Here is a 57,671-nt window from a genome sequence, read left to right as displayed (position 1 = left end):
GCCACCAGCCAGGCAATACGATGCACCAGCACGCGGGTCTTGCCCGAGCCGGCACCGGCCAGCACCAGCAAATGGGGGTTGTCGGCCGCCACCGCATCGCGCTGGGCCGGGTTGAGTCCATCTATCAGGGAGGTTACGTCATCTATCATGGGCGGGCATTCTACCTGAATCCCGGCGCCAATCTGCTCATAATACCAACAGCCATACTCCGAAAGTTGTAAACCCCTGTTTTACTGTTGCCGCCTCGCGGCTACACTGAATCCAAAAACCCGGTCACCCAAGCAAGTGATCGGGCGGGAGGGGAATTTGCCAGCAGCGGAACCATCGTTTACGCCTTTGACCGGTCGTGCGCTCAACGATGCACAGACCCGTCTGCTGGCGCGCGCCTTGCCCGTGCTGCATGTGGTGGAAGCGCTGGCCGCCCTGACCCTGATCATCTTCTATCGCCACAGCGGCGTGCCCCTGTGGCAGCTGCTGTTATGGGGGGCCGTGGTGCTGGCGCTGCTCCTGTTGCGCCATGCGATCACCCAGCTGATGCGGCAGCTCGACACCGAGGCGGCGTCCCTGGCGGGCTGGCGACTGGCACTGATGGCCGCCACAGTGAGCGGTGGCGCCCTGTTCGGCTTCGCTCTGGTCTGGCTCAATCCGGCCGCCGCACTGTTCCAGCCCGGCGCCGTAACGCTCCAGGCACTGGCCCTGACCCTCACGCTGGGCGTCACCGTCATCGCGGTGGCCACCTGCGGCGTCCATCTGCTGACCGCCACGCTGTACGCCCTGGCGGTCATGGTGCCGCTTGGTCTGCATCTGGTGCTGGCCTCACCGGACTATTACCCCTTCGCTGTGGGTGTCGGCATCTTTACCGTATTCGGCCTGCTGGCCGCCCGCCGCCTGAACCTCAGCAGCCGTGATACGCTCGCCCTGCAAGCGCGCAATGAATCCCTGATCGCCTGGCTGGACCGGGCCCGCAGCGACGCCGAGGCGATCAACGAGAAGCTGGCCCTCGAGATCTGCCAGCGCAAGGAGGCCCGGCAACGCTTGCAGGATTCGCGCGACCGCCTCGAAAGCACCGTACTCGAACGAACCCGGGCGCTGGAGCAGACCAATACCGAACTCGCCGCTACGGGCCAACGGCTGCAGCTGGCCCTGGATGCCAGCAATATCTGCCTGTGGGACTGGAATCTGGTCAGTGGTGAGACCTTCCATTCGAATTTCGAGCGGCTGCTGGGTTACCAGCCCGAGGCGCTGGGCAACTTCATGGAAGACTTGCGCCGCCTGGTACACCCCACCGACTTCCCACGCATTCGCGATGCCATGGTGGAGCATTTCAAAGGCCGCAGCAGTCAGTATCAGGTGGTCTATCGCCTGCAGCATGCCGACGGGAGCTGGCACTGGATCCAGGATGAGGGCCGCGTGGTCGCGTGGAACCAGGCCGGCCGGGCCACCCGCATGATCGGCACCCGTCGCGATATCACCGAAGACAAGGAAGCCCGTGAACAGCTGCGGCTGGCCGCCACCGTGTTCGAAAACGCCTCGGAAGCCATCTTCATCTTCGACCGCAATTTCCACTTCCTCACCGTCAATGACTGCTTTACCCGCATCACCGGCTACCACGAGCGGGAAGTGCTCGGGCAGTCCATTGGCGAGATAGGCAACCTGCCCGAGAATGAGCAGATCTACCGGGATATCGTCAGGGCGCTCAATAACGAGGGCTTCTGGGAAGGGGAACTGATGGAGCGCCGCAAGACCGGCGAGCATTACCCCGAGTGGCTGCAAATCAGCGCCGTTTACGACGAATCAGGCCGATTAACGCATTATGTCGGCATGTTCTCCGATCTTACCGCCAGGAAAGAAGCCGAGGAGCGGGTCCAGTTTCTCTCCAACTTCGATCGCCTGACCGGCTTCGCCAACCGCAACCAGTTCCGCGAGCGGCTGCACAAGAGCCTGACCCTGGCGCGCCTGAACCGCGAACGCACGGCGCTGGTGTTCATTGATCTGGACCGCTTCCGGCCGATCAACGACTCCCTGGGCCACGAGGTGGGCGACCGCCTGCTGAAGCTGGCGGCCGAGCGGCTGCGCGGCTGCGGCTTTGCCGAGGAAAACCTGGCCCGCGTTGGCGGCGACGAGTTCACCCTGGTGGTCGAGAATTATTCCCGCCGCACGGATCTGGAGAAAACCTGCCAGAAGCTGATCAACGCCATGCGTCGGCCGTTCCACTTTGACCAGCATGAACTGCTGCTCGGCGCCAGCCTGGGCGTCAGCGTGTTCCCCGACACGGCCAAGGATGTGCAGACCCTGATCAACCAGGCCGACCTGGCCATGCATCAGGCCAAGCGCGCCGGCGGCAACAACTACCAGTTCTACTCCAGCGACATGCGCGTGGCCTCGGTGGAACAACTGGCGCTGGAAACCAGCCTGCGCAAGGCGATCTTCAAGAACGAATTCGTGGTGTATTACCAACCGAAGATGGACCTGGCCAGCGACCGGATCACGTCAGTGGAAGCACTGGTGCGCTGGCAGCACCCCACCATGGGCCTGCTGCCGCCGAAGGATTTTATCCCGCTGGCCGAGGAAACCGGCCTGATCAGCGCCATTGGCGAACTGGTGCTGGAGCGCTCCTGCCGTCAGGCCACCCAATGGCACAAGCAGGGCTTCACCGATGTCTGCGTCTCGGTAAACCTGTCGGCGCACCAGTTCCGCAAGGGCAATGTACTGGAGATCGTCGACCGGGTACTGCACACCACCGGGCTGCCAGCACACCTGCTGGAACTGGAGTTGACGGAAAGCCTGATCATGGAAGATCTGGACAAGAACATTGCGCTGCTGCAATCACTGCGCACGCGTGGGGTAGAGTTGTCACTGGATGACTTCGGCACCGGCTATTCGTCGCTGAGCTACCTGAAGCGCTTCCCCATCGACACCCTGAAGATCGACCGCTCCTTCATCACCGAACTGGACCAGAGCCCCGATGATGCCGCCATCACCCGCGCTATCATCGACATGGCCCACAGCCTGAACCTGCGCGTCGTCGCGGAAGGGGTGGAGACCGCCTCGCACCTGGAGATACTGCGCGGCATGGGCTGCGACAGCATCCAGGGCTACCTGATCAGCAAGCCGGTGCCGGAGGCCGAGTTGCTCAAGCTGCTCAAGGCCCAGCAGCAGGCACGCGCCTGACAAACAGCCCTAGAGCCCGAGCACGGCGGTGGCGATACCGAAGTAGATGAGTACACCGCTGACGTCAGCGATGGTGGTAATCAGGGGCGTGCTCGCGGTCGCCGGATCGAAGTTGAGCTTGTTGAGGATGAACGGCAACCCCATGCCGATCAGACTGCCCACCAGCACCACGATAATCATGGTCAGCGCCACCACAATGGCAATATCGATACCCGCCCGGAAGAAACCCACCATCAGCACCGCGGCTGACATGGTCAGGCCCAGTGCCGAGGCCACCAGGATGTCCTTGAAGAACAGTTTCGCCCAGTCACTGCCGGTCACATCGCCGGTGGCGATACCGCGCACCATCAGGGTGGCCGACTGGGCCCCGGCGTTACCGGCGCTGGCGACCAGCAGCGGCATGAAGAACAGCAACGCCAGGTGGGCCGCGATGGTGTCTTCGAAATAGGCGATGCCGGCGCCGGTGAAGATGTTGGCGAACACCAGGATCACCAGCCAGTGCACCCGCGAACGATACAGCGCGTAGGGTGTGGCCTCACGCAGGCTGGTCTCCAGCTTGCCCACCGTAGCACCCTTGTGCATGTCTTCCGTGGCCTCGGCTTCGGCCACGTCCATGGCGTCATCGTAGGTCACGATGCCCACCAGCTTCTCGCCGCCATTGACGATCGGCAGTGCCAGCAGGTCATAACGTGAAATCAGGCGCGCCACTTCTTCCTGGGCGGTATCCGTCGTGGCCGACACCACCTCCCGCGCCATCAGGTCATCCACCCGCACGTTGGGCGTGGCCACAATCAGCTGCCGCAACGACACGGCGCCGAGCAACCGATGGTCGTCGTCAACGATAAAGGCCTGGTAGATGGTTTCCTTGTCCGGCGCGGTACGGCGCAGGCTTTCCAGTGCCCGGGCCACGGTCATGCCCGACTGCACCACCGCGTAGTCCGAGGTCATGATGGCTCCGGCACTGCCCTCTTCGTAGCTGGCCAGGCGGCGCAGATCCTCTCGCTCTTCACGGGCCAGGCGCTTGAACAGGGCGTAGCGGATCTTGTCATCCAGTTCATTGAACAGGTCAGCCCGTTCATCGGCGGACATCGCCGTGACCAGCTCGGCCAGATCGCCAGGAGACATGCGCTCGGCGATGGCTTGCTGCAGGTTCATGGACAGGTAGCCGAAGGTGTCGGCACGCTGCTCCAGCGTCATCACCTGAAGGACCCCGATGACCTGTTCTGGCTGGTCTATGGCCGCAAGGACATCGGCCAGATCGGCAGGATTGAGCTCCGCCACCAGCGCGGGCCATGCCGCCTGGTCGTTCTGGACAATAGCATCTTGCAGCGCGGCCGCCAGGGTCTCGTAGGTCATTCGCTCGCCTCCTCTGCGCGTCGAAGGGGACGACACGCCGGCGAGCCTCGTGGGGGAATTACAGAGGCAGGCAGGGCGTGCCAGCGCAATCGGCGCGGACAGCGTTCAAGTTCGGACTTCGACTGGAAGGGTCCATATATACAGTTACGTTATTACCAGCTTATGGCGGCGAGACAATATAGGAAAGCCCGGCAAGGGGTCAACCGGCATTCTGCGGAATGCCGGTCGGTTCAACAGAGATTTACGGCTCGTTGCGAATGCGCAGGAAACGCGCGAATCGGGGGATGCCATTGGCCGTGGTCCCGGTGTGGCGAAAGGTGATGCGGCTGCCCACCGGCGGCGGATTGGCCCGCTCGGCGTCGGTAAAGCCGGTACCGATGCGGAAGTGACGGCCATCATCGCCACGCACCAGCAAGGCGCCCATGACGCCCGTATGCCGACCCTCCCCGGCGATATGCCGGATCACGTCCGCTTCAGCATCCTGCCAGGGTTTGAGTTTCATCAGCACCGGGCTGCGCCCCGGCACATGTCGCGCCAGGCCATGATGAAGCATCAGGCCTTCACCTCCACCCTCGATCACATCATCGAGGTGCTGCATCAGCTGGGCCCGGTGACGCACCCGAAAGTGGCTCACCGGTTGCAGCCAGGGCACGTCTGCGGCCTCCAGCAGCACGGTCATGCTGCGCAGGCGTTCACTGAACACCTCTGCCACGCCGGGCAGGTCGAACACCATGAAGCGTACGGCCCGCCAGGCCTCATGGTCCGGCTCCTGGCGCCGCACGGTGCCGGACAACATATCGAAGGTCCCACGGCCCATCCACAGTTCGCCATCGAGAGGCTGCGGCGGGAAATCAGCCGTAAACCAGTCCGGTGCGCGAATCAGATTGCCCTGGCGCGTCAACAGTTGCTGGCCATCCCAATAGGCACGCACGCCGTCGAGCTTCTCGCTGACCCAGTATTCGGTCAGTTGATCGACGGGCCGGTAGTCGCTGGCCAGCTGCACCGGCGGCGCAGACTGGGCGTGCGCCAGCGTGACCCAGGCGCTGCCACAACACAGCAGCACGACAAGCAGCAGGTAATACATCATCGGTCGTTCCTCCATGAAAGACTGTCGGGGAACGACTATAGGCGTACCGGTCAGGCACGCCGGAACCCGCGCACAGAATCGGCGCGGTTGGCGAGAGGCTTACAGGGATTGTCGTGAATGGCTTACCGGCGATGCCGCCTGCCCGTCATTCGACGGTCACAGATTTCGCCAGGTTGCGCGGCTGATCCACATCCGTGCCGCGCATCACCGCCACGTGATAACTGAGCAGCTGCAACGGAATCGTGTAGATCATCGGCGCCAGATATTCAGACACGCTGGGCAGGGTCAGCACGGTAACGTCGTCGTCATCCGCCAGGGCGGCATGGCTGTCGGCAAACAGGTACAGGCGCCCGCCTCGGGCACGCACTTCCTGCAGGTTGGATTTCAGCTTTTCAAGCAGCTCATTGTTCGGCGCCACCGCGACGACCGGCATATCCTTGTCGACCAGCGCCAGCGGGCCATGCTTGAGTTCACCTGCCGGGTAGGCCTCGGCATGGATATAGGAAATTTCCTTGAGCTTGAGCGCCCCTTCCATGGCCACCGGAAACAGAGTGCCCCGGCCAAGAAACAGCGTGTGGTGCTTTTCAACAAAATCACGGCTCAGGGTTTCAATCGCCTTGTCCAGGCTGAGGGTCTTTTCCACCAGCGACGGCAAGGTCCGCAGATCAGCCAGCATCTGCTCGATACGGTCCTTGTACAGGCCGCGCGCTTTGGCCAGCGCCAGCACCAGCACCATCAATGCCGCCAGCTGGGTGGTGAAGGCCTTGGTCGAGGCCACACCGATTTCCGGGCCGGCGCGGGTCAACAGCGCCAGTTCCGATTCGCGCACCAGTGAAGAACTGTCCACGTTGCACACGGTCAGGCGGCCCACATAGTGGGGGCTGTCAGCGCCGCGCAGCGCCGCCAGGGTGTCTGCGGTTTCACCGCTCTGGGAGATGGTGATGAGCAACGTGCCCTCGGGCACCACATGATCGCGGTAACGGAACTCGCTGGCCACTTCCACCTGGCAGGGTATACGGGCCAGATCCTCCAGCCAGTACCGCGCCACCATGCCGGCGTGATAGCTGGTGCCGCAGGCAATGATCTGTACGTTGCGCACCTTGCCGAGCAGATCGCTGCGATCGCCAAACAGTGTATCCAGAGAGGCTGCACTGGTGACACGGCCCTCCAGGGTGCGCTGCAACGCCGCCGGCTGTTCGAAGATTTCCTTGAGCATGAAGTGGCGATATTCGCCTTTCTCCACATCTTCATGGGTGCCGTCGAACTCGTGAATGCGGCGGGTAACCGGCTGACCCTCGGCATCGTAAAGCTGCACGCCCTCGCGGCGCACCTCAGCCAGATCACCTTCCTGCATGAAGATGAAGCGCGTGGTAACCGGCAGCAATGCCAGCTGGTCCGAGGCGATATAGTTCTCGCCAATCCCCAGCCCCACCACCAGCGGGCTGCCACGGCGTACCGCTATCAGGCGGTCGGGTTCGGCCCTGCTGATCACCCCGAGCGCATAGGCACCGTGCAACTTCGTCACGGTGTCCTGCACGGCGGCGCGCAGGTCCAGGCCGCGTGACAGGGCCTGGTGAATCAGGTGAACCACCACTTCGGTGTCCGTTTCGGAGGTGAAGCGGTAACCGTCCGCCGTCAGTGCCTCTCGCAGCGACTGGTAGTTTTCGATGATGCCGTTGTGCACCACCGCGAGGCCATCTCCGGACATGTGCGGGTGCGCATTGGCTTCGCTGGGTTTGCCGTGGGTCGCCCAGCGGGTGTGGGCAATGCCCAGCTGGCCCGCGGTGCCAGCGATCACGGTGGCGTCTTCCAGGCCCTGGACCTTGCCTTCCCGGCGCACCCGTTGCAGACCACTGTCGCAGATCACCGCGAGCCCGGCTGAATCATAGCCACGGTATTCCAGTCGCTTGAGGCCGGTGATCAGGATACCGGTCACGTTACGTTCGCCGATCGCGCCAACGATGCCACACATGTTCAGTGCTCTCCTTGCTTCTTTTGCGGTCGCTTCCAACCGCTCAGATTACGTTGCTTGCTGCGTGCCACCGCCAGATGATCGTCCGGCACATCGTGGGTCACGACACTGCCCGCACCGACCGTAGCGCTCGCGCCGATCTTCACCGGCGCGACCAGCGCGCTGTTGGAACCGATAAAGGCATCATCGCCGATATGCGTCTCGAACTTGTTGACGCCGTCATAGTTGCAGGTGATGGTGCCCGCACCGATATTGGCGCCAGCGCCAATATGCGCGTCGCCAATGTAGCTCAGGTGATTGACCTTGCTGCCGGGGCCAATGTCCGCCTTCTTGGTTTCCACAAAGTTGCCGATTTTTGCCCCGGCGGCAAGCCGGGTACCGGGGCGCAGCCGGGCGAAGGGCCCGATCTGGCAGTGCTCGCCGACGTCGGCACCATCAATGACCGAATTCGCTTCCACGTGGGTGCCCGCCGCAATACGCGCATTGCGGATCAGGCAGTTGGGCCCGATGGTCACGCGGTCTCCCAGGGTGACCTCACCGGCCAGTACCGTGTTGATGTCCAGCACCACGTCCTCGCCGCAGGTGACCACACCTCGGATATCCAGGCGCGCCGGGTCCATGACGCTGGCCCCGCCGCGCATCAGCGCCTCGGCCTGCTGGCGCTGCCAGATGCGCTCCAGACGCGCCAGCTGCACGCGGTCATTCACGCCGTCCACCTCCCAGGCATGGGCCGGCTGCACCGTGTCGATGTTCAGCCCCGCCGCCACCGCCATGGCAATAACGTCGGTCAGGTAATATTCGCCCTGGGCGTTGTTGCTGGAGAGCTTCGGCAGCGCCTCGGCCAGAAACGCGCGTGGGCACGCCAGGATACCGGTATTGATTTCGCGGATCGCTTTCTGGGCGTCACTCGCGTCCTTGTATTCGACAATCGCCTGCACGGCACCGGCGTCGCTGCGCACAATCCGGCCGTAGGCACCGGGGTCATCCATATCCAGGGTCATCAGGGCCAGCGTGCGCGCATCGACGCGCTGCACAAACGCCTGCAGCGTGTGCGGCTGAATCAGGGGCACATCCCCGTACAGGATCAGTACCACCTCCTGATCCAGATGCGGCATGGCCTGCGCAACCGCATGCCCGGTACCCAGCTGTTCCGCCTGCTCGACCCAGGTCACATCTGCGGCCGGGACTTCACGCTGCACCCGGTCACCGCCGTGGCCGAACACCACGCACAGGCGGGAGGGCGACAAGGCGCGGGCGGCATCCAGCACATGCCCCAACATGGGTTTGCCTGCCAGCGGATGGGCAACTTTCGGCAGTGCCGAGCGCATGCGCGTGCCCTTGCCCGCCGCCAGAATCACGATTGCCAGATCCATGTGATCTTTCCTTTGTTGACTGCGTCCACCATAAAAAAAGGGCGGCCTCAGGGCCACCCTTTCTTTGTCCCGCGCGCCGGCATCCGGTTCCGGCGGCGAGGGCATCAGCGGCTGCTGCCGCCGAATTTCTTCTTCATCTGCTGGATAGCCCGCAGCTGAGCCACCGACTCGGCCAGCTGTGCAGAGGCCGCAGAATAATCCATATCGGTGTTCTTGCCTTCCAGGGCCTCTTTGGCACGCTGTTTGGCTTCTTCCGCTGCCGCTTCATCCATGTCGTGGGCCCGTTCGGCGCTGTCCGCGAGGATGGTCACCACCTTCGGCTGCACTTCAAGGAAACCGCCGTTGACGTAGAAGACTTCTTCTTCGCCCCCTTCCTTGATGATGCGGACCGGACCGGGGTTGAGGCCCGTCAGCAGCGGCGCGTGACCGGGCAGAATGCCCAGATCACCTTCACTGCCGGCAGCCACCACCATTCTCACAGCACCGGAGAACAGCTTGCGTTCAGCGCTTACGATGTCGCAATGCACAGTGTTCGGCATTTGACTCTCTCCCGCAGGGGTAATCAGCCCTGACGCTTGTTGTAGGCCTCAACCACCTCGTCGATGGAGCCCTTCATGTAGAAGTCCTGCTCCGGGATGTGGTCGTACTCACCGCCCAGGATACCCTGGAAGCCGCGGATGGTGTCTTTCAGGGACACGTACTTGCCCGGCGAGCCGGTGAAGACTTCGGCCACGAAGAACGGCTGCGACAGGTAACGCTCGATTTTCCGGGCGCGCTGTACGGTCAGCTTGTCTTCCTCGGACAGTTCATCCATGCCCAGAATGGCGATGATGTCCTTCAGCTCCTTGTAGCGCTGCAGCACAGTCTGCACGCCACGAGCGGCTTCGTAATGCTCTTCACCAATCACCAGCGGGTCCAGCTGGCGGGACGTGGAGTCCAGCGGGTCGATCGCCGGGTAGATACCCTTGGCGGCGATGTCACGGCTCAGTACCACGGTGGCGTCAAGGTGGGCGAAGGTGGTTGCCGGAGACGGGTCGGTCAAGTCATCCGCCGGAACGTATACGGCCTGCACCGAGGTGATGGAGCCGGTCTTGGTGGAGGTAATACGCTCCTGCAGCACGCCCATCTCTTCGGCCAGGGTCGGCTGGTAACCTACCGCCGACGGCATACGGCCGAGCAGTGCGGATACTTCGGTACCGGCCAGGGTGTAACGGTAGATGTTGTCGACGAACAACAGTACGTCACGACCTTCGTCACGGAATTTCTCGGCCATGGTCAGGCCGGTCAGGGCCACGCGCAGACGGTTACCCGGCGGCTCGTTCATCTGACCGTATACCAGCGATACCTTGTCCAGTACGTTGGAATCCTTCATCTCGTGGTAGAAGTCGTTACCCTCACGAGTACGCTCACCCACGCCGGCGAATACCGAGTAACCGGAGTGCTCGATCGCGATGTTCCGGATCAGCTCCATCATGTTTACGGTCTTGCCCACGCCGGCGCCGCCGAACAGGCCGACTTTACCACCCTTGGCGAACGGGCAGATCAGGTCGATCACCTTGATGCCGGTTTCCAGCAGTTCGTTGCCGGACGCCTGATCTGCGTAGCTCGGCGCCTTGCGGTGAATCGGCATGCGCTCCTGCTCGCCGATGGGGCCAGCCTCATCAATCGGGCGACCCAGTACGTCCATGATGCGGCCCAGGGTTTCCTTGCCTACCGGTACCTTGATCGGCTCACCGGTGTTGGCCACGTCCAGACCGCGCTTGAGACCTTCGGTGGACCCCATGGCGATAGTCCGCACCACGCCGTCGCCGAGCTGCTGCTGTACTTCCAGAACAGTATCGGCACCGCTGACTGTCAGCGCGTCATAGACATTGGGCACGTCTTCGCGGGCAAATTCCACGTCGATTACAGCGCCGATGATCTGAACAATACGACCGCTACTCATGCTTGCATCCTCTCAGCTTGCTTGTCCGCACGGTCAGACCGCTGCGGCACCACTAACAATTTCGGAGATTTCCTGGGTAATCGCAGCCTGACGGGCCTTGTTATACAGGAGCTCCAGATCCCGGATCAGGCCGCCGGCGTTGTCGGTGGCGGCCTTCATGGCAACCATCCGCGCGGCCTGCTCACAGGCGTTGTTCTCGACCACCGCCTGATACACCTGGGTTTCGATATAACGCAGCAACAGACCGTCAATCAGTGCTTTCGGCGCCGGCTCGTAAATGTAATCCCAGCCGTGCTGCTGATCCTTGCCACGGAATTCGTCCACGTCCTCGGCCGGCAGCGGCAGCATCTGCTGCACCAGCGGTGCCTGGGTCATGGTGTTCACGAACTCGTTGTACACCAGATAGACACGATCCACTTCGCCCTTTTCAAAGGCATCAACAACCGCCTTGATGGTGCCCAGCAGATCACTCAGGTGCGGCGCATCGCCCAGCCCGGTGACGGTGGTGGTCACATTGCCACCGAAGCTGCGGAAGAAACTGATCGCCTTGTTGCCGATGGTGCTGTATTGCACCTCGACACCCTGCTTGTCCCAGTTTCTTGCCTCACGCAGCATGGCCTTGAACAGGTTGACGTTCAGGCCGCCACACAGGCCGCGGTCTGACGACACCACAATGTAGGCCACTCTGCGCACCTCCCGCTCTTCAAGGAACGGGTGCTGGTACTCGACATCAGCATTGGCCAGATGCGCAATCACATTGCGGATACGAGTGGCGTACGGCTTGGTCGCCGCCATCCGTTCCTGCGCCTTGCGCATCTTGCTTGCGGCCACCATCTCCATCGCACGGGTGATCTTCCGCGTGCTCTGGACACTGGCGATTTTGGTACGTACCTCTTTCGCGCCGGCCATAGGACTATCCTTCTACGCAACGATTACCAGGTCTGGGTAGCCTTGAACTGCTCGATCGATTCCTTGATGCCGGACTCGATCTCACCGTTGAAGTCGCCCTTCTCGTTGATCTTGTCCATCAACGCCTTGCACTCGCTGTTCATGTAAGCCAGCAGCGACGCCTCGAACTTGCCGATCTTGTCGAGCGGGATGTCCTTGAGGAAGCCTTCGTTCACGGCATACAGCATGACGCCCATTTCGGCGACCGACTGCGGGCTGTACTGCTTCTGCTTCATCAGTTCGGTCGCGCGCTGACCATGCTCGAGCTGGGCGCGTGTGGCTTCATCCAGATCCGAAGCAAACTGGGCGAACGCCGCCAGTTCACGGTACTGGGCAAGCGCCAGACGAATACCGCCGCCGAGCTTCTTGATGATCTTGGTCTGCGCAGCACCGCCTACCCGGGATACCGAGATACCGGCGTTCATGGCGGGACGAACACCCGCGTTGAACAGGTCGGTCTCAACGAAGATCTGGCCATCGGTGATGGAGATCACGTTGGTCGGTACGAAGGCAGAGACGTCACCGGCCTGGGTTTCAATGATCGGCAGCGCGGTCAGGGAACCGGTCTTGCCTTTCACTTCGCCCTTGGTGTACTGCTCGACATAGTCCGCGTTGACACGAGCGGCGCGTTCCAGCAAACGGGAGTGCAGATAGAACACGTCACCCGGGTAGGCTTCACGGCCCGGCGGACGGCGCAGCAGCAGGGAGATCTGGCGATAGGCCCAGGCCTGCTTGGTCAGATCGTCATACACGATCAGCGCATCTTCACCGCGATCGCGGAAGTATTCGCCCATGGAGCAACCGGCAAACGGGGCCAGGAACTGCATGGCGGCCGGATCAGAGGCCGATGCGGCAACGATGATGGTGTTTTCCAGTGCGCCGTGCTCTTCCAGCTTGCGTACCACGTTGGCAATGGTCGACTGCTTCTGACCGATGGCGACGTAGATACACTTAATGCCGGAATTCTTCTGGTTGATGATGGTGTCGACAGCGATAGCGGTCTTACCAATCTGACGGTCACCGATGATCAGCTCACGCTGGCCGCGACCCACGGGGGTCATGGCATCGATGGCTTTCAGGCCGGTCTGTACCGGCTCATCCACCGACTGACGCCAGATCACGCCCGGCGCGACCTTTTCGACCGGCTCGGTGATCTTGGTGTTCAGCGGGCCTTTGCCATCAATCGGGTTACCCAGTGCATCGACCACACGGCCGAGCAGTTCCGGACCCACCGGCACTTCCAGGATGCGGCCGGTACACTGGACTTTCTGGCCTTCGGCCACGCCCAGGTAGTCGCCCAGCACCACGGCGCCAACGGAGTCCTGTTCAAGGTTAAGGGCCATGCCGAACACGCCGCCCTCAAACTCGATCATTTCACCGTACATGACGTCGGCAAGACCATGAATACGCACAATACCGTCGGATACGGAAACCACCGTACCTTCATTACGCGCCTGGGTGGAGACGTCAAGCTTCGCGATGCGCTGCTTGATAATCTCACTGATTTCGGACGGGTTGAGTTGCTGCATGCTTCAATCCCTCAAACTCAAGAGTTCATTTGCTCGGCCAGGCGGGCCAATCTGCCGCGCACACTGCCATCAATAACGGTATCGCCGGCACGGATGACAACGCCGCCCTGAAGGCTGGCATCGACGGTGCTGGTTGCTCTTACTTCCCGGCCCAGGCGCTTCTTCAGTGCCGCCACCAGTCGCTCCACATCTGCTGCATCAAGCTCGTGTGCCGATACGATTTCTGCATCGACAATCGCCTGCTGCTCTGCGACCAGCGCATGGAACAGAGTGAAAACCATCGGTAACAATGCCAGACGGCGGTTCTCCGCCAGCAGTGCAATGAAGTTGCGACCGCTTTCGTCCAGGGCCTCTTCGCCGCACACGTCCAGAAACGCGTCAGCTTTCTGCCTGGCGCCCAGCGACGGCTGCCGCAGGAACGACCGCATAGCGGGATCGTCCGCCACAGCAGCGGCCAGCCCGAGCATGGTTTCCCATTGCGCGAAGGCATTCTGCTCCCGCGCGAACCGGAAGGCTGCCTTGGCGTACGGACGAGCGATGGTGGTCAATTCAGCCATGGGTTATCCGTTCAGTCAGAGTTCAGCCGCCAACTGCTCAAGCAGCTGCTTGTGAGCGTCACGGTTCACTTCTGCGCCCAGCACCTTCTCGGCGCCGGCCAGTGCCAGTGCTGACACCTCTTTACGCAGTTGTTCACGCGCCTGGTTGATTTCCTGTTCGATCTCGCCCTGGGCTCTGGCTACAAGACGCTCGCCTTCAACGCGCGCCTGAGCCTTGGCTTCTTCGAGAATCTGGCCAGCCCGCCGGTTTGCCTGCTCGATGATCTCGGCAGCCTTGGCCTTGGCTTCTACCATATTCTCGGACGCTTTCTGCTGGGCCAGCTCAAGATCACGCTCGGCCCGGTCAGCGGCGTTAAGCCCCTCGGCAATCTTCTGACGACGTTCTTCCAGCGCCTTGATGATCGGCGGCCAGACAAACTTCATGCAGAAGTAGACGAACGCGAGGAACCAGATCGCCTGCCCGAGCAGTGTCGCATTCATGTTCATGCCAACACCTCAAATACCTGAATTACCCTTGCGGGGTGTGTCGAGTACAGCTTGCTTAGGCAACGAAAACCATGATGAAGGCCAGCGCCACACACATGATCGGCACAGCTTCCAGCAGACCGGCCACGATGAACATGCGGGTTTGCAGCATGTCACCCAGCTCCGGCTGACGCGCCAGGCTCTCGATGAAACGGCTGGTCATCAGACCCAGACCCAGGCCAGCACCGATGGCGCCCAGACCGGCTACGATAGCAGCTGCAATCAGATTCAGTTCCATTTCTAACTCCCGTTTGACGATATTAAGTTACTTAAAAACGAACCCTGTCAGTGCTTCTCTGAGGCCAGGCCCAGATACACCACCGTCAGCATCATGAACACGAACGCCTGCAGCGTAACCACCAGGATGTGGAATACCGCCCAGGGCCATGCCACCGCAATCTGCCACACGCCCATCAGCGCAGCGGCCAGAATAAACACCAGTTCACCCGCGAACATGTTGCCGAACAGACGCAGACCGAGCGACAGCGGCTTGGCCAGCAGCGATGACAGTTCGAGGATCAGGTTTACCGGAATCAGGAGGATTTTGAGAACAATGTTCTTTGCCGAGAAGGGGTGCATGGTCAATTCAGCAATAAAGCCGAGCACGCCCTTGGACTTGATGCTGAAGCCGATAATCATCAGCAGTACGCACAGTGCCATCGACATGGTGATGTTGGGATCCACCACCGGCACCACCTTGAAGTATTCGAGGCCCAGCCAGTGCGCGGTGCCCGGCAGGAAATCGACAGGAATCAGCTTCATGGAGTTCATCATGAACACCCAGCAGAAGATGGTCAGCGCCAGTGGCGCGATCAACTTGCTGCTGCCATGGAAGGCACCCTTTACGATACCCTCGATGAACTCAACCACGACCTCAATGAAGTTCAGGAAGCCCGCCGGCACGCCGGCGTGTGCTCTGCGGCCCACGGCCCAGAACACGAGAATGAACAATGTGCCGAGGAAACCGGCCCAGCCGAGGCTGTCTACATGGAAGGCCCAGAAGCCCATGGCTTCCAGTTCGTCGTAGCACGTGGCGAGGATCCAGGTGGGTGCCTGATACACTTCACCCGTCAGATTGGCACTGGAATCACATACCGGGGTGCCAGCAGGGACTTTGCCATAGGTCAGGTTGGTCAGGTGATGCTGGATGTAATCCTTCGGCGTGTCGTAGGCCATCTGCTCTAGTCCAACTTGTTTAACTGTCGTTTTCGCCCGGGTTCACCGACTGGATATAGCGATTGCTATTGCGCGCCAGCCAGACGAGCCCCGCCGCCTGCGTGACAAAGAACCCCACCAACAGCGCAGCGGCCATGTCCCGGGTCTGCATCGCCGGGATTTCCCGGAGCGTGAGCCAGAATAGCGCCAGCGTGATGACGATCTTGCCTATCTCCGCCCGGATTCCCGAGCTGGCCCTGCGGGCCGGCTTGCGGTTGCCAGGGTGGAGCCATAACTGAAATCCGGCCCAGGCATGGGCCAGGATACAAATCGTGCCGCCCCAGAGGGCCGCCAGAGCCACCGAAGTGCCTCCGACAAGTAGTGCGAGCATGCTGACGACGAATGCGGTGATCAGCTGTGCCATTAAAAGGCCCCGGAACAATCCGAGGCCCTGAACCTGTCTGTCCGCCATGATTTGCGTCCGGCAGCCCCACGCCGCGAGGTTGCCATCAGGGGGTCTGGGGGGACCCTTATCTTGGGGCGCAGAGTATAGGGATATGCCGGTCAGGTATCAACCGCAACCGGCTGATTGTCGGGCAGTTCGCGACCAAAGTCGGTCCTGCCCGCGTGAAGGTCAATTACTTGATGTGCGCGAGGATACCGTCCAGCTCGTCGAGACTGTTGTAGCTGATCACCAGCTTGCCCTTGCCACCACTGCCCTGGCGGATGGCCACCGGAGCCCCGAGACGATCCGAGAGGTCGTTCATCAGCTGGCGCACGTTCGGGTCTTCACGTTGCGGCGCTGGCGCCGCACGCACCTTGTCGAAATCCCGCACCAGCGCTTCGGTCTGCCGCACGTTCAGACCACGGGCCACCACCATGCGGGCCGCCTCCACCTGATTCTGGCCGCTCAGGGCCAGCAGGGCGCGGGCATGCCCCATTTCCAGGTCGCCATGCTCAAGCAGCCGGCGCACTTCTTCTTCCAGGCTGATCAGGCGCAGCAGATTGGTGATCATGGCGCGGGACTTGCCCACGGCGTCCGCCACCTGCTGGTGGGTCAGGTTGAATTCGTCCTTCAGGCGCGACAGCGCCAGCGCCTCTTCCATCGGGTTCAGGTCTTCGCGCTGGATGTTCTCGATCAGCGCCATGGCAATGGCGGCTTCATCCGGCACTTCGCGAATCACGGCCGGAATGGTATCCAGCCCGGCCAGCTGGGCCGCGCGCCAGCGCCGCTCGCCGGCAATGATTTCGTAGCGCTTGTCGCCGATGGGGCGCACGACGATGGGCTGCATCACGCCCTGGGCGCGGATCGATTCGGCCAGCTCCTCCAGCGCCTCCGGCGACATGTCGCGGCGCGGCTGGTAGCGGCCGCGCTGCATCATTTCCACCGGCAGCTTGCGCAGGTCGCCGTCACGCGGGGCGCCCTCTGCCGTCGGTGTCTCGTCCAGGCTGACCGGGTCGCGGGGCGCGGAACTGTTGTGGCTCAGCAGTGCATCCAGCCCTTTGCTCAATCCACCTTTACGCTTGGCTGCCATGCCTTATTCCACCTTTGCTGTCTGGGCCTGTGCGGCCTGTTTGAGTGCCTGTTCGCGGCGCAGGATTTCCCCCGCCAGCGCCAGGTAACTGATGGCACCGCGGGACTTGGCGTCGTAGCTGATCACCGGCGCCCCGTGGCTGGGCGCTTCCGCCAGCCGCACGTTACGCGGGATGATGGTGCGATACACCTTGTCGCCAAAATGATTGATCAACTGATTGGACACATCGTTGGACAGGCTGTTGCGCGGGTCATACATGGTCCGCAACAGGCCACCGATATGCAGTTTCGGGTTCAGCACACTGCTGATCTTCTCGATGGTATTGAGCAACGAGGTCAGACCCTCCAACGCATAGTATTCGCACTGGATGGGCACGATCACGGAATCGGCCGCCGTCAGGGCGTTGACGGTCAGCATGTTCAGCGACGGCGGGCAGTCCACCAGAATATAGTCATAGCGATTGCGGACCCGCGCCAGCGCATTGCGCAGCCGGAATTCCTTGAGCTTCATGTCCAGCAGCTGCACTTCGGCCGCCGTCAGATCGCCATTGGCCACCAGCAGGTCATACCCGGAGGCCTCCGGTGTGCTGACGATGGCCTGCTCGACCGGCACCTCCTCCATCAGCACGTCATAGATGGTGTAATCGGTCTCGTGCTTGTCGACGCCGGACCCCGAGGTGGCATTGCCCTGGGGGTCGATATCCACCAGCAGAACGCGCTTGCGGGTGGCCGCCAGCGACGCCGCCAGGTTGACGCTGGACGTGGTCTTGCCGACCCCGCCTTTCTGGTTGGCAATGGCGAATACCGTGGTCACTGCGCGTTCTCCCTCGATGGCTCAATTATCACCAGCTGCCGTACCCCGTCGACCCCCGGCACCTGCAGCGGGTGCAGGCTCAACCGCCAGCCCCCGGGCAGTGCCGCCACTTCATCTTCGGCCGCTGCCGCCTTCATCGCCAACAGACGGCCACCCCCGGCCAGTATATGGCCCAGCAGGCGGAGCATCTCCGGCAGGGGTGCAAAGGCACGGGAAATCACCTGGGGTGATGGCTTACGGTACTGTTCCACGCGAGACTGCACAACCTCCACATGATCCAGACCCAGTGTCTGCGCCGCCTGGCGCACGAAGCGGGTTTTCTTGCCGTTGCTGTCGAGCAGCACGAAGCGCTGCCCGGGCCGGGCAATAGCCAGCGGAATACCGGGGATACCGGCCCCGGTGCCCACATCCAGCACCCGCTCTGGCCCCAGATGGGGCAATACCGAGAGCGCATCCAGAATATGGCGGGTGAGCATGGCCGCTGGCTCACGCACCGCCGTCAGGTTGAAGGCCGCATTCCACTTGTGCAGCAGATCGACATAAGCCAGCAACTGCGCCTGCTGGTGCGCATCCAGCTCCAGGCCCATGGCGTCGACGCCCGCCGCCAGTGCGCCGGCCAGAGGATGCGCCGCACTCACCCCTGAACGCTCGCCGCGCTGTCCGTCTGCGCCACCTTGCCTGCGGAACGCTTCTTCAGATGAATCAGCAACAGGGAGATGGCCGCGGGCGTGACGCCGGGGATGCGGCCAGCCTGACCCAGCGTTTGCGGGCGGGCTGTCTCCAGCTTCTGCCGGACTTCATTGGACAAGCCGCTGACCTGCGCGTAATCCAGGTTCTGCGGCAACGCCGTCTGCTCGCTGGCGCGCAGGCGCGCCACTTCGTCCGCCTGGCGATCGATATAGCCGGCATACTTGGCCCGGATTTCCACCTGCTCGGCCACCGCGGGCAGCGCCGGGGCCAGCTCGGCAGCCGCCAGCAGCGCCGCGTAATCCAGCTCCGGCCGCTTGAGCAGGTCCATCAGGTTGTATTCGTGGGTCAACGGCTTGTCCAGCAGCGCGCTCACCTGGTCACAGCGGGCACTGCCCGGGCGCACCCAGGTACTGCGCAGCCGCTGCTCTTCCTGCTCGGCGCCATCACGCTTGGCGCACAGCGCCGCCCAGCGCACGTCATCCACCAGGCCCAGGTGACGCCCCTGTTCTGTCAGACGCAGGTCGGCGTTATCTTCACGCAGCAGCAAGCGGTATTCGGCACGGCTGGTAAACATGCGGTATGGCTCGCGGGTACCGTGGGTGATCAGGTCATCCACCAGCACGCCCAGATAGGCCTCATCGCGCTGCGGGTACCAGGCCGCTTCGTCTTTGGCCAGCAGGGCCGCATTGATTCCGGCCAGCAGCCCCTGGGCACCCGCTTCCTCGTAGCCGGTGGTGCCATTGATCTGCCCGGCAAAAAACAGCCCCGGCATATGCTTCGTCTCCAGGGAGTGCTTCAGGTCCTGGGGATTGAAGAAGTCATATTCGATGGCGTAGCCCGGTCGGGTGATATGCGCGTTCTCGAAGCCGCGAATACTGCGCAGTGCAGCCAGCTGCACATCAAAAGGCAGGCTGGTGGAGATGCCGTTCGGGTACAGCTCATGGGTGGTCAGCCCTTCCGGCTCCACAAAGATCTGGTGGCTGGTCTTGTCCGCGTAGCGGTTGACCTTGTCCTCGATGCTCGGGCAATAACGCGGACCGACGCCTTCGATCACCCCGGCAAACATGGGCGAGCGATCAAAGCCGCTGCGAATGATGTCGTGGGTGCGCTCGTTGGTGTGGGTAATATGGCAGCACACCTGGCGCGGGTGCTCGTCCACCGACCCCAGGTAGCTCATGACCGGCGTGGGCGTGTCGCCCCATTGCTCCTCCATGACAGAGAAGTCCACCGTCTTGCCGTCGATGCGCGGCGGCGTACCCGTTTTCAGCCGGTCCACGCGGAACGGCAGCTCGCGTAATCGCCGCGACAACGCATTGCTGGCCGGATCACCGGCGCGGCCGCCGCCATGATTGTCCAGGCCAATATGAATGACGCCGCCCAGGAAGGTCCCGGTGCACAGCACCACCGCCTCGGCACGGAAGCGCAGGCCCATGTTGGTCACAGCGCCCACACAGCGGCCCTGCTCGACAATCAGGTCGTCCACCGCCTGCTGGAAGATCGTCAGGTTCGGCTGGTTCTCCAGCATGTCGCGGATGGCAGCCTTATAAAGGATGCGGTCCGCCTGGGCCCGCGTCGCGCGAACGGCCGGCCCCTTGCGCGCATTGAGCACGCGAAACTGGATACCGGCACGGTCGGTCGCGCGCGCCATGGCGCCGCCGAGGGCATCGATCTCGCGCACCAGATGACTCTTGCCGATACCGCCAATGGCCGGGTTACAGCTCATCTGCCCCAGGGTCTCGATGTTATGGGTCAGCAGCAGCGTCGGCACGCCCATGCGCGCGGCCGCCAGCGCGGCCTCGGTACCCGCATGGCCACCGCCGATCACGATTACGCCGAAACGCGTTGCATACTCCATGACACCTCAGCCCGAAGGCCTGTTCAAAATATGAGCAGAAAGGGCGCGTAGTATAAAGGTTGGCAGACTAAAATAAAGGGCCGCCGCTGCAGGGCGCAACGGCGGGGAGGGAAGCTACCTGTTTCTGTCGGATGACCGCCCGAGGGCGGGACTTCACCCTTTCGGCATGTACTGGCGCACGTCGTAGTTGAAGTAGCGTTTCAGCACGCTGTTGGCCTCATCGTCTTTCTGCCGCCAGCCATATGTCTTCGGCTTCTCTTTCTCGATCGCCAGGGTGCCGAAAATCAGCCAGTCGTAGATCGCCAGGGTCGAGGTCACGTTGCGGGCGGAGTTGGGGCCGCGTGCGTGATGGTGGTGGTGCTGGGTGGGGAAGACCAGCAGATGTGACAGGGCCCACATGGTCTTGCGCACCCAGGCCCAGCGGTGGTTGTGGAAATAGAGGTCATAGTTCCAGTTGACGTGGGTGTGCGCTGCCCACAGGCCCTTGAACGCGGTGGCGTAGAGGAAGACTTCGACCAGGCCCAGGTACAGGCACAGCAGCTGGAACCAGTAGTTGGGCAGGATCAGCCACCAGGCCCAGCCGTTGACGAAGGTCTGGGTCACGCTCAGCTGGCCCTTGTTGTCCTGGCCGCCGGACAGGTGATGCGGGCGATGGCTCATCTTGAAGAAGGCCTGCACCCATTGCAGGCGGCGATTCTTCGGTCGCCGGGCATGGGCAAACAGGTGGGCGGCGCCGTGCAGCAGTTCTTCTATGCAGAAGAACACGACCAGCGTCAGCCAGAAGTATTCCTTCTCCAGCCAGGCCAGCGAACCCGCGCTGCCCGGTAACAGGGTACCCAGCCCCAGGGTGATGAGCAGCAGCACCAGCGGGCGCTGCACGACCACCATCATCAGGGTGCTGAGGAAGGCGGCGTGCCAGTCCTGCTTGGTCTTGCGGCCGTCGCGGGTGCGGCCAACCACGATTTCCCACAGGGCGGCGAGCGAGATAAACACGATCAGACTTGTCGTCAGAGTGCTGTCCATGGGGCCTCCAGTGTTGTTGTCGATACGAATCTGTCAGCAAACACCCCGAGTATTGGCCAGATCGGATACATCCATGAAGTCGATAATCATGATATAAAATATCCATGAAACTGAATTTACGCAGTATCGACCTGAACCTGCTGCCGGTGTTCGAGGCGCTGATGCAGGCTGGCCAGCTCAGCCGCGCCGCCGAACAACTGGGCATGAGCCAGCCCGCTTTCAGTGCGGCCGTCCAGCGATTGCGCGACACGGTGGGGGATGAGCTGTTCGTGCGCACGCGCCAGGGCCTGAAGCCCACGCCGCGGGCCATCGCCCTGTGGCAGCAGTTGCAACCGGGGGTGGAGGCCGTCCGGGAGGCCTTTGAGGAGAGTCGGCGGTTTGATGCCGCCAGCAGCGAGCGGCGATTCGTCATCATCGGCACGGACTATATCGAGCAGGTTCACCTGCCCCGTCTGCTGGACCTGGCCGCACAGGAAGCTCCGCACACCTGCTTCTCGATGCAGCCGGTGTCCGACGGCTGGCATGAACGCCTGGCGCACGCGCAGGCCGATGTTGCCATCGACAGTTTCCCGCCGGATGACCCCCGCTTGCACCATGCGGTCATCGGCGAGGAAGAAGTCGTGGTGATAGCGCGCAGGGGACACCCCCGTCTGGATGGCCACATCAACGTGGCGCAGTTTCTCGAGGAGCGCCATGTGGTCTTGCAGGAACGCGGGCGCCGACTGCCGCTGGACATGATTCTGAATCAGCCCGGTTGGCAACGGCAGATCGCTGTTCAGGTCAGTCAGTTTGTCAGCCAGATCAGTGTCTGCGCCGCCAGCGACCTTATCGCAACCGTACCCGCCAGCATCGCACGCCTTTTTTCCGGGACCTGGCCGATACAGGTGCTGCCGTTTCCGACGGCACTGCCGGCGGTGCCGGTGTGCCTGATCTGGCCCGCCACACTGGAGCGGGACCCCGCGCATATCTGGATGCGGCAATCCATCACCCGGGCTTTTTCGCGCTAGATCTGCGTTATACTGCGTGTTGATACCCTCCGCTGCCCTTGATGCGACAGGCGGGGCGCCATCCACCAGCAGGACAACTCATTCGTGCAAAGCCTGCATCTGGCACTTTTTGTTGGCGCGGCCCTGCTCTTTATCGGGCTGCTGCTCGGCACCCTCTCCACGCGGGTGGGCGTGCCGTCGCTGCTGGTGTTTCTGGTGGTGGGCATGCTGGCCGGCGAAAACGGCATCGGTGGCATCCAGTTCCAGGATTTCGAACTTGGCTTTCTGGTCAGTAATCTGGCACTGGCCATCATCCTGCTGGACGGCGGGCTGCGCACCCGGCTTCACACCTTTCGCGTCGGCCTGAAACCGGCGCTGACGCTGGCCACGCTGGGGGTGTTGCTGACCGCCATGTTTGTCGGCGCCTTCGCGACCTGGCTGCTGGGGCTGGACTGGCGCCTGGGGCTGCTGCTGGGGGGCATCATCGGCTCCACGGATGCGGCGGCCGTCTTCAATGTGCTCAAGGGCTCCGGCCAGCGTATCAATGAGCGGGTCGAGAGCACGCTGGAAATCGAGTCCGGCCTGAACGACCCGATGGCCATCTTCATTACCGTCCTGCTGATCGACCTGCTCACTCACCCGGATGCCGCCTGGGGCCTGGAAACCCTGATCCTGCTGGTGCAGCAGTTCGGGCTGGGTATCGTATTCGGGGTGGCGCTGGGGGCCGGGTTGTCCGAGCTGCTGCTGCGCGTGCGCAGCAACGAGGGGCTGCATGCGTTGCTGCTGTGCACCGGCGGTGCCGCCTTGTTCAGTGTGACCAACCTGGCTGGCGGCTCAGGTTTTCTGGCGGTGTACCTGGCGGGGCTGATCGCGGGCAACCGGCGCGCCGGCACCAGTGACAACGTGTTGCGCTCCATGGATTCCATGGCCTGGCTGGCACAATCAGGCATGTTCCTGCTGCTCGGCCTGCTGGTCACGCCCTCGGGCCTGGTGTCCTCGCTGCTGCCGGGCCTGCTGATTGCGCTGTTCCTGACCTTCATCGCGCGCCCGGCCGCAGTCTGGCTCTCACTGCTGCCCTTCTCTTTCAGCCGCCGGGAAACCACCTTTATCGCCTGGACCGGGCTGCGCGGGGCGGTGCCCATCGTCCTGGCAGTGTTCCCCCTGCTGGCAGGCATCGAGCAGAATCGGCTGCTGTTCGATATCACCTTTGTGGTGGTGCTGACGTCACTGCTGCTGCAAGGGACCTCCATCAGCTTTCTGGCGCGGCGCATGCGTGTGGCCCTGCCGCCCGCCGCCAACCCGCTCAATGCCGTGGCCCTGGAGGGCGCCGATGACCAGTTTCTGGTGCAGTTCCGCATCGAGGCCGGTTCCCGGGCGGAGGGCAAGACCATGGACCAGGTGGCCAACCCCGGCATCCAGCCGGTCGCCGTGGTGCGGAGCGGTGTGGCACTGAATCTCGCAGACCAGCCGGTCTTGCGCGCCGGCGATCTGGTGACCTGGCTGACCAGCCATGCAGAGCAGGAGCAGCTGGGCGAGTGGTTCCTGGCCACCACCGTGGCGCTGCGTCGCTTCTACGGCGACTTCACCGTACGCGGCTCCGTGAAAGTGAGTGATGTGGCACTCAGCTATGGCCTGACCGGGCTGGACCCGACGCTCTCCGGCCTGACCCTGACCGAGCTGTTCCACCAGCGGCGGCGGGGCACGCCGGTGGTGGGGGATACGCTGGAACTCGGCGGCATCCGCCTGCGCGCCCGCGCTCTGGAACAGGGCCGGGTCAGCCTGGTGGGCATCCGGCTGCCCAAGACCTGACGCGCCCCCTCATTCAAGCCCCAGAAACGTGAACGGCGCGCTGCGGCGGAACTTGCCTGAAACATCTCCGGCGTAGACCTCGCGCTGGTCGGCGCCCAGCGTCAGCACGCGCGCGCCCGCCCGCGGGGCGAAATTCAGCTGGCGCAGATCCACCCAGAAGGTATTGGGCATCATGGCTGACTCAAAGTAATAGCGACGATCCTTGTGGTCAAACACGGTGCGCCAGCGGGTCGAGGAAATATGCGGGCTGTCCGGGGTGGAGATGCCCAGCGGCACCGAGGCATTGCGGATCACGCTGAACACACTGGCCGCTGCCAGCTCGGCATCCGCCACCTTCGGAATGGCGTTGATATAGAAATGGGCCCGGACAAAACGATCTGCCGGGCGATTGGTGCCGGGCAGCATGGTGGTGCCGCCGATTTCGTCCCAGTATTCCGCCAGCACCAGCTGGCGCTCGAAGGTCGGCTGGTTGGTCATCACCTGGTAATCCGGGCTGTGGTGGATCACCAGCTCGCCCCCCACGTACTCCATGATGGCGCTGTCGCCCAGCGCATCGGACATCGACAGGTGCAGCGCGGCCAGACGGTCTTCGCCGGGCATCTTGTCGGTGATCACCAGAAACGGCTGCTCACGCACATAGGCCACCGCTTCCGACACGGTGGCGAAGTTGTCGAGCATGAACTGGGCCCAGAGCGAGATCGACAGCGCCGGTGTTTCGCCGTCCAGTTCGGGGTACTCCGATTCCGGCAACCAGAGCAGGTTGGCCATCAGGCCCGCCTCATTGACGCCGTCGCTGGAGGCAATGTCGTAAGCGGTCGCCACCACGCTGCCGTATCTGGCCTCCCAGGTCAGCGAGGTCTCGCCGACCAGACCCTGACGAGCCACGCCCCGGGGCAAGACCCAAAGATTGGTGCCAATGTCCGTTTTCCAGTCCATTGACCGGGCGGTCAGGATGCGCCCCTCCGGGCCCAGATAGACCACGCGAGTGCAGGCCTGAGCATGCAGGGCGCTCAATGCGCTCACCAGGGCGACCAGGCAGGCCAGGACCAGATGTCCGTATCGTTTCATCACGTATCTCCATGATTACGCCCACGGGAAGAAGGCTGCTGCACCGAATATAGCAGTATCGGTTACCGCTACCGTGAAGCCATACTGCCCCCGGAGACAGTCCGCCGGGAATCTGCGGTCAACCGCGTTTCGGTGCACATTCGTTATAACTGCGCACCGTCTATGGCAGTGCCGCCCCCTGCGGCCCGGATCAGAGAGAGTTCAGACATGCCCCAGTTCAAGGTGCCGATGCGCGACATGCGCTTCCTGCTCAACGAAGTGTTCGACTACGCAAGCCACTACAAGACCCTGCCCAACGGCGAGGAAGCCACGCCGGACATGGTCGACGCCATCCTGACCGAGTGCGCTCGCCTGTGCGAGAACACCATTGCGCCGCTGTACCAATCCGGCGATGAAGAAGGCTGCAAGCTGGCCGACGGGCAGGTGTCCACGCCGCAGGGCTACAAGGAAGCCTATGCCGAATACATGGCGGGCGGCTGGCAGGGCCTGTCTCACCCGGTGGAATTTGGCGGCCAGGGCCTGCCGATGTCGCTGGGCATGCTCAAGCAGGAAATGCTGGGTACCGCCAACTGGTCGTTCGCCATGTACCCGGGGCTGTCTCTGGGCGCCATGAACACCATCATGCTGCACGGCACGGACGAACAGAAGCAGACCTACCTGACCCCGCTCACCGAAGGGGTGTGGGCCGGCACCATGTGCCTGACCGAACCACAGTGCGGCACCGACCTGGGCCAGATGAAGAGCAAGGCCGAGCCGCAGGCGGACGGCAGCTACAAGATCACCGGCACCAAGATCTTCATTTCCTCGGGCGATCACGACCTGACCGAGAACATCGTGCACATCGTGCTGGCGCGCCTGCCGGATGCCCCGGCGGGCACCAAGGGTATCTCGCTGTTCATCGTGCCCAAGTATCTGCCGGGCAAGATCGGTGAAAGCAACGGCGTTACCGCCGGCGCGCTGGAAAAGAAGATGGGCATCAAGGCCTCCGCTACCTGCGTAATGAATTTCGATGGCGCCACCGGCTTCCTGATCGGTCCGCCCAACGAAGGTCTGGAGTGCATGTTCACTTTCATGAACTCGGCCCGTGTCGGTACCGCCATGCAGGGCGTCTGCCACGCGGAGCGTGCTTTCCAGGGCGCACTGCCCTACGCCAAGGAGCGTCGCTCCATGCGCGCGCTGTCCGGCAAGAAAGACCCGGAACAGACCGCCGACGCCATCATTCACCACGGTGACGTGCGCCGCATGCTGCTGACCCAGAAGGCCATCGCCGAAGGTGGCCGGGCGATGCTGTATTACACCGGCCAGTACGCCGACAAGATGATTGCCGGCATTCTGGAAGGCGACAAGCAGAAGCAGGAATACTGGGACAGCCAGCTCGGTTTCCTGACGCCGATCCTGAAAGGTTTCCTGACCGAGAAAGGCCTGGATTGCGCCAACCTGGGCATGCAGGTGTTCGGTGGTCACGGCTACATCCGTGAGCACGGCATGGAACAGATTGCCCGTGACGCCCGTATCTCCACATTGTATGAAGGCACTACCGGCATCCAGGCACTGGACCTGCTGGGCCGCAAGGTGCTGTTGATGACACGCGGCAAATGTGTGCGTGAATTCAGCCAGAAGCTGGTGGATTTCGGCACCCGCAATCTGACCAACGGCACCCTGCGCCCCTACGCCTGGAAGCTGCTGAAGATCGCCGCCCAGTGGAACTACCTGACCACCCGCGTGATGCTCACGGCATCCAAGGACCGTGATGTCGTCAGCACCGCCAGCAATGATTTCCTGATGTATTCCGGCTACGCCATGATGGCCTACTTCTGGGCACTGATGGCAGCCAAGTCTCAGGAAAAGCTGGAGAAAGGCGGCGAACAGCCGAAGGAATTCTACGAGGCCAAACTGGCGACGGCGGAATTCTACTTCGAGCATCTGCTGCCCCAGGCCAAGGGCCATGCCGAAAGCATGCTCAAGCCGACCCGCAGCATGATGCAAATGAAGGCCGAGCACTTCTCGTTCGACTACGAGTAAGCCCAGCGCCGCAACGTGGCGATCACCTGTTTCAGCGTCAATGGCTTGGACAGGTGGTCGTCCATACCGGCGTCCAGGCATTGCTGGCGATGCTCGCTCAATGCGTGCGCCGTCAAGGCGATAATGGGAATACGCGGGTAGGCCAACTCTTCTTCCCAGCGGCGAATGCGTCGCGTGGTTTCATAACCATCCAGCCCCGGCATTTCGCAGTCCATCAGGATCAGGTCGAAGTGCTCCCCCTGGAACAGCCGCTGCAACGCCTCCTCGCCACCTGAGGCCAGTGTGACCCGCACATCCACCTTCTTCAGCAACGCCCGTACCACCATCTGGTTTACCGCATTGTCTTCCACCAGCAGCACATGCAGATCGGGGAACGGCAGGTCGTCCGGCACCACCGGCTCGGTCCCGGCGGGTTTGGCTGGCATCAGTTTGACGCGGAAAGAAAAGCGGGAGCCAACGCCCGGTTTGCTCTGCACGTCGATACGCCCTCCCATCAACTCCACCAGTTGCCGGGAGATCGCCAGGCCCAGCCCGGTACCGCCATAGCGGCGCGTGGTGGAGCTGTCTGCCTGCTGGAAGGATTCAAACAACTGCTCGGTCTGGGCCTGCGTCATGCCAATGCCCTGATCGGCCACCGCGCAATACAGCCACAGCCATTCCCCTACCTTGTTGCAGCGGGCGCTCAGGCGTACCTCGCCCCCCTCGGTGAACTTGGTTGCATTACTGAGCAGATTCAGCAGCACCTGACGCAATCGCGCCGCATCACCGCGCACCCACACGGGCAGATTGTCCGGCCAGTCCGCCACCAGCGTCAGGCCCCGCTGTTCAGCACTGCCATGGAAGATCGTCAGGCAATCCTCCAGCAAGGCCGGCAGATTGAACGGCTCCTGTTCAAGCTCCAGCTTGCCTGCTGCAATTTTCGAGTAATCCAGAATGTCATTGATGACCGCCAGCAGGCTCTCTCCCGCTGAATTGAGGGTGTCCATGTAGTTGCGCTGGGTGGCATCCAGCGGTGTGTCCCGCATCAATTCGGTCAACCCGAGCATGGCGTTCATCGGCGTGCGGATTTCATGGCTCATCCGCGCCAGGAAATCACTCTTGGCGGCACTGTCCGCTTGCGCTCGCGCGCTTTCGTGAGCGCGCTCCAGGCTCTCACGCTTGAGGGTGTTGAGCCGCTGCGCCAGCCCCAGCGACAGCAGCACCTGCTGCGACACCAGCGCAATCTGCAAGCCGTGCACATTGAGCAGTACCGGGAAGTTGTCCAGCAGGCCATAGACGTTCAACGCCAGCGCCAGCACCATGATCAGGAACAGACTCCAGGCCAGCACGAATATCCAGGCCTGGGGACGCCCTTTGATCAGGCAGATCATGCCCACCGGCAACAGCACCGCAATACAGATGATCGCCGTCAGGCCCTGCAGGTGATTGAGTGTCCCGGAGGGTAGCAGGGCTGTGCCCAGTGCCATCGCCGCCGCGATCCAGGCCGCCCAGCGCAACGGGGCATCCAGACGCGGCATCTGTCGCGTCTCGAGAAAATCACGGGCGAACAGCACCCCCGTCAGTAACGACAGGTGGCCAGCGAGAAAGGGCAAGGTATCCAGCCACTGCATGGGCACAGGCAGCAAGCGCATCGCCACACCCTGCAGGCACGCCACATACAAGGTGGTGGCAAAGACATGCGCGACATAGAAGCGGTTGACCCGTTCCCTGGCGCCCAGCCACAACACCAGGTGGTACAGGAACAGGCCGAAGCCGATGCCGTAGAACACCCCCTGCAGCCAATCCATCGCCAGGTAGTGGACGATGAACGCTTCATGGCCGCTGATCATCAGCGGCACCGTCATGGAACTGCTGGTGCGCACACGAACATAAAGCTCGGCGGATGATTCGGCGGGCAGCACCAGCGGCACCAGGAAGAAACGCACGGGCAGCGACCGGTCGGCAAAGGGACGCCTGTCCCCCATCAACCACTGCTGCGCAGGATCCGGCTGGCCCGAGGCATCCAGCAGGTAGATATCCAGCTCGTCCAGCAGCGCATAGTCCACCACCAGCCACAGACGCAGCGTGTCCGCCGCATCGTTGCGCAACGCGGTACGGAACCAACAGGCATCCTGGCGATACCCGAAGGTGATCTGCGAGGCACCCAGCGCCTCGAAGTTCGCCATGCGCGCCCGCGACAGCGACGCCTGGCCGTCGTCATCACACCAGTACTGCAGGTAAGGGGCCAGCGACATGTGCGGCACGGGATCGGTAAGGTCGGGTAGTGGACCCGCCTGCACGGCGCACGGCCACCACAAGACAAACAGCAGCAGCCACCCTCTTGTGAGGCCGTGCTGGCCGGTGCGGGTCCGGCGGCTGCTCCCTGTGGGGGCCGCATTCTCCATCCTGGTGATCCTCCCCTGATCACATCCATGCTAGCCCGGCCATCGATGCGCGCCTAGCCCTTGAGACGGTCCTTCAGCGTTCGCGCTTTCTTCACGCTTCAGCCTTCGCCTGTACACTCAAACCGGGCACCACCGCCCTGAAGGCCGTTCCTTGATGCAGCAGGTAAATTATTTGTTTAGTCTTGTCAGCGAAGAGTGAGAGGCGAGGCATGTCCTACTATCAGGGAAAACGGGTTCTGATTACTGGCGCCGGCTCCGGCCTTGGCGCCTTGATGGCCGAACAGCTGGGGCGGCGCGGTGCAGAGGTCATCGTAACGGCCCGCAGGCGCAAGCCCGCCGAAGACGTCTGCCGCCGGGTGCAGGCTGCGGGGGGACGTGGCCACGCGCTGTTGCTGGACGTGGGCGATCTGGATGCGATTCCGGCCTTTCGCGACGAGGTCCACAGCCGGGTCGGTCCGGTGGATATCCTGATCAATAATGCCGGGGTGGTGTTCGGTGGCGAGTTCGAACAGGTGGACCTGGCCCAACACCTGAATACCCTGCAGATCAACACCCTCGGCCTGATCGCCATGAGCCACGCCTTCATGGGTGATCTGCGCGATGCCACACAAGGCCATCTGGTCAATATCGCCAGTGCCAGCGCCTATGTCGGCCTGCCCTGGGGCAGTACCTACGCCGCCAGCAAATGGGCGGTGCTCGGCTTTTCCGAGTCCCTGCGTCTGGAGCTGCGCGAGCGCGGCATTGATAATGTGGCCGTCACCACCGTCTGCCCCAGCTACATCAGCACCGGAATGTTCGATGGCGTGCGCAGTCCGCTGCTGTCGCCCATGCTGACACCGGACAAGGTTGTCAAATCCATTCTGCGCGGGGTCAAGCGAGGTGAGGCCATGGTGAGCGAGCCGGCCATCGTGAAAAGTATCGATCTCATCAAAGGTGCACTGCCTCTGCGCCTGTGGGATGAGGTGGCCCGCCGCAGTGGCCTTTCCACCTCGATGAAGCATTGGCAAGGCAAGTAAACTACCCATAAAGCGATGAAGAAGGATCTCCGATGAAACCCTTGAGTCCGGTGGACCAGCTGTTCCTGTGGCTGGAACGACGTCAGCAACCGATGCATGTGGCCGGCTTGCAGCTGTTCAGTTTCCCGGAGGATGCCGGCCCCAAGTATGTCAGCGAACTGGCCAGCGCGATGCGCGACTACTGCTGCCCCGTGGCCCCCTTCAATCAGCGGCTGTATACCCGCCTCGGCCAGGCCTTCTGGGTCGAAGACAAGCAGTTCGACATCGACCACCATTTTCGCCACGAGGCGCTGCCCAAACCGGGCCGGATCCGTGAGCTGCTGTCACTGGTTTCAGCAGAACACTCCAACCTGCTGGATCGCGAGCGCCCCCTCTGGGAAGCCCACCTGATCGAGGGCATCCGGGGGCGCCGCTTTGCCCTGTACACCAAGGTGCATCACTCCGTGGTGGACGGTATCTCGGCCATGCGCATGGGCATGCGCGCGCTGTCCGCGGACCCGGATGAACGGGACCTGCCGCCCGTCTGGGCCAACACGCCGAAACGCCGCGAACGCATGCAGCTGACCGCCAACCCGGTGGCCGCCGTCAGCGGCCTGGCGCGCTTCAGCGCAGGGCTGAGCAAGCAGATTGCCACCGTCCCCGCGCTGGCCCGTGAGGTCTACCAGATTTCCCAGAAGGCCCGTAACGATCCGGATTACGTCTCGATCTTCCAGGCGCCGCAAAGCATCATCAACCAGCGCATCACTGGCAGCCGCCGCTTCGCGGCACAGTCGTACAACACCAGCCGCTTCAAGGCCATCTGCAAGGTGTTCAGCTGCACCATGAACGATATCGTGCTGGCCGTGTGCGGCAGTGCGCTGCGCGATTACCTGATCAGCCAGAACGCGCTGCCTGACAAGCCGCTGATCGCCATGGTGCCGGTCAACCTGCGCAAGGACGACAGCGAGGGGGGCAACCAGATCGCCATGATCCTCGCCAACCTGGGCACCCATATCGCCGATCCGGCCAATCGTCTGCGTGTGATCAAGGCCTCCGTGGAGGAAGCCAAGGCGCGTTACCGGCAGATGACGCCGGAGGAGATTCTGAACTTTACGGCGTTGATGATGGCGCCCACCGGCCTGAACCTGCTCACCGGGCTGGCGCCGGAGTGGCGGGCCTTCAATGTGATCATTTCCAACGTGCCGGGGCCGAAGCAGCCACTGTACTGGAATGGTGCGCGTCTGGAGGGGATGTATCCGGTATCGATTGCACTGAATCAGATCGCGCTGAACATCACGCTGACCAGCTATGTGGATCAGCTGGAGTTCGGCCTGACCGGTTGCCGACGCACCCTGCCGTCGATGCAGCGGTTGCTGGACTATATCGAGAACGGCATTCGCGAACTGGAAGTCGCAGCCGGCATCAAGTGATGCCGGCTGCGCCGTGTTGCGGATCAGCCCTTGAGTTTCTTGAACACGTCCATGATGTCCAGCGGCAGCGGGAAGACGATGGTCGAGGCGTTCTTGTTCGACATATCGCTCATGGTCTGCAGGTAACGCAGCTGCAATGCCGCTGAGTTCTTGCCCATGATTTCCGCTGCTTCCACCAGCTTCTCGGCGGCCTGCTGCTCACCTTCCGCATGGATGATCTTGGCACGCCGCTCCCGCTCGGCCTCCGCCTGACGGGCAATCGCCCGAATCATGTTTTCGTTCAGGTCAACGTGCTTGATTTCCACGTTGGTCACCTTGATACCCCAGTTGTCCGTCTGGCTATCAATGATTTCCTGGATATCCTCATTCAGCTTGTCCCGCTCGGACAGCATTTCATCCAGATCATGCTTGCCCAGCACCGAACGCAGGGTGGTCTGCGCCAACTGGCTGGTGGCGTTGTAGTAATCCTCCACCTGGATGATCGCCTTGTTCGGGTCCACCACGCGGAAGTAGAGCACCGCGTTGACGCGCACGGTCACGTTGTCGCGGGAAATCACATCCTGACTGGGGACATCCAGGGTGATGATGCGCAGATCCACGCGCACCATCTGCTGGACACCGGGAATGACGATAATCAGGCCCGGCCCTTTCACAGCCTGGAAGCGACCCAGGAAGAACACCACGCCGCGCTGGTATTCCGGCAGCACGCGCACGGACATCGCGACCAGGCCAAGCAGCAGCAATAGGGGTGTCAGATACGGAATCATTTCTGGTCTCCTTGTGATGCGGTACGGGGCACATCCCCGACCGGTTCAACATCCACGCTCAGGCCCCGCACTGCGGTAACACGCAGGGTCTGACCTTCATGAATTTCCACATTGGCGCTGGCACGCCATGACTCGCCCAGCACCCGCACCCGGCCCTCGCCAGCAACGAAATCCGACAGCGCAACCGCTGTCGCGCCATGCAGCCCTTCGCTGCCGGTAATGGCGGGGCGTCTTCGCAAGCGTACCAGACGCGTGATGCCCCAGGTCATCAGCCCGGCGGATATCAGCGCGGTGCCGCCAATCAAAGGTAACGAAATGTGCAGGTTGGCATCATCCATCAGGATGATGGACCCGAACACGAAGGCAATGATGCCCCCCAGCCCGAGAATCCCGAAACTGGGCATGAAGGCCTCGCCGACCATAAAGGCCAGACCGAGAATGATGAGCGCCAGCCCGGCGTAATTGATGGGCAGCACCTGGAAGGCATACAACGCCAGTATCAGGCAGATGGCGCCGATCACGCCGGGGTAGATGTTCCCCGGGCTCGACAGCTCGAAGATGATGCCGTAGAAACCCACCAGCATCAGGAAGTAGGCAATGTTGGGGTTGGTGATCACGGCCAGCAGGTTGTTGCGCCAGTCCGGCTCGACCTGCACCACCTGAAGGTTCTCGGTGTTCAACGTGTAGTTGCCGCGTTCCATGCGGACTTCCTTGCCGTGAATCTGTGCCAGCAGGTCATCGATATCTTCCGCTACCACATTGATGACGTTCTTCTCCAGCGCCTGGCTGGAGGTCAGGTTGACGGCCTCACGCACCGCCTCTTCCGCCCAGTCGGCATTGCGACCACGCAGCTCCGCCAGCCCGCGGATATAGGCCACCGCGTCCTCCAGCACCTTGCGCTCCATGGCCGTGCCCCCCCGGCGCACACGATCCGTCAGGCCCGGCTCGTCATCGCCGTTGTCTGTTGCCTCCCGGTCATCCCGGCGCGGCGCTTCGGCAGGCTCCTCTGGCGCACCTGGCATACCCCCCATCTGTACCGGGGTCGCTGAACCGAGGTTGGTGGAAGGCGCCATGGCCGCCAGATGGCTGGCGTACAACAGGTAGGTACCGGCACTGGCCGCGCGCGAGCCGGACGGCCCGACGTAACCCACCACAGGGATCGGCGAAGACAGGATTTCCTTGATCATCTGGCGCATGGCGCTGTCCAGCCCACCCGGGGTATCCATCCGCAGAATGATCACCTCGGCATTGCTGTCGCGGGCCTGTTGCATGCCGCGTAATACGTAATCACTGGTGGCCGGCCCGATGGGGCCATCGATGTCCAGCAACACGGCCGTGTTACGACTGTCCTGGGCCACCGACGCAATACTCATCAGCGCGCCGAGCAGAATACAGGCCACCCCGGCCATCCCGAATCGGCCCTGCCAACGCAACATATGTGCTCTGAATCTGTTCATAGCCGATATCGTCCCTGTTGCCTGATGAATGGCCCGTCAAACGGATTTTTCTTTTCCAGACAAGGGTATAGAGGCAGCTTGACAAAAGTCAAAAAAACAGTGGCACGGCATCCGGAAACGGCGTAAGGTGGATTCTGCTGCAGATGGACAGCAGTGGATGTTTTGGTCGTGCCCCGCATACGCGTCATCTCCTCAACACCCCCCGTATCCCTCCCCTGCATGCAACACACATATAGATTGGTTTTTTGAGGTATAGATTCAATGGCTACCGGCACTGTTAAATGGTTCAACGAGTCCAAGGGCTTCGGTTTCATCACCCAGGACGACGGCGGCGCGGACGTATTCGTACACTTCAGCGCGATTCAGGGTTCTGGCTTCAAGACCCTGGCTGAAGGTCAGAAGGTGACCTACGAGATCCAGCAGGGTCCGAAGGGTCCCCAGGCTGCCAATGTTCAGGCCGGCTAAGGTTTACGGCTAGAATGGCACACTGACGAAAAACCCCACTCCGGTGGGGTTTTTTGTTTCTGCATCAGTGTCGCATCAGCACGCTGGCGACAGCGGCCGTGATGCGCTCTATCCCTGTTGCGCCGCCGCGTGCAGCAGCGCTTCCTTCTGTTTCCTGCTCAACCTGCGCAACTGCCACTCGCGCTTGCCTGCCTCGCTGCGCGACACCGCCTGTTCGTGATACACCAGCTGCACCGGCCGCCGGGCACGGGTGTAACGCGCACCGCGTGCCGTACCGTTATGCTCCGCCAGGCGACGCACCGGGTCCGTGGTAATGCCGGTGTAAAAGGTGCCATCCGCACACTGCACCATGTACACGCACCAGCCTGCTGTTATGCTTGCTGTCATGATGATTCGTTACCTGCCCGAGGGAATGTTGGCATGATTACCTATCTGTACTGGTTGCTGCTCGTCGCACTGCTGTTCCTGATCCTGTTCGGGCTCGGCGCCCGCCTCAACCGATGGAAGCCAGCGCTGATCGCCAGTGCCGTGGTGCTGATCATCGGCACGCTGCTGTACTACTTCTACCTTGAGCAGATGTTCGTCAAGCGCTGGGGCGGCACCATGACCATCAGCGTACCGGCCGGACAACATCACATGGGCGCCACCTGGAAAGATGACCACCTCTGGATACAGAACTACGATCCGGACACCAACACCTGCATCTTCAGCGAGTACGCCCGCGGCAGAATGCTGGAGGGTCGGGTCGTGCTTCGCAACTGTAACCCGCTGCTGCCCGCGCCGCGCGATGGAATGACAGAATGACCGGCAGCCCCCCCTTCACGGAAACCGAACAGCAACTGCTGGCACGTCTGCAACAGGCGCCGGAAAGCGTTCACGTGACCGACGTGCTGGCCGTTATCGAAGCCGGGTACGAGTATGTCCCCACCACCTTTACCAATGGTGCCGGGCCGCAACAGCTCGTCAACCCCGCGGGCACCAACGAGGTCTCCTGCCGCCTGTTTGCCTTTGCCGCCCTGCATCGCCTGCCGGCGGCGCAGACGCTGGCCTGTTTTGGTCACTATTATCGCGACGACGTGCTGGCAGATCCGGATGGCCAGAATCACGGCAATATCCGTGCATTCATGCGCCATGGCTGGGATGCGCTCCATTTCGAGGGCGACGCCCTGCGACCACGTCAACGCTGATTCCGCTCACGCCGGTTCAGCCTGCGGCCACAACCCCGTATAATGCCCGCTCATCCGGTGCACCGGCGCCGCCGTGCACCCGCACCCCACTCCGTCGCGCCCTGTGCCGGCGGCCGCAGCCGGGACAGATTCCGAATCCATGACCGACTTCGCCATAGGCCAGCGCTGGCTCAGTGAAACCGAAACCGAGCTTGGGCTCGGCATCATCGTCAACCTTGATTATCGCCTGGTAACCGTGTTCTATCCCGCCTGTGAGGAAGAACGCACCTATGCCAAGAACAATGCGCCCTTGTCGCGCATGACCTTCGGCCCCGGCGACCAGGTGCACAACACGGACGGCGAAGCCTGGCTGGTACAGGCCGCCGAAGAGGTCGATGGCCTGATGGTGTACAAGGTCACGCCGGTGGGCCAGCCCGACGCGCCTCGCATACTGCCGGAAAGCCAGCTGGGCTATCAGGTGGCCCTGACTGCCGTCACCGACCGGCTGTTCTCGAAGCAGCTCGACAGCAACGCCTGGTTTGCCCTGCGTGCCGCCGCGCTGAACGCCGAGTCCACCGCAGAACAATCCCCGGTTCAGGGGCTGCGCGGCCCCCGCATCGAGCTGATCGGCCACCAGCTGTCCATCGCTGATGACGTGGCGCAACGCTTCGCACCGCGAGTGCTGCTGGCTGACGAAGTCGGCCTGGGCAAGACCATCGAAGCCGGTCTGATCATCCACCAGCAGTTGCATACCCATCGGGCGCAGCGCGTCCTGATCGTCGTGCCCCCGCCGCTGGTGCATCAGTGGTTCGTGGAAATGGTGCGCCGCTTCAACCTGCATTTCAGCATCTTTGACCGCGAGCGCCTGGCCGCACTGCAACCGGAGGGCGATCTGCGTGACATGCTGGCGCAGATCATCGCCGAGGAAAACGGCGGCGCCGACGACGACGCACCCGCTGGCATTACCGACAACCCCTTCCTGTCCGAGCAGTTGATCCTGTGCAGCACCGATTTCCTCGAAGCCTGCGACATGGATGCCCTGGCGGCGGCCGACTGGGATCTGCTGGTGGTGGACGAAGCACATCACCTGACCTGGTCAGAAGCACAGGCCAGCGAGGGCTATCTGCGGGTCGAGCGACTCGCCGCTGCCGCCCGGGGCCTGTTGCTGCTCACCGCAACGCCAGAACAGCTCGGCCAGGAGAGCCACTTTGCCCGCCTGCGCCTGCTCGACCCGGACCGCTTCCATTCTCTGGCGGACTTTCTGGAAGAACAGCAACACTGGCAGGCTGTGGCAGCCGTGGCCGGACGCCTGCATGACGAGCCCCGCTGGGACGATGCCCTGCGACAGGACGCCGCGCGCTACCTGCCGGACCTACGCATCGAGGAAGATAACCGTGACGCCCTGCTGCGCGAACTGCTCGACCGCAGTGGCACCAGCCGAGTGATGTTCCGCAATACCCGCAAGACGGTGTCCGGATTTCCGGCCCGGCAGGTGACCGGCATCCCCCTGCCCTGGCCCGCACAGTACGGCCCGGTAGAGGCGGCCCACATGGACCCCGATGACTGCCTGCATCCGGAAAGTGGCTACGCCGATGACAGCTGGTGTGCCGAGGACAGCCGCGTCACCTGGCTGGCCGACTTCCTGCGCCAGCAGCGCGACCAGAAGGTCCTGATCATCTGTGCCCGCCGCGAGACCGCCATCGACCTGCACGCCTGGTGCGGCTACAAGCTGGGCATGAACGTGTCGGTGTTCCATGAAGACATGGATTTGATCAGCCGCGACCGTGCCGCCGCCTACTTCGCGGACCTGGAGGACGGCGCCCAGGCCCTGATCTGTTCCGAAATCGGCAGCGAAGGCCGCAACTTCCAGTTTGCCCATCAGCTGGTGCTGATGGACCTGCCGCGCAATCCGGACCTGCTGGAACAACGCATCGGGCGGCTGGACCGCATCGGCCAGCAGCAGGATATCCGGATTCACGTCCCCTACTTCCGTGGCCACGCTCAGGAAGTCCTGTTCCGCTGGTATGACGAGGGCATGCACGCCTTCACGCGCACCAACCCGGCGGGGCCGCAGATTCTGGCCGAGACCGCCAACCTGCTGGATCAGGCCCTGGCGACACCGCAAGACAGCACCTTGGTTGACGACCTGATCGAGACCACGCAGACCGTCACCCGCGAGCTGCTGGCGCGCATGGAAGCGGGACGCGACCGGCTACTGGAACTCGGCGCCCATGATCCGGTGCGCGCCGAGCGCCTGATCGCCGATGTGGCCGCCGCCGATGCCGACTCCCCCGCCGGGTTCATGGAGGCCGCATTCGAGCGTTACGGTGTCGACGTGGAAGAACATTCCGCCGAGACCATCATCCTCAAGCCCGGCGCCCACATGGTCGGCCCCTTCCCGCGTCTGCCGGAGGAAGGCACCACCGTGACCAGCGACCGGCGCACCGCGCTGGCGCGCGATGACATCCAGTTCCTGACCTGGGAGCACCCCATGGTCACCGGCACGCTGGAGATGGTACTGGGGGAAGACAAGGGCAAGGCCTGTGTCGCGCTACTGCGTAACCGCAAGGTCAAACCCGGCACCTTGCTGGTGGAAGTGTTTTATCGCCTCAGCTGTGTGGCACCTCGTGCCCTGCAGGCCAACCGGTTCCTGCCCAGCACCATCATGCGCGGCCTGATCGACGCTCAGGGGCGCGACCTGAGCCAGGCCATCAGCCACGGCGGGCTGGACAAGCAATGCCACAAGTTGGACAAACCGCTGGCGCGCAAGATCGTTGAAAGCCAGCAGGCCCTGCTGGCCCGGTTGCTGGATGAAGACCTGGTCCGTCGCGAAGCCAGCGCCAGCACCCTGATCGACGAGGCGCTGGCGCGCATGCACGCTCACCAGACCCACGAGCGCGACCGCCTGCTGCGCCTGCGTGAAAAGAACCCGGCCATTCGTCAGGACGAAATCGATTTCATCGACGAGCAGACCCGGCAGTTGGCCCGGCATATCGGCGAGGCGCGCTGTGAACTGGCGGCGGTGCGGGTGATCGTGGCTGGCGAGTAGCTCACCCTTCCCTGACGTGCGCCACATCAGGATAGGCAGATGGACAATCCTTACAGCGAAGCAGCCCTGATCCGATGGTTCCGCGATGCGCTGGAGGCCGCTGGCGTTGACGCGGACTGGGAACAGCAACCGCTCAGCTATGACGCCATGAATCCGTATGATTTTCTCTGCCTGGCACTGATTCGCCAGGCAGAGAGAACCTGGCGTCTCAAATACGGCTTCGCGCCCACACCGGGACAGCTGCACAAAGCCCTGGGTGCGGCGCAGTTTGATCTGGCACGCAGCCGTCGCCAGCAGCGACTGCCGTGGTTGCGGCGCCTGCTCGGGCACTGAATTCATGATGGCAAAATGCCATCCCCTTTTTTTGCGTCCGATTTTCTTTCGTGGTGGCATTTTGCCACCATCCGTTATTGTGTTTTTAGCCGTCTGAAAGGTCTATCCTGAGCACTCATGTGCCTTACCAGCAGGGAGCCTTCACCCGGTGTATTCGTTTTTTCCAGCCATCATTGCCGTGCTTTTTCTGGGTTATGGCCTGTATGTGCTGAAGCAACGCGGGCGTACTCGTGTCACGCTGAGTTTTTTCCTGTTGTGTTTCACCACATTTTCCTGGCAAGCGACCTGGGCCGTGCTTTTTCGTGTCGAGGATCCCGATAGCGCCTTGATACTCTCCCATGTCGGCTACCTGATGATTCTTTTCTTGCCGACCACGCTCTACCACTTCCTCGTTGAAATCACGGAAACGCATCAGGAACGCCGACTGGTTCTGCTGTCGTACGCCTTGTGCAGTGTGCTCGCTGTCCTGCTGCTGACGACACCCTGGATCGTTGCCGGCACCTACGATTATTTCTTCGGCCGTTACCCACAGGCGGGAGTGCTGCATCCTCTGCATGTGTTGCAGACCTGTGTCGTGGTGTTGCGTGGGCTCTACATCACCTGGCAGGCGCAACGTGATGCGCCGCCGCGCCAGCGCATTCGCTTGCGCTACTGCATGGCCAGCCTGTTTATCTATCTGTTTGCGGCGGTCGACTATCTGTGCAATTACGGCCTGGAATTCTACCCGCCGGGCGTTTTCCTGATTTTCATCAGCCTGGGCCTGCTGACATTGGCCACCGTGCGCTATCAGTTGATGGATGTGTCGGTGGTGATCAGCCAGGGGCTGGCACGCCTGATGACGCTCGCGCTGTTCGCGTTGCTGTATACCGGCGCGCTGGTGACGCTGCAACGCTACTGGCCTCAAGCCGGACTCATGACCTATGCCCTCGTGGGCATCGTCTGGCTGGTGCTGGTCTGCGAAAGTTACGCGCCATTGCGCCGCTATCTGCAGAGCCTGCCGGACCGACTCATGCACGGCGACCGGCACCTTTATCGCTATGCCGACGTGGTGCAATCCCTGAGCCACGCACTGAACCAGCCGATCACGCTGGAGGCCCTCGCGCGAGCGCTGGAGGAAGTGCTGCGCAACGATGCCCGCATGGCACCCGTGCATCTGTACGTGCGCGCCGGGCTGCTGCGTGGCGACATGGATCCCGCGACGGGCCATTTTCTGCGCTGGGACACGCGCAAGGGCGAAGCCAGTCATGCCGAACCGCTGCCGGCCGATCATTCACTGGTGACCGATCTTGCCACACAACCCATCGGTTACTTTCGTGAGCTGAGCAGCAACGGGCGACGCTTGCTGGAAGCCCATGAAGCGCGCTGCGCCTTGCGTGTCAGCACTGACGGTGCGCCGTTGGCACTGGTACTGATCGGGCGTCAGGATGGATTCCCTCACTACACGCACACGGATCTGGATCTGCTTGAGCTGCTCCCTGCACAGCTGGCTCTGGCGTTTGACAAGGTACAGGCTTACGGCCGCGTCTCCGCCGGGCTTGCGCGCGCCGGTAAAACGGCGTCGCTGATGGCACTGATGAACGAATACCAGCATGAACTCAAGGCGCCGATCAGCATCATGCACATGTATGCACAATCGGACATGGACAGCGAGGCGCTGCGCAGTGAAGTGTTGACCCAGTGCCGGCGCCTGTTCGCCTTGCTCGAACGCATGGTGCGGGTACTGCACGATGATCGTCAGCGTAGCGACAGGCCGGTATCCCTCAACGGCGTTGTACAAGCCGCCGTGAGGCTGTTCCCGCAGCGCCAGGCTCAACTGGTGCTGGATCTGGATACACGCAAACCGATGCTCAGTGGCGACGCCGATGATCTGTTGATCCTCTGCGTGAACCTGCTCAAGAATGCCGCCGAAGCCACCGATCCGGCACGTCCCAATACCATCACCCTGCAGACACGTCTGCTGGACGACACGGACACGATCAGCCTGGTGGTGGCCGACACCGGCGTCGGCATCAGCGTGGCCCAGCAACAGCGCCTTAGCCTGCCACTGGAGTCCACCAAGGCTGGCGGCAGCGGGCTGGGGCTGAAAGTCATGCGCCGCATCGCCGCCGAACACAAGGGCCAGGTGCGCCTGGACAGCACACCGGGAACGGGCACCCGGGTCGAGATCCGTCTGCCTGCCCTCAACACCCTGCTCAACGGCACCCCGGAGGCCCCATGAACCAGGAACAACCGGCAAGGATTCTGCTGGTGGAGGACGAACCCGCGATCCAGCGACTGTTTCGTCATACCTATGGAGAGTTTGATCTGATCACCGCCGGCACACTGGCTGAAGCCCTGCAGCTGCTGGAAAACGAAGGCAGCGGCATTGCCGTGGTGCTGGCCGACCATTATCTGCCTGACGGCACCGGCGTCGATGTCCTCAGTTGGGCACGCCAGCAACGGCCGCAAGCCATCCGCATGCTGACCACCTCCCATGCGCAGGTCAGCCAGGCACTCGTCGCCGTCAATGAAGGCGGCGTCACCGGCTATATCCTGAAGCCCTGGGAACTGGAGACCCTGCGCCAGCATCTGCGTGACGCCCTGCGCACCTATCGTGAACGTCAGCAGGAACTCGCCTTGCTGGAAGGCAAGCGACAGACCCTGATCTCTCTGGCCAGCAGCATTGCCCACGAAATGCGCACACCGCTGGCCACCATCCGCTTGCGCGCGGAAGCCATCGCCGAACACTGGCCCATGTTGATGGCCCTGTACCGCGACGCTCTGGCCTCAGGCACCCTCGGCAGCACGCGACCCGGCCGCGTGCACGCGCTGGGCAACAGCCTGGACGTAATTCGCGACGAAGTGGACCGCTCCAATCTGGTTATCGACATGCTGCTGGCCTCAGCCAATACCGAAGCGTTTGATACCGCCAGCTTTGCCATGCAGCACGCCGGTGACTGCGTCCGCGAAGCCCTGGCGCATTACCCGTTCGAGCCCGGCATGGCGGCACGCGTCACACTGCACGATGACCCGCATTGTCGCTTCTACGGTTCCGACGTGTTGCTGGTGTTCGTGCTGTATAACCTGATCAAGAATGCCTGCCAGGCATTGGCAAACCATGACAGCGCACACCTGCGCATCAGCCTGCGCCAGACCTCCTGCGGCGCCAGCCTGACCTTTACCGACAACGGCAGCGGCATCGCGCCGGAGGTACTGCCGCGCATCTTCGATGATTTCTATACCACCCGCATGGTGGGCACCGGTATCGGCCTGGCGTTCTGTCGCCGCGCCATGCAGGCCATGGGCGGAGAAATACGATGCCGCTCGCGGCTGGGGCGTTATACCAGTTTCCGCCTGCGCTGGCCGCGGGCCAACCAGCCCTGACGGGTCCGTGAAAAGAACGGGGGGCGCCGTAGCGCCCCCCTTTTTCCCCCTGTCGTTTTATTCACCTGCAACAGCAAACGGCACTTCATAGGTACGGATCTTGTCCAGTACCGCCGCCGGCAGTCGGCTTATGCGTCGCTGATGATTGGCAAATACGATTTGCTGATACCCACCGGATACCAGGTCCCCACTATCGGCATTGAAAAAACGGAACAGGATATAGAACGAAGCCTGCTTGACCTGCGCCGTATTCAGCTCACAACGAATACGCTGGAACGGAAAGGTTTCGTTGACATAATCGTTGTGCGCCCGCTTGGTAATGAAGACGCCCTGATCCTGCAACATGTCTTCCGCAATGCATTTGAAAAACCAGGACTCGCGGCAAACACCCTGCCATTCGAAATAGCGGGAAAAATAGGTATTGGTGTAAGCGTTGGAATCCTTGAGCCAGGTTTCCAGGAAGTGGGTATAGGTTTTTTCCGCTTCCGCATAAGGCAAGCCCTGCCAGTCTTCAATATGATGACTGTGTTGCGGGGTTTGCCAGGCGGTGGCGGGAATCTTGATATGCTGGTTCATGATGAACCTCCTGTTGGATTAGGTTGAAAACGGGGTGAATCCCCGCCTCAACGGTAGTCCAATCAGAAGACCCGGCGTCATGTATTTGCCGATGATGGCAAAGTGCCATCATCGTAAATTATTTCTTTTTTCCCGTTAACGTCGCGATCATCGATTGCTGAAGATCGTCTGCATCCACCACCACACTGTCGCCTTCGTCATCCGGCATCACCGCGACACCGGTTTCGTCATCGCTCATTCCCGGCAACCAGCGTTCCAGCCATACATCCAGCGAAATCATCGTCGGTGTGAAGTCTGCCCAGTCGTCGCGCGCCCAGGCGGCGGCCATATCGGGGTGCGGCCAGACCGGCAGGCATTCCTGCTCATCGGCACGCATCATGGCCCAGTCGTCGCCCTTGGCGAGGCTCCAGATTTCATTGTGCGCGATCGCCTGCTGCACAAAATATTCGTAGCGTTCGTCGGCGGGCAGGCTCATGGCCTCGCGCAAGGCCGCGTTGTCGAGGGAATACGTCATGATGACCTCCGCAGATGAATGACCTTCCAGCATGCCATACCTGCCCCTCGCGGATACAGTGTATACACTCTGCTACACTGTTCCGGTGTTCCCGGTACGCCCTGACAAGGAGTCGCCATGCCACGCCACACACCGCGATCGCGCCCTGTCCGCTTGCTCGGCTGGGGGCTGCTGGGGCTGTTCGCCCTGCTCTTTGGGCTGTTGCTGCTGACGCCGCTGTGGCCGGAGCGCTCATTGAACGCGTGGCTCGACGAAGCGCTGTCGGACTACACGGGCATGCAGGCCGACATCCAGGGCGCGCGCCTGCAATGGCTGCCCCGCCCCAGGCTGCGCACAGGCGAATCGCGGCTGACCGGCGATCTCGACGATGACGACGCACCGGGGCTGCGGGCCCGCGCGGCCAGCGTCACCCTGTCCTGGCGCAGCCTGCTGCGTGGCCAGGTCGCTATCCAGCGACTCGAACTCGAGGCGCCGGTACTGATACTGCATCGCGACCGCGACGGTGCCCTGTTCCCGGACCCCAGAGACTGGCGCGATCCCGATGCAGCACCGGGCCATATCCGCCTGGGGCAGCTCACGGTCGACGACGGCACCCTGATCTTTCGCGACGCCGGGCGAGCACCACTGGTGCTGGAGGGCTTCTCGCTCACCCTCGATGATCTGCGGCGGCCCGCCCCCCCGGAAGACGGCACGCCCTTCCACGGCCTTCATCTCAAGGCCGAGGCGGCCATTGATCGCCTGCACTACGGTGATCTGTTGATCGCCGATACGGCCCTGACCCTGGACGGCGACGACGGCACCCTGACCTCCAGCGACCTGGCGATGACCTGGCTGCACAGCCGTGGCCAGGCGACATTCCGCCTGGCCCTGGGGGCACAGCCCGCGCAGCTGTCCCTGACCCTCGAGCTGCCGGATTTACAGGCCGAAGCCATTCCCGAGGCCTGGCGCGCCGGCCAGTCCCTGCGCGGCATCGGCCGCGTGTCGCTGACTCTGGATGCACAGGGCGCCAGCAACGCCTGGCCCGGCGGCTGGCCGGAATCCCTGGACGGAGCATTGCTGCTGGAAGGCAGGGATATCCACCTTGAGGGCTTCGACCTGGATGAGGAGCTGAGCCGCTACCGCCGCACCCAGCGCTTCAACCTGACCGATGTCGGCGCCGTGCTGCTGGCGGGCCCGGCCGGCCTGGCCGCCACCAAAGGCGGCGAATTTGCCCGCCTGCTCGACCGCGCCGACGGCGATACCACCCTGACCCGGGTGCACTCCCACTGGACACTGGAAGACGGGGTGGCGACCGCCGCTGACGTGGCGCTGGCCACCACCCGGAACCGGGTCGCCGCCCGCGGGCAGGTGGACTTCGGTGCCCGCGAATTGCGCGATCTCGAGGTGGCGGTGGTCAATCAGGAAGGCTGCGCCGTGATTCGCCAGCGCGTTTACGGGTCTTTCGATGATCCCCAGGTCAATGAACCCAGCATCATTGATGCGCTGCTGGGCGCCCCCCTGGACCTGCTGGACCAGGGGCTGGGCCTGCTGCGCATTTCCAGCAGCGACTGCGATGCCTTTTATGATGGCGAGGTGGCCGCACCGGAGGAGTGAGCCACCACAAACCTGATCAGGTGCTGCCATCCAGAGAGTGACCGCACCCTTCCAGGTCGCGCTCACCCAACCGCACCAGGACCTGATAGTCGAACATCGCCCCGGACATGTTGTCCTGGCAAGCGGTTTCCCGCACCTCGATATACAGGGTTTCCCCCTCAGCCTCGGTGGTGCGCACGGTCACGGTCACATCCCCCATGCGCTCCGTTTCGGTGGGCGGCGCCGGTACATCCAGCGTCCGGCTGCCATAATCCAGTACCAGGTGCAGACGGCTGTCCGGGTAGATCTCCAGATGCCAGCCTGGTTCATTACCCACGGCCCGGAAGCCGACGCCACGCGCCCGGGCGTCAACCCAGGGGCGGCTCAGCGGCCCGCCTTCTGTTTCTGCGTCGGCGACCTCCGCCGCCGGTTCCCCGGCCTGATCACACCCGGCCAGCCCCAGTAGAGACATTGCCCCGGCAAGCGCCAGCGCTCGCCATCCCGTCGTGGTTACCCGCATGCCCTGCTCCTTCTTTCAAACGCTGTTCACGGTGGCACTACTCGCATCGCGCCAGACTGACTTGTGTCAGCACGGCATCGGTGCTTTCACGTATCATGGAATACTATCCCAGAAGCCTCTCACCGTAGAGAACAGACCATGAAACTCAGCGATATGCGCCGCGATTATGAAAGTCAGGGCCTGCGTCGGGCCGATCTGGACACCGATCCATTGCTGCAGTTCGAACGCTGGTTTGCAGAGGCCGAGGCGGCCGGTATCGAGGATGTCACCGCGCTGACCCTCGCCACGGTGGACGAGGAGGGCCAGCCTCGGCAACGTACCGTGCTGCTCAAGGACGTGAGTGACGGCGGCTTCGTGTTCTATACCAATTACGACAGCCGCAAGGGCAAGGCGCTGCTGGCACGGCCACGCGCCAGCATGCTGTTTCACTGGCTGCCGCTGAACCGGCAGGTCATCATCGAGGGCCAGGTCAACAAGGTCAGCGAGGCCGAGTCAGCGGCCTACTTTGCCAGCCGACCACGGGGCAGCCAGCTGGGCGCCTGGGCGTCGCGGCAAAGTAGCGCCATCGCCTCGCGGGCCGACCTGGAGGCACAGTTGGCGGACGTCGCCGCCCGCTTCGGCGACGGTCCCGTTCCATTGCCTTCGTTCTGGGGCGGCTTCCGGCTGATGCCCGAGCGGATCGAGTTCTGGCAGGGCCGCCCGGACCGTCTGCACGACCGCTTCGAGTTCCTGCGCCACGGGGCTGACAGCCACTGGACGATCCAGCGCCTTCAGCCCTGACGTTCAGATGCGGCTCAGGCCTGCAGTTCCATCAGCAGGGCGTTGATGCGACGCACATAGCCTGCGGCGTCCTTCAAGCTGTCGCCGCCCGCCAGCCGCGCCTGTTCATAGATCACGGAAACCAGATCGCGCGTGTGCGGCCCGTCGCCCTGCTGGTGCAGTCGCTGTACCAGTGGATGCTCCGGGTTGATCTCCAGCGTCGGCTTGGTCTCTGGCACCGCCTGCCCGGCCGCTTCCAGCAGGCGCCGCATCTGTGCACCCATGTCGTGTTCGGCCACCACCAGACACGCCGGTGAATCCGTCAGGCGATGCGTGGTGCGCACGCTGGCCACGTCATCTTCCAGCATTTTCGCAATCTGCGCCGTCAGATCAGCATAGGCCTTGTCGGCTTCTTCCTGCTTCTGTTTCTCTTCGGCATCTTCCAGATCACCCAGGTCGAGCTGGCCCCGCGCAACGTCCTGCAACGGCTTGCCGTCGAACTCGCTCAGATGGCTCATCAGCCATTCATCAATGCGGTCCGACAACAGCAGCACTTCGATGCCCTTCTTGCGGAAGATCTCCAGGTGGGGGCTGCCCGCCGCGTTCTGATGCCCATCAGCGACTACGTAATAGATCGCCTTCTGGCCTTCCTTCATGCGGCCGATATAATCCTTGAGGCTGACATTCTGTGTCGCTTCACCGGTATGCGTGCTGGCAAATCGCAACAGCGCGGCAATTTTCTCCCGGTTGGCGAAGTCTTCCGCCGGACCTTCCTTGAGCACACTGCCAAACGCTTCCCAGGCCTGCTGGTACTGCTCCGGCTCTTTCTCCGCCAGCTTCGTCAGCATGTCCAGGCCGCGCTTGGTCAGCGCCTGTTTCAGGGACGCCACCGTGCGATCGTTCTGCAGAATTTCCCGTGACACATTCAGTGACAGGTCGTTGCTGTCGATCACCCCCTTGATGAAGCGCAGGTACAGCGGCAGGAATTGCTCGGCATCGTCCATGATGAAAACCCGCTGGACATAAAGCTTCAGGCCACGCGGCGCTTCGCGCTGATACAGATCGAACGGGGCCTTGGCGGGCAGGTACAGCAGTGAGGTGTAATCCAGCTTGCCCTCGACACGGTTATGGCTCCAGGTCAGGGCGTCGCCATAATCGTGGGATACGTGGCGATAGAAATCCTGGTATTCCTCGTCGCTGATGTCGCTCTTGTTGCGCGTCCACAGGGCTGTGGCGCTGTTGATCTGCTCCAGCGCCGGGGCGTCGTCGGCCTGGTCATCATCGTCCGGTTTTTCTGCAGCCATCATGACCGGGATGGAAATGTGGTCGGAATATTTTCGCACCAGCGACTTGAGGCGCCAGGCATCAAGAAACTCCTTTTCGTCTTCGCGCAGGTGCAGCACGATTTCGGTACCACGTTGCGGGCGCTCGATGTCACCCAGTTCGAACTCGCCGGTACCTTCGCTGGCCCAGTAAACGCCGGCGTTGGCGGGGTCTCCGGCCTTGCGGGTACGCACTTCCACGCGCTCGGCAACGATAAAGGCGCTGTAGAAGCCGACGCCGAACTGGCCGATCAGGCGGGAGTCCTTTTGCTGGTCGCCGCTCATGTGCTTGAGGAACTCCGCGGTGCCGGAGCGGGCAATGGTGCCCAGGTTGGCTACCACGTCATCACGGTTCATGCCCACGCCGTTGTCGCGCAGGGTCAGGGTGCCTTGCGCCGGGTCGGCTTCAATCGTGATGCGCAGGTCGCCGTCGCCTTCGTAGAGGGTGTCGTCTTGCAGGGCAAGAAAGGCGAGCTTGTCGGCGGCATCCGAGGCATTGGAGATCAGCTCGCGCAGGAAGATTTCCTTGTTGCTGTAGAGCGAGTGCACCATCAGGTGCAGGAGCTGTTTGACTTCGGTCTGGAATTCGCGCTTTTCGGTCTGGGCGGCCTGGGACATGGTCTGCTTCCTCAAACGAATGTTGTGGCCCCGGGATGGGGGCATGTTATGAGGGCAGAGGTGGGGGTCCGGGGAAAAATTTCAAGGCAGCCGCCTGGCCGGGATCGTGTACAGGGGCTCCGTAGCACGGCAGGCCGGGGGCGGGTAAGCCCGTTCGGGACTCGCCGTGAACCCCTCCATGGGGGCTTGCGTTCGGCATCCTGCCTCACACAGTCCCGAACAGGCTTACCCGCCCCCGGCCTGCCTCGTTATGAGGCAAGCGTTCGCCGTCAGCCTACACCACGCCCTGAGCCAGCATGGCGTCGGCCACTTTCAGGAAGCCGGCGACGTTGGCGCCGCGGACATAGTCGATGTGGTCGCCGTCGCGGCCGTGCTGGCAGCAACTGGTGTGGATGGCGTGCATGATGCTGTGCAGCTTTTCGTCGACTTCGCCCTCGCTCCAGTGGATGCGCAGGGCGTTCTGGCTCATTTCCAGACCGGACACGGAGACGCCGCCGGCGTTGGCGGCCTTGCTGGGCGCGTAGAGGATTTTCGCGTCGCGGAAGGTTTTTACTGCCTGCGGCGTACAGCCCATATTCGAGCCTTCGGCCACGGCGAAGCAGCCGTTGTTGATCAGGGTGTGGGCAGCCTTTTCATCGAGCTCGTTCTGGGTGGCACACGGCAAGGCGATGTCGCAGGGGAAGTGCCAGGGCGTCTTGCCCTCGGCGTAATCGAGTGAGTATTCCTCGGCGAGTTCGGTGATACGGCCGCGGCGGTTGTTCTTCAGGTCGCTGAGGTAGTCCCACTGCTCGCGGGTGAAGCCGTCAGGGTTATGCACCGTGCCGCCGGAGTCGGACAGGGTGACCACTTTGGCGCCCTGGACGATGAGGATCTTCGCCGCGAACTGGGCAACATTGCCGGAGCCGGAGATGGCAATGCGCTGGCCTTCGGTGCCACAGGCGCGGGCGCGCAGCATTTCTTCCAGAAAGTAGACCAGCCCGTAGCCGGTGGCTTCCGGGCGCAGCAGGCTGCCGCCCCAGCTGTAGCCTTTGCCGGTAAAGACGCCGGTGAATTCGTTCTTCAGGCGCTTGTACTGACCGAACAGGTAGCCGACCTCGCGGGCGCCAACGCCGATATCGCCCGCCGGGACATCCAGATCGGGGCCGATGTGGCGATAGAGCTCATTCATGAACGACTGGCAAAAGCGCATTACTTCGTCATCGCTGCGGCCGCGCGGGTTGAAATCGGCGCCGCCCTTGCCGCCGCCCATGGGCAGGGTGGTCAGGGCGTTCTTGAAGGTCTGTTCAAAGGCGAGAAACTTGAGCACGCCCAGATTGACGCTGGGGTGGAAACGCAGGCCGCCCTTGTAAGGGCCGATGGCGCTGTTCATCTGCACGCGATAGCCCCGGTTGACGTGGACCTGGCCCTTGTCGTCGGTCCAGGGCACGCGGAACATGATGACCCGCTCGGGCTCGGTCATGCGTTCCAGCAGCGCCTGCTTCACATACACATCGTGCTGTTCGATATAGGGCCACAGGCTGGTGAAGACGGTGCCTACGGCCTGGTGAAATTCCTTTTCGTGGGGATCTCTGTGGGTCAGGCGATCCAGAAAATCGTGAAGAGTCTGCATGGTGCGCATCTATCCTGTGAGGTATGCGGTGTCAGAAAAATATGAGGGCATGATGGCGGTTTCACCTGCTGCGGGGCAAGGCAAACTCAGCGCGTGCGAAGACGGCGCCCCTCGTGAATATCCTGCCCGGGATGCAGAATGACGCGCTCCCCCGCCTCCAGGCCCGCCGTCACTTCGGCACGCAGCCCGCTGCGCTCACCGATGTCCAGGCGACGCAGGCGCGCGCGGCCGTTATCGGCCACATAGGTCGCCCAGCCGGTGTCATCGCGGAACACCGCGCTGACCGGAATCTGCAGCACGTCGTCGCTGTGCCGCAGCAGAAATGCCGCCTCCACCCGGTAGCCGTCCCCCAGGCCCGCGGACAGCGCATGGTCGAGGTCGATATCCACCAGCACCCAGACGCGTTGCTCTTCGACGCCCAGTGCGGACACCCGGGTGAAGCCGGCGGGCTCCACACGCCGAACGGTGCCCGCGAGTTCACCGTCGCCGCCCCAGCGCGTCAGCAGCACTGGCATGCCCGGGCGAATGCGCACGGCATCGCGGGACAGCACATCAACTTCCACTTCCAGGCTGTTCAGATCACCCAGCACCATGACCGGTTCGCCCGCCTGGACCGCGCCTTCGCTCTGTCGCGGGCGCCGCAGCACCGTCGCATCCAGGGGCGCGCGTACGGTCAGGGGCGCGACGTCGTCGGCACCGCCACTGACCGCCAGGGTGGCACGGGCATTGTCCCGTTCATGGCGCGCCACATCGACGGCAAAGCGGGTGGAGCGCAGCGCGGCGTCCGCTCGGCGGACTTCGGTTTCAGCGCGATCCAGCACCTCGGCGGACAGGTGCCCGGCGCGGGCCAGGGGACGCACGCGCTCGAGTTCCTTGCGGGCCAGTTCGGCGCGCGCCTCTTCTGCCTCCACATGGCTGCGGGTCACCGCCAGCATGGCTTCGGCCCGGCCCAGGCTGGCCTCCGCCTGGGCGCGGCTGCGCGCATCCAGCGGCGCGGAATACAGCGGCTGCACGAGGAACAAGGGGTCGCCACGCTGCACCGTGTCGCCCGGCTCCAGCCGCACGCGACTCAGGTGGCCACTGACCGGCGCGGACACCTCATAGCGATCCGCCAGCCGGGTGCGCCCCTCCTCTTCCACCGTGACCCGGAACGTATCGCGGTGCGCCTCGGCGGTATCCACCAGCGCCGGTGGCTCCCGGAAGCCGAGCAGCAGGCCGGCGACAATCGCCACAGCCAGTGCTGCCAGCAGCAGCGTGCGACGGGTGCTCTTGTTGATTTTTTTCATCGTGTCACTCCATGCCTTTCAATGCCGTCACCATATCCAGGCGGCGCAACAGCCGGCCGATCATCAGTGACGATAACAGGGTGGCGCCCAGCACCACGGCGGCGGCCCAGGCGTAGGTGGCCGGGGTCAGCACCAGCGGGATGCGGTACAGGTCCGTCTGCATGGCGATGGTCATCAGGGCACACAGGCCCGCGCCCAGGGCAAAGCCCAACGGCAGGGCAAGCAGGGTCAGCAGCACCAGTTCGCCAAGCAGAATGAAGGTAATTTCCGCGCGCGTGAAACCGAGCACGCGCAGGCTCGCCAGTTCCCGGTTGCGCTCGGCAAAGGCGATGCGCGCATTGTTGTAGACCACGGCAAAGGCAATGGTCCCCGCCAGGAACAGGCTGAACAGCGTGAACAGCAGGATGTTGTCTTCCATCAGATCGCGAAAGGCGCGGATCAGCGTTTCCCGCAGACTGATGGCCGCCACGGTGGGCCGGTCTTCCAGCGCCTGCTGCAGCGCCGCCAGGTACGTGGGGTCCACGGCCAGAAAGGCGCCACTGGCAGAGCCGCCTTCGCGCAACAAACGCTCCAGCGCAGGCTGCTGCATATAGACCCCCACCCCGATGTACTCGGTCACCAGCCCGGCCACCGGAATGGCGAGGGTCGGGCGACGGCCTTCCTGCACGGACACATACAGGGTGTCGCCCGGGCGGATATCCAGCAGCCGCGCCAGATGATCGGTGATGACCGCGCCTTCCTCCGGCAAAACCAGGGGTTGCAGGTCACGATCCAGGACATGAAACAGCGCGCTGTCCGCCCGATAGCCGTGCACGGCGCCGCGATAGCTGCGGTGGCCGTTGCGCAGGATGCCCGGCACCACGCGAAACGCTTCGGCATGCTGCACGCCGGGCAGGCTGCGCAGCTCATGCACGGCACGCCAGGACACCGGCTCGTTGAAGATCACGGTCACGTCCTGTTTCTGCGCCAGGCGGTACTGCACATCCACCATGTGGTTGATGGCGCCCCGGGAAAAACCGGTCAGCATCAGGATCGACACCGCAAAGGCGATACCCAGCATGGACAGCCCGGCCTTGACCGGCTGCCGTTCCAGATTGCGCAGAATCATGCGGCTGGGTTGCGACAACCGCTGCAGGCCAAGCCTTTCGATCACGGTGCGCCGATAGCGCGCCGGTGGCGCCGGGCGCATGGCCTCCGCCGGCGGCAGCTTCAATGCGGCGCGCACGGCACTGAACGTCCCCAGCACGGTAGCGCCCCCGGCAATCAGCACGGCGGCCACCGCCACCGACGGCCGCAGCCGGAATTCCAGCCACGGGAAGCGAAAGAAATCCTGATACAGACTGGCCAGGCCCGAGGCCAGCCAGACGCCCAGCAGCACACCGGCCACACTGCCCAGCAACACGACCACCATCACCAGCATCAGGTAGTGCAGCGCCACGGTGCGGCTGTCGTAGCCGAACGCCTTGAGCACGGCAATCTGCTCGCGCTGGGTGCGGATCAGCCGCGCCGCCACCACATTGAGCAGAAAGGCGGCGACGCCGATCAGCACCAGCGGAATGAAGCGGGCCATGGCGGACAACTGTTGCAGCTCGTCCTCAAGATAACGGTGCGAAATCTGGTCTTCGCGATCATGGGCGCCAAGCCCGCCCCAGGGCGCCAGCAAGGCATCCACCTGCTCGATAACACTCGCGGCGCCCTGCCCCGGGGCCAGGCTGAGCACCACACTGTTGAAGGCGCCCTCCATGCCAAAGGCCGCGCCAAGCGCGCTGCGATTCATCCACATGACGGCGAAGCGTTCGAAATCCGGAAACAGCTCGCCGGGGCGAATCTGGTAGATGTATTCCGGCGACAGGGCGATGCCGCTGATACGCAGCCGCTGGTAGCGGCCATTGATGACCACCGCGAGGCGATCCCCCACCACCAGACCGTGGGCGTCGGCAAAGGCCTCCGCCAGCAGCACCTCATCATCGCGGCCAGCCTCCGGCCATTGCCCGGCGCGCAGGAACAGGCGATTCAGCGCCGGTTGGCGGCCATCCGGCACCGAGATCATCAGCCCGGTCACCGGATCGGGGAAGTCCGCCACGCGCACCGTGACCGGCGCCTGCACCCGGGTCGCCACCTGGGCGACGCCGGGAATCTCTGCCAAGCGGTCCGCCGTCACCTCCGGGGCGCGCTTGAGCTCGGCAAAGACGCTGGCGAAATGCTGGCTGGCATAAACGCTCTGCTGGGTCAGCCGCAGGGAATCCAGGGTTGCCAGCGACATGACAAAGGTGGCCACCCCGGCGGCAATCACCAGGGCAATCGCCAGCCCCTGCTCGCGCAGCGTCCACAGGTTCCGGCGCAGCTTGATATGCAGGGTGCGCACGGGGCTACCAGTGCAGTTCGGCGGGGCTGAGTCGGCGGGTATTCTCGTGCACCTCGCTGACCCGGCCATCGGTGAGCCGGATCATGCGGTCCGCCATGTCGGCAATCACCGCATTGTGGGTAATCACCGCCGTGGTGGTGCCCAGGCGTTGATTGATGTCCTGCAACACCTCCAGCACACGAATGCCGGTCTTTGAATCCAGCGCGCCCGTGGGCTCGTCGCACAGCAACACGGCCGGGTTCTTGGCGATGGCCCGGGCAATGGCCACCCGCTGCTGTTCGCCACCGGAAAGCTGGGACGGGAAATGATCCATGCGCGGCGCCAGGCCCACCAGCTCCAGCGCTTCTTCCGGGGTCATGGGCGCGTCGGCGATCTCGGTGACGATGGCCACATTTTCGCGCGCGGTCAGGCTGGGGATCAGGTTGTAGAACTGGAAGACGAAGCCGACATGGTGGCGTCGAAAACGGGTCAGTGCCCGCTCGTTGGCCTGGCTGAGATTCTGGTCGCGGTACCAGACCTCGCCCTCGGTGGCCGTATCGAGCCCGCCGAGAATATTCAGCAGGGTCGACTTGCCGCTGCCGGAGGCGCCCAGCAACACCACGAATTCGCCGGCATACAGGTCCATGTCCACGCCGCGCAGGGCCTGGACCTTTGCCGGGCCATCGCCAAACACCCGGGTGACCCCCCGGGTGCGAAAAACCACTGTCTTGTCGGGATCTGCTGCCCTGTCCACCGTGCCAACCATCGCTACTCTCCCGGCCTTTACCCTGCATCAGGGTACATCCCTGCGCGTTGCGCCAGATCAAGTTTAATCAGGATGGATCATCAGCATGGGTAATCAGCGGCAGCCGGTTGAGCAGCGTCTTGCGCGCCCGCCAGTCCGGCAGGCGCTGATCCATCAGCCGGTGAAAGCCGGGGCCGTGGTCCATGTGTTCCAGATGGCAGAGTTCATGGGCCACCACGTATTCCAGGCAGGAACGGGGCAGCTGGATCAGGGCCAGATTGAGATTGATATAGCCGCGCGAGGACAGGGAGCCCCAGCGGCTTTTCATGCGCTTGATGCGTAACGTCGGGCGGGCGTGGCCGCGTGCAGCAAAGAACGGAAACTGGCGGTCAATCTCGGCATTGAAAGCGCTTCGCGCCTGAGCTCGGTACCAGCCATCCAGCACGCTGGCAATCGCATCAGGGGTCGGTGCAGGCAGCTGGATATGCAGTCGATCATCCTGCAATACGGGAGGACGCCGGGCGCCGACCTGGATATGCAACTGCACGGGCTGCCCCAGGAGCGGATGGCGGGCGCCGTGCACCAGCGGCAAGGTCAGCGGCGCGGGCCGCTCGGCCAGACGGTCGCGTGTGCGCGCCAGCCACGGCAAGCGGCTGCGCAAAAAAGCATCGATATCCGATTGCGCCGTGCGGCGGGGCGCCCGGATCTCCAGACGCTGATCGGGCAGCACTCGCAGTTCCAGCGAACGTCGATCACTGCGAATCAGCCTGTATTCGGGCAAGGAATGGGCGTCTGTCATGGCGGCCTGTCGCGAACAACTGCCGCCATGCTACGTGCTTTCGCGCAAGCTGTCAGGCGGGGCTGGTGCGCCCGCGCAGCCGATCCAGGTAGCCACGCACCCGTTGCTGGATATCACTGTGCTGGGTGGGCTCCGGGGTGGCCTGCACCGCATGGCGGCGCAACAGCGCTGGCCGTTCACGCAACAGGTCATGATGCGTCAGGGCGCTGTCGAGGCTGCGCAGCAACATGTTCCGGCTGACCGGCCGCGGCAGCACGCGGTAGACCTGGGCCTGGTTGATCAGGCGGATCAGGTGGCCAGTATCACGGAACGCCGTCACCACCACCACGACCAGCTCGGGCTGCTGCGCCTTGAGCAGACGCAGGGCATCACTGATATCCCCTTCCGGCAAGTGCAGGTCCGTCACCAGCACCGCAGGCGGGTGCTGCGCCATGCGCTCCAGCGCCGTATCCAGGGTGTCCGCCGTCTCGACATGATGTGCCGGATGGGCCTGACGAATCAGATCGAACAGCGCCGGGGTGCTGTCCAGCACCATGATGCCGCCCGGCCGGGATGGCGGCGCGCTGACCGGCGCAGCGCTCACGGGTACGGCGGCATCACGCGCAGCGCGGGCTATCTCCACGGCTTCAGCGATGGTGTCGCGCAGTTCCTCAAGACGCCAGGGCTTCTGCACGTAGCGGAAAATTTCCCCTTCGTTGATGGAGCCGACAATGCTCGCCAGTTCAGCATAGCCGGTCAGCAAAATGCGCATCGCCTGGGGTGCCATCTCGCGCGCCGCGCGCAGTACTTCCACCCCGGTCATCTGCGGCATGCGCTGATCACTGATCACCACATCCACCTGATGCTCGCGTAACAGCGCCATCGCTTCCTCACCACTGCTGGCCGACAGCACCCGATAACGGACCCGAAAGGCCAGCACCAGAGTACGCAGGATCCGTTCTTCATCATCGACGAACAACAACGTCGGTTTCGCGTTCATGCTTCACTCCCGGCGGCCTCGGCCAGCACCGGGTTCTGCGCTGCTGAAGCGGTCTGGCGACACGGCAGGCACAGCACAAACTCGGTGCCCTCCCCCGGTGTCGAGACCACGTCGATGCTGCCCCGGTGCTGCTCGATAATCTGGTAGGAAATCGACAGGCCCAAGCCGGTGCCCTGCCCTACCGGCTTGGTGGTAAAGAACGGGTCGAAGATGCGGGCGCGCACCGCTTCGGGCATACCGCAACCGTTATCGCGGATACGCACCTCCACCTGGTCAGTGTCCGCCAGGGCCCGGGTGCGCACCGTGATACGTCCGTAATCCGCGATCGCCTGGGCGGCGTTGGTGAGAATATTCAGGAACACCTGGTTGATCTGAGACGCGGCGCATTCCACGCTCGGTAGGTCACCGTAATCACAGATGACCTCCGCCTTGTGCTTGATCAGGTTGCGGCCGATGGTGAGGGCGCTGTCCAGGCTTTCGTTCAGGTTGACATGATCCACACGGGCGCGATCCAGGCGACTGAAATTACGCAGGTTAACCACCAGATCGCTGATCTGTTCCAGGCCGTGCAAGGTGTCATCAAACAGCGGCGAGACTTCTTCCAGAATACCGCTTTGCGATACCGATTCCGTTTCTTCGGCTGCGGTCATCAGATGGCCGCTGATTTCCTCGTCGGACGCGCGCTCGTCCAGCAGGCAATGAATCAGGTTGCGGCTGGCGACCAGGGCGCTGCTGGTCTGCGAGACAAAATCCCGGGCCAGCTCCACGTTGCTGCGCACATAGCCCAGCGGCGTGTTGATCTCGTGGGCAACGCCGGCCACCATCTGGCCGAGGGACGCCATTTTTTCCGACTGCACCAGATGCGCCTGCGATGCCTTGAGACTGGCGTTGGCCCGCGCCAGCGCGCGACCACGCAGGGCGACATGGTGCTCCATCAGTTCCAGCAGCGACGTCACCATGCCCATGCCACGGTAGTGGCCCTGCTCGACAATGATGAAATCCTCGGTCACCGGCAGCACCATGTGCTGGCGCACCCAGGCACTGGCCGCTTCCACGTCGGCGTCGATATCGACCATCAGGGGGGCGCTGTTCATGAAGCGTTCGATCGGGCGCTGGCCGAAAATCTCGCGACCATACTGGCGCAGGAAGATACGCATGATGGCGTAACGCGAGATCACGCCCAGCGGCCGGCCATCCTGC

At 62.9% G+C, this 57,671-nt stretch carries 50 protein-coding genes (2 of these 50 only partly in view); 15 read left to right on the top strand and 35 right to left on the bottom strand.

Annotated elements, in window-relative coordinates:
• Positions 1–149: the 5' end (the start) of a DNA helicase II gene (uvrD, locus tag DKW65_RS13155; RefSeq protein ID WP_111657875.1), read on the bottom strand. It extends 2,008 nt beyond the left edge of the window; only the first 149 of its 2,157 coding nucleotides appear in the window; its start codon is at positions 147–149; the stop codon falls past the left edge of the window.
• A gap of 157 nt (positions 150–306) precedes the next feature.
• Between uvrD and DKW65_RS13150 the strand changes: the two genes are divergently transcribed.
• The gene (locus DKW65_RS13150; RefSeq protein ID WP_111657874.1) at positions 307–3,171 is read left to right on the top strand and encodes a putative bifunctional diguanylate cyclase/phosphodiesterase; all 2,865 of its coding nucleotides are present in this window, start codon (positions 307–309) and stop codon (positions 3,169–3,171) included.
• 9 nt (positions 3,172–3,180) lie between these two features.
• Here DKW65_RS13150 and mgtE read toward each other — a convergent pair whose 3' ends face one another.
• From mgtE to DKW65_RS13060, 18 genes are all read right to left on the bottom strand, one after another.
• Entirely contained in the window at positions 3,181–4,527 is a 1,347-nt protein-coding gene (gene mgtE / locus DKW65_RS13145; protein WP_111657873.1) for a magnesium transporter, read from the bottom strand.
• Between the two features lie 241 nt (positions 4,528–4,768).
• Positions 4,769–5,614: a DNA ligase gene (locus DKW65_RS13140; protein WP_111657872.1), complete on the bottom strand. Its 846-nt coding sequence runs from the start codon at positions 5,612–5,614 to the stop codon at positions 4,769–4,771.
• 145 nt (positions 5,615–5,759) lie between these two features.
• Positions 5,760–7,586, bottom strand: coding sequence for a glutamine--fructose-6-phosphate transaminase (isomerizing) (gene glmS, locus DKW65_RS13135; protein ID WP_111657871.1), 1,827 nt, complete (start codon positions 7,584–7,586; stop codon positions 5,760–5,762).
• Positions 7,587–7,588: 2 nt separating this feature from the next.
• A complete protein-coding gene (gene glmU / locus DKW65_RS13130) occupies positions 7,589–8,959 on the bottom strand; it encodes a bifunctional UDP-N-acetylglucosamine diphosphorylase/glucosamine-1-phosphate N-acetyltransferase GlmU (RefSeq protein ID WP_111657870.1) in 1,371 nt (456 codons plus the stop codon).
• 104 nt (positions 8,960–9,063) lie between these two features.
• Positions 9,064–9,498, bottom strand: a complete 435-nt coding sequence (locus DKW65_RS13125) for a F0F1 ATP synthase subunit epsilon (RefSeq protein ID WP_111657869.1) — start codon at positions 9,496–9,498, stop codon at positions 9,064–9,066.
• A 23-nt stretch (positions 9,499–9,521) separates the two neighbouring features.
• Positions 9,522–10,904: a F0F1 ATP synthase subunit beta gene (gene atpD, locus DKW65_RS13120; protein WP_111657868.1), complete on the bottom strand. Its 1,383-nt coding sequence runs from the start codon at positions 10,902–10,904 to the stop codon at positions 9,522–9,524.
• Between the two features lie 33 nt (positions 10,905–10,937).
• On the bottom strand, positions 10,938–11,813 hold the full coding sequence (atpG, locus tag DKW65_RS13115) for a F0F1 ATP synthase subunit gamma (protein WP_111657867.1): 876 nt from the start codon (positions 11,811–11,813) through the stop codon (positions 10,938–10,940).
• A gap of 23 nt (positions 11,814–11,836) precedes the next feature.
• On the bottom strand, positions 11,837–13,381 hold the full coding sequence (gene atpA / locus DKW65_RS13110; RefSeq protein ID WP_111657866.1) for a F0F1 ATP synthase subunit alpha: 1,545 nt from the start codon (positions 13,379–13,381) through the stop codon (positions 11,837–11,839).
• A gap of 17 nt (positions 13,382–13,398) precedes the next feature.
• A complete protein-coding gene (locus DKW65_RS13105) occupies positions 13,399–13,938 on the bottom strand; it encodes a F0F1 ATP synthase subunit delta (protein ID WP_111657865.1) in 540 nt (179 codons plus the stop codon).
• A 15-nt stretch (positions 13,939–13,953) separates the two neighbouring features.
• A complete protein-coding gene (locus tag DKW65_RS13100; RefSeq protein WP_111657864.1) occupies positions 13,954–14,424 on the bottom strand; it encodes a F0F1 ATP synthase subunit B in 471 nt (156 codons plus the stop codon).
• A 55-nt stretch (positions 14,425–14,479) separates the two neighbouring features.
• Positions 14,480–14,701 (bottom strand): F0F1 ATP synthase subunit C, encoded by a 222-nt coding sequence (atpE, locus tag DKW65_RS13095; RefSeq protein WP_111657863.1) that lies wholly within the window; start codon positions 14,699–14,701, stop codon positions 14,480–14,482.
• Between the two features lie 47 nt (positions 14,702–14,748).
• Positions 14,749–15,639, bottom strand: a complete 891-nt coding sequence (gene atpB, locus DKW65_RS13090; protein ID WP_111657862.1) for a F0F1 ATP synthase subunit A — start codon at positions 15,637–15,639, stop codon at positions 14,749–14,751.
• A gap of 19 nt (positions 15,640–15,658) precedes the next feature.
• Positions 15,659–16,042: an ATP synthase subunit I gene (locus DKW65_RS13085; protein ID WP_245932515.1), complete on the bottom strand. Its 384-nt coding sequence runs from the start codon at positions 16,040–16,042 to the stop codon at positions 15,659–15,661.
• Between the two features lie 214 nt (positions 16,043–16,256).
• Positions 16,257–17,153, bottom strand: a complete 897-nt coding sequence (locus DKW65_RS13080) for a ParB/RepB/Spo0J family partition protein (RefSeq protein WP_111657860.1) — start codon at positions 17,151–17,153, stop codon at positions 16,257–16,259.
• A 3-nt stretch (positions 17,154–17,156) separates the two neighbouring features.
• On the bottom strand, positions 17,157–17,966 hold the full coding sequence (locus DKW65_RS13075; RefSeq protein ID WP_111657859.1) for a ParA family protein: 810 nt from the start codon (positions 17,964–17,966) through the stop codon (positions 17,157–17,159).
• Positions 17,963–18,604 carry a 16S rRNA (guanine(527)-N(7))-methyltransferase RsmG gene (rsmG, locus tag DKW65_RS13070; protein ID WP_342767605.1) on the bottom strand — a complete coding sequence of 214 codons (642 nt, stop codon included), beginning with the start codon at positions 18,602–18,604 and terminating at the stop codon, positions 17,963–17,965. Before rsmG ends, DKW65_RS13075 begins: the two co-directional genes overlap by 4 nt.
• On the bottom strand, positions 18,601–20,511 hold the full coding sequence (mnmG, locus tag DKW65_RS13065; protein WP_111657858.1) for a tRNA uridine-5-carboxymethylaminomethyl(34) synthesis enzyme MnmG: 1,911 nt from the start codon (positions 20,509–20,511) through the stop codon (positions 18,601–18,603). Before mnmG ends, rsmG begins: the two co-directional genes overlap by 4 nt.
• A 153-nt stretch (positions 20,512–20,664) precedes the next feature.
• Positions 20,665–21,534: a sterol desaturase family protein gene (locus DKW65_RS13060; protein ID WP_111657857.1), complete on the bottom strand. Its 870-nt coding sequence runs from the start codon at positions 21,532–21,534 to the stop codon at positions 20,665–20,667.
• 104 nt (positions 21,535–21,638) lie between these two features.
• Between DKW65_RS13060 and DKW65_RS13055 the strand changes: the two genes are divergently transcribed.
• Positions 21,639–22,541: a LysR family transcriptional regulator gene (locus DKW65_RS13055; protein WP_111657856.1), complete on the top strand. Its 903-nt coding sequence runs from the start codon at positions 21,639–21,641 to the stop codon at positions 22,539–22,541.
• 84 nt (positions 22,542–22,625) lie between these two features.
• Complete coding sequence (locus DKW65_RS13050) at positions 22,626–24,329, top strand: potassium/proton antiporter (RefSeq protein ID WP_111657855.1); 1,704 nt, start codon at positions 22,626–22,628, stop codon at positions 24,327–24,329.
• 9 nt (positions 24,330–24,338) lie between these two features.
• Here DKW65_RS13050 and DKW65_RS13045 read toward each other — a convergent pair whose 3' ends face one another.
• The gene (locus DKW65_RS13045; RefSeq protein WP_111657854.1) at positions 24,339–25,397 is read right to left on the bottom strand and encodes a linear amide C-N hydrolase; all 1,059 of its coding nucleotides are present in this window, start codon (positions 25,395–25,397) and stop codon (positions 24,339–24,341) included.
• Between the two features lie 207 nt (positions 25,398–25,604).
• Between DKW65_RS13045 and DKW65_RS13040 the strand changes: the two genes are divergently transcribed.
• Positions 25,605–27,419: an acyl-CoA dehydrogenase C-terminal domain-containing protein gene (locus tag DKW65_RS13040; RefSeq protein WP_111657853.1), complete on the top strand. Its 1,815-nt coding sequence runs from the start codon at positions 25,605–25,607 to the stop codon at positions 27,417–27,419.
• Here the strand turns inward: DKW65_RS13040 and DKW65_RS13035 are convergent.
• Positions 27,410–29,803, bottom strand: a complete 2,394-nt coding sequence (locus DKW65_RS13035; RefSeq protein WP_111657852.1) for a hybrid sensor histidine kinase/response regulator — start codon at positions 29,801–29,803, stop codon at positions 27,410–27,412. The genes DKW65_RS13040 and DKW65_RS13035 overlap by 10 nt on opposite strands.
• A 209-nt stretch (positions 29,804–30,012) precedes the next feature.
• On the opposite strand from DKW65_RS13035, the gene DKW65_RS13030 reads away from it, so the two are divergent.
• Both DKW65_RS13030 and DKW65_RS13025 read left to right on the top strand, forming a co-directional pair.
• Entirely contained in the window at positions 30,013–30,819 is an 807-nt protein-coding gene (locus DKW65_RS13030) for an SDR family NAD(P)-dependent oxidoreductase (protein ID WP_111657851.1), read from the top strand.
• Positions 30,820–30,851: 32 nt separating this feature from the next.
• Positions 30,852–32,228, top strand: a complete 1,377-nt coding sequence (locus DKW65_RS13025) for a WS/DGAT/MGAT family O-acyltransferase (RefSeq protein ID WP_111657850.1) — start codon at positions 30,852–30,854, stop codon at positions 32,226–32,228.
• Positions 32,229–32,251: 23 nt separating this feature from the next.
• Here the strand turns inward: DKW65_RS13025 and DKW65_RS13020 are convergent, their stop codons facing one another.
• Together DKW65_RS13020 and DKW65_RS13015 are read right to left on the bottom strand one after the other, a co-directional pair.
• A complete protein-coding gene (locus DKW65_RS13020) occupies positions 32,252–32,995 on the bottom strand; it encodes a slipin family protein (RefSeq protein WP_111657849.1) in 744 nt (247 codons plus the stop codon).
• Positions 32,992–34,452, bottom strand: a complete 1,461-nt coding sequence (locus DKW65_RS13015; RefSeq protein ID WP_245932514.1) for an NfeD family protein — start codon at positions 34,450–34,452, stop codon at positions 32,992–32,994. Before DKW65_RS13015 ends, DKW65_RS13020 begins: the two co-directional genes overlap by 4 nt.
• A 261-nt stretch (positions 34,453–34,713) precedes the next feature.
• Here DKW65_RS13015 and cspE point away from each other — a divergent pair, with 261 nt between their 5' ends.
• Positions 34,714–34,917 (top strand): transcription antiterminator/RNA stability regulator CspE, encoded by a 204-nt coding sequence (gene cspE, locus DKW65_RS13010; RefSeq protein ID WP_111657847.1) that lies wholly within the window; start codon positions 34,714–34,716, stop codon positions 34,915–34,917.
• Positions 34,918–35,025: 108 nt separating this feature from the next.
• Here the strand turns inward: cspE and DKW65_RS13005 are convergent, their stop codons facing one another.
• Positions 35,026–35,304 carry a GIY-YIG nuclease family protein gene (locus tag DKW65_RS13005; protein WP_245932513.1) on the bottom strand — a complete coding sequence of 93 codons (279 nt, stop codon included), beginning with the start codon at positions 35,302–35,304 and terminating at the stop codon, positions 35,026–35,028.
• Positions 35,305–35,337: 33 nt separating this feature from the next.
• On the opposite strand from DKW65_RS13005, the gene DKW65_RS13000 reads away from it, so the two are divergent.
• The 6 genes from DKW65_RS13000 to DKW65_RS12975 all read left to right on the top strand — a co-directional run bounded on the left by DKW65_RS13000 (position 35,338) and on the right by DKW65_RS12975 (position 42,828).
• Complete coding sequence (locus DKW65_RS13000) at positions 35,338–35,721, top strand: hypothetical protein (RefSeq protein ID WP_111657846.1); 384 nt, start codon at positions 35,338–35,340, stop codon at positions 35,719–35,721.
• Positions 35,718–36,104 (top strand): HopJ type III effector protein, encoded by a 387-nt coding sequence (locus tag DKW65_RS12995; protein ID WP_111657845.1) that lies wholly within the window; start codon positions 35,718–35,720, stop codon positions 36,102–36,104. The genes DKW65_RS13000 and DKW65_RS12995 overlap by 4 nt, the downstream gene beginning before the upstream one ends.
• A gap of 139 nt (positions 36,105–36,243) precedes the next feature.
• On the top strand, positions 36,244–39,132 hold the full coding sequence (gene rapA / locus DKW65_RS12990) for an RNA polymerase-associated protein RapA (protein ID WP_111657844.1): 2,889 nt from the start codon (positions 36,244–36,246) through the stop codon (positions 39,130–39,132).
• Positions 39,133–39,171: 39 nt separating this feature from the next.
• Positions 39,172–39,465 (top strand): hypothetical protein, encoded by a 294-nt coding sequence (locus DKW65_RS12985; protein WP_111657843.1) that lies wholly within the window; start codon positions 39,172–39,174, stop codon positions 39,463–39,465.
• Positions 39,466–39,613: 148 nt separating this feature from the next.
• Complete coding sequence (locus DKW65_RS12980; RefSeq protein ID WP_111657842.1) at positions 39,614–41,683, top strand: ATP-binding protein; 2,070 nt, start codon at positions 39,614–39,616, stop codon at positions 41,681–41,683.
• Positions 41,680–42,828, top strand: a complete 1,149-nt coding sequence (locus DKW65_RS12975; protein WP_111657841.1) for a sensor histidine kinase — start codon at positions 41,680–41,682, stop codon at positions 42,826–42,828. Before DKW65_RS12980 ends, DKW65_RS12975 begins: the two co-directional genes overlap by 4 nt.
• A gap of 57 nt (positions 42,829–42,885) precedes the next feature.
• On the opposite strand, the gene DKW65_RS12970 is transcribed toward DKW65_RS12975, so the two are convergent.
• Both DKW65_RS12970 and DKW65_RS12965 read right to left on the bottom strand, forming a co-directional pair.
• Complete coding sequence (locus tag DKW65_RS12970; protein ID WP_111657840.1) at positions 42,886–43,404, bottom strand: acyl-CoA thioesterase; 519 nt, start codon at positions 43,402–43,404, stop codon at positions 42,886–42,888.
• A 118-nt stretch (positions 43,405–43,522) separates the two neighbouring features.
• Positions 43,523–43,918 (bottom strand): DUF2750 domain-containing protein, encoded by a 396-nt coding sequence (locus DKW65_RS12965; RefSeq protein ID WP_162925867.1) that lies wholly within the window; start codon positions 43,916–43,918, stop codon positions 43,523–43,525.
• Between the two features lie 117 nt (positions 43,919–44,035).
• On the opposite strand from DKW65_RS12965, the gene DKW65_RS12960 reads away from it, so the two are divergent.
• Positions 44,036–45,511, top strand: a complete 1,476-nt coding sequence (locus DKW65_RS12960; RefSeq protein ID WP_111657838.1) for an AsmA family protein — start codon at positions 44,036–44,038, stop codon at positions 45,509–45,511.
• A gap of 16 nt (positions 45,512–45,527) precedes the next feature.
• Here DKW65_RS12960 and DKW65_RS12955 read toward each other — a convergent pair whose 3' ends face one another.
• Positions 45,528–46,010, bottom strand: a complete 483-nt coding sequence (locus tag DKW65_RS12955) for a COG3650 family protein (protein WP_162925866.1) — start codon at positions 46,008–46,010, stop codon at positions 45,528–45,530.
• A gap of 138 nt (positions 46,011–46,148) precedes the next feature.
• Here DKW65_RS12955 and pdxH point away from each other — a divergent pair, with 138 nt between their 5' ends.
• Positions 46,149–46,790, top strand: a complete 642-nt coding sequence (gene pdxH, locus DKW65_RS12950) for a pyridoxamine 5'-phosphate oxidase (RefSeq protein WP_111657836.1) — start codon at positions 46,149–46,151, stop codon at positions 46,788–46,790.
• A gap of 14 nt (positions 46,791–46,804) precedes the next feature.
• Here pdxH and htpG read toward each other — a convergent pair whose 3' ends face one another.
• From htpG to DKW65_RS12910, 8 genes are all read right to left on the bottom strand, one after another.
• A complete protein-coding gene (gene htpG / locus DKW65_RS12945; protein ID WP_111657835.1) occupies positions 46,805–48,709 on the bottom strand; it encodes a molecular chaperone HtpG in 1,905 nt (634 codons plus the stop codon).
• A 274-nt stretch (positions 48,710–48,983) separates the two neighbouring features.
• Positions 48,984–50,318: an NADP-specific glutamate dehydrogenase gene (gdhA, locus tag DKW65_RS12940; protein ID WP_211315805.1), complete on the bottom strand. Its 1,335-nt coding sequence runs from the start codon at positions 50,316–50,318 to the stop codon at positions 48,984–48,986.
• Between the two features lie 86 nt (positions 50,319–50,404).
• The gene (locus tag DKW65_RS12935; protein ID WP_111657833.1) at positions 50,405–51,604 is read right to left on the bottom strand and encodes an efflux RND transporter periplasmic adaptor subunit; all 1,200 of its coding nucleotides are present in this window, start codon (positions 51,602–51,604) and stop codon (positions 50,405–50,407) included.
• A gap of 4 nt (positions 51,605–51,608) precedes the next feature.
• Positions 51,609–53,969: an ABC transporter permease gene (locus tag DKW65_RS12930; protein ID WP_111657832.1), complete on the bottom strand. Its 2,361-nt coding sequence runs from the start codon at positions 53,967–53,969 to the stop codon at positions 51,609–51,611.
• 4 nt (positions 53,970–53,973) lie between these two features.
• Entirely contained in the window at positions 53,974–54,714 is a 741-nt protein-coding gene (locus DKW65_RS12925) for an ABC transporter ATP-binding protein (RefSeq protein WP_111657831.1), read from the bottom strand.
• A 67-nt stretch (positions 54,715–54,781) separates the two neighbouring features.
• Positions 54,782–55,492, bottom strand: coding sequence for a M48 family metallopeptidase (locus DKW65_RS12920; RefSeq protein ID WP_245932512.1), 711 nt, complete (start codon positions 55,490–55,492; stop codon positions 54,782–54,784).
• A 52-nt stretch (positions 55,493–55,544) separates the two neighbouring features.
• Positions 55,545–56,471 (bottom strand): response regulator, encoded by a 927-nt coding sequence (locus tag DKW65_RS12915; RefSeq protein WP_111657830.1) that lies wholly within the window; start codon positions 56,469–56,471, stop codon positions 55,545–55,547.
• Positions 56,468–57,671, bottom strand: the 3' portion of a protein-coding gene (locus tag DKW65_RS12910; protein WP_211315804.1) for a sensor histidine kinase. It continues 137 nt past the right edge of the window; only the last 1,204 of its 1,341 coding nucleotides appear in the window; the start codon falls outside the window, past its right edge; its stop codon occupies positions 56,468–56,470. The genes DKW65_RS12915 and DKW65_RS12910 overlap by 4 nt, the downstream gene beginning before the upstream one ends.

This window comes from Isoalcanivorax indicus, from assembly GCF_003259185.1.
GTDB lineage: Bacteria > Pseudomonadota > Gammaproteobacteria > Pseudomonadales > Alcanivoracaceae > Isoalcanivorax > Isoalcanivorax indicus.
Note: the sequence above shows the minus strand (reverse complement) of the source record. Positions and strands in the feature narration are given on the sequence as shown.

What these genes read in the sequence shown, in the direction of transcription:
- mgtE (WP_111657873.1), bottom strand. Translation starts at nt 4,527, where the DNA reads ATGACCTACGAGACCCTGGCGGCCGCGCTGCAAGATGCTATTGTCCAG.
- DKW65_RS13140 (WP_111657872.1), bottom strand. Translation starts at nt 5,614, where the DNA reads ATGATGTATTACCTGCTGCTTGTCGTGCTGCTGTGTTGTGGCAGCGCC.
- glmS (WP_111657871.1), bottom strand. Translation starts at nt 7,586, where the DNA reads ATGTGTGGCATCGTTGGCGCGATCGGCGAACGTAACGTGACCGGTATC.
- glmU (WP_111657870.1), bottom strand. Translation starts at nt 8,959, where the DNA reads ATGGATCTGGCAATCGTGATTCTGGCGGCGGGCAAGGGCACGCGCATG.
- DKW65_RS13125 (WP_111657869.1), bottom strand. Translation starts at nt 9,498, where the DNA reads ATGCCGAACACTGTGCATTGCGACATCGTAAGCGCTGAACGCAAGCTG.
- atpD (WP_111657868.1), bottom strand. Translation starts at nt 10,904, where the DNA reads ATGAGTAGCGGTCGTATTGTTCAGATCATCGGCGCTGTAATCGACGTG.
- atpG (WP_111657867.1), bottom strand. Translation starts at nt 11,813, where the DNA reads ATGGCCGGCGCGAAAGAGGTACGTACCAAAATCGCCAGTGTCCAGAGC.
- atpA (WP_111657866.1), bottom strand. Translation starts at nt 13,381, where the DNA reads ATGCAGCAACTCAACCCGTCCGAAATCAGTGAGATTATCAAGCAGCGC.
- DKW65_RS13105 (WP_111657865.1), bottom strand. Translation starts at nt 13,938, where the DNA reads ATGGCTGAATTGACCACCATCGCTCGTCCGTACGCCAAGGCAGCCTTC.
- DKW65_RS13100 (WP_111657864.1), bottom strand. Translation starts at nt 14,424, where the DNA reads ATGAACATGAATGCGACACTGCTCGGGCAGGCGATCTGGTTCCTCGCG.
- atpE (WP_111657863.1), bottom strand. Translation starts at nt 14,701, where the DNA reads ATGGAACTGAATCTGATTGCAGCTGCTATCGTAGCCGGTCTGGGCGCC.
- atpB (WP_111657862.1), bottom strand. Translation starts at nt 15,639, where the DNA reads ATGGCCTACGACACGCCGAAGGATTACATCCAGCATCACCTGACCAAC.
- DKW65_RS13085 (WP_245932515.1), bottom strand. Translation starts at nt 16,042, where the DNA reads ATGGCACAGCTGATCACCGCATTCGTCGTCAGCATGCTCGCACTACTT.
- DKW65_RS13080 (WP_111657860.1), bottom strand. Translation starts at nt 17,153, where the DNA reads ATGGCAGCCAAGCGTAAAGGTGGATTGAGCAAAGGGCTGGATGCACTG.
- mnmG (WP_111657858.1), bottom strand. Translation starts at nt 20,511, where the DNA reads ATGGAGTATGCAACGCGTTTCGGCGTAATCGTGATCGGCGGTGGCCAT.
- DKW65_RS13060 (WP_111657857.1), bottom strand. Translation starts at nt 21,534, where the DNA reads ATGGACAGCACTCTGACGACAAGTCTGATCGTGTTTATCTCGCTCGCC.
- DKW65_RS13055 (WP_111657856.1), top strand. Translation starts at nt 21,639, where the DNA reads ATGAAACTGAATTTACGCAGTATCGACCTGAACCTGCTGCCGGTGTTC.
- DKW65_RS13045 (WP_111657854.1), bottom strand. Translation starts at nt 25,397, where the DNA reads ATGAAACGATACGGACATCTGGTCCTGGCCTGCCTGGTCGCCCTGGTG.
- DKW65_RS13040 (WP_111657853.1), top strand. Translation starts at nt 25,605, where the DNA reads ATGCCCCAGTTCAAGGTGCCGATGCGCGACATGCGCTTCCTGCTCAAC.
- DKW65_RS13035 (WP_111657852.1), bottom strand. Translation starts at nt 29,803, where the DNA reads ATGGAGAATGCGGCCCCCACAGGGAGCAGCCGCCGGACCCGCACCGGC.
- DKW65_RS13030 (WP_111657851.1), top strand. Translation starts at nt 30,013, where the DNA reads ATGTCCTACTATCAGGGAAAACGGGTTCTGATTACTGGCGCCGGCTCC.
- DKW65_RS13025 (WP_111657850.1), top strand. Translation starts at nt 30,852, where the DNA reads ATGAAACCCTTGAGTCCGGTGGACCAGCTGTTCCTGTGGCTGGAACGA.
- DKW65_RS13020 (WP_111657849.1), bottom strand. Translation starts at nt 32,995, where the DNA reads ATGATTCCGTATCTGACACCCCTATTGCTGCTGCTTGGCCTGGTCGCG.
- DKW65_RS13015 (WP_245932514.1), bottom strand. Translation starts at nt 34,452, where the DNA reads ATGAACAGATTCAGAGCACATATGTTGCGTTGGCAGGGCCGATTCGGG.
- cspE (WP_111657847.1), top strand. Translation starts at nt 34,714, where the DNA reads ATGGCTACCGGCACTGTTAAATGGTTCAACGAGTCCAAGGGCTTCGGT.
- DKW65_RS13005 (WP_245932513.1), bottom strand. Translation starts at nt 35,304, where the DNA reads ATGACAGCAAGCATAACAGCAGGCTGGTGCGTGTACATGGTGCAGTGT.
- DKW65_RS13000 (WP_111657846.1), top strand. Translation starts at nt 35,338, where the DNA reads ATGATTACCTATCTGTACTGGTTGCTGCTCGTCGCACTGCTGTTCCTG.
- DKW65_RS12995 (WP_111657845.1), top strand. Translation starts at nt 35,718, where the DNA reads ATGACCGGCAGCCCCCCCTTCACGGAAACCGAACAGCAACTGCTGGCA.
- rapA (WP_111657844.1), top strand. Translation starts at nt 36,244, where the DNA reads ATGACCGACTTCGCCATAGGCCAGCGCTGGCTCAGTGAAACCGAAACC.
- DKW65_RS12985 (WP_111657843.1), top strand. Translation starts at nt 39,172, where the DNA reads ATGGACAATCCTTACAGCGAAGCAGCCCTGATCCGATGGTTCCGCGAT.
- DKW65_RS12975 (WP_111657841.1), top strand. Translation starts at nt 41,680, where the DNA reads ATGAACCAGGAACAACCGGCAAGGATTCTGCTGGTGGAGGACGAACCC.
- DKW65_RS12970 (WP_111657840.1), bottom strand. Translation starts at nt 43,404, where the DNA reads ATGAACCAGCATATCAAGATTCCCGCCACCGCCTGGCAAACCCCGCAA.
- DKW65_RS12965 (WP_162925867.1), bottom strand. Translation starts at nt 43,918, where the DNA reads ATGACGTATTCCCTCGACAACGCGGCCTTGCGCGAGGCCATGAGCCTG.
- DKW65_RS12960 (WP_111657838.1), top strand. Translation starts at nt 44,036, where the DNA reads ATGCCACGCCACACACCGCGATCGCGCCCTGTCCGCTTGCTCGGCTGG.
- DKW65_RS12955 (WP_162925866.1), bottom strand. Translation starts at nt 46,010, where the DNA reads ATGCGGGTAACCACGACGGGATGGCGAGCGCTGGCGCTTGCCGGGGCA.
- pdxH (WP_111657836.1), top strand. Translation starts at nt 46,149, where the DNA reads ATGAAACTCAGCGATATGCGCCGCGATTATGAAAGTCAGGGCCTGCGT.
- htpG (WP_111657835.1), bottom strand. Translation starts at nt 48,709, where the DNA reads ATGTCCCAGGCCGCCCAGACCGAAAAGCGCGAATTCCAGACCGAAGTC.
- gdhA (WP_211315805.1), bottom strand. Translation starts at nt 50,318, where the DNA reads ATGCAGACTCTTCACGATTTTCTGGATCGCCTGACCCACAGAGATCCC.
- DKW65_RS12935 (WP_111657833.1), bottom strand. Translation starts at nt 51,604, where the DNA reads ATGAAAAAAATCAACAAGAGCACCCGTCGCACGCTGCTGCTGGCAGCA.
- DKW65_RS12925 (WP_111657831.1), bottom strand. Translation starts at nt 54,714, where the DNA reads ATGGTTGGCACGGTGGACAGGGCAGCAGATCCCGACAAGACAGTGGTT.
- DKW65_RS12920 (WP_245932512.1), bottom strand. Translation starts at nt 55,492, where the DNA reads ATGACAGACGCCCATTCCTTGCCCGAATACAGGCTGATTCGCAGTGAT.
- DKW65_RS12915 (WP_111657830.1), bottom strand. Translation starts at nt 56,471, where the DNA reads ATGAACGCGAAACCGACGTTGTTGTTCGTCGATGATGAAGAACGGATC.